This is a genomic window from Micromonospora sp. I033 (assembly GCF_053890995.1).
The window spans coordinates 1-49183 of the sequence record NZ_JBSSLX010000018.1 but is presented as its reverse complement, the minus strand read 5'-3'; the positions used below and the strand labels follow the sequence as shown (position 1 = coordinate 49183).

Genomic DNA, 49183 nt, shown 5'->3' with positions numbered 1-49183 from the left:
GGCCGCACGACACAGTCCCACGGGTTGCATGGCCTCACTCCGTTGGGTGGCAGTCCGGGGGCAACAAACTTGAGTTGGGGCCCAGCAAGTGGCCGCCTTCCCAGACGAGACAACCAAGAAGGCAGCGAATCGCAACGCCGATGGGATCCGGACAACCCATGGGAAATGGATGAAGGGGTCGACCCCGTAGTCCGGCCGCCCGACGAACAAGGGCCAATCGATCCCGGTCCCGCAATCGGCTTCGACCGATAATGCTACGGAGCCTCGTAACTAGCCTCGCACTATTGACGCTCGCCGCTTCTTCGGCCGCGCCCGCCGAGCCGCCACCTTCAGCCGATGACAGCAAGCAGGTCCGAAAAGATCAATGGCATCTGGCCTCCCTGAGGGTTGAGGAAGTTCAACAGATGAGCCAGGGCGAGGGCGTCGTTGTCGCTGTCCCGGACACGGGCGTCGATCCACACCCAGACCTCCAGAGGAACCTTCTCCCGGGAACTGATGTGTCGGCCGATGGTGATGGCAGGAAGGACGAAGATAGCCATGGCACATCTATGGCCGGTCTGATCGCCGCTCATGGGAACGGAAACGGCGGCGGCGCCTTGGGCGTCGCACCAAGGGCCAAGATCCTACCGATCCGCTCCAAACTCATCGACGGCAAGGGCGACACCGAAGAGTTGGCGGAAAGCATGGAATGGGCAGTCGCTCATCAGGCAGATGTCATTAGCATTTCCGCGACGGCCGGGGCTAGCGTCCGACTACAGAGGGCCGTCAAATCGGCCCTAGAGGCGGATATTGTCGTCGTTGCGTCCGTCGGCAATCGCCCGGAGGACGTTCGTGTTGGCTATCCAGCCTCCGAACCAGGAGTCTTGGCTGTCGGGGGTGTCCGCAAAGACGGCAGCCATGCCGAGATTTCAGTTACCGGCCCGGAGGTCGACATCGTGGCTCCTGCCGTTGACATCTACAGCACCAGCTACGGCGGCAAGTACTCGAAGGGAACCGGCACCTCAGGTGCTACTGCGATCGTGGCCGGGGCCGCCGCTCTGATCCGTTCCAAGTACCCCAACCTCCCCGCCCAGGAGGTCGCGCACCGCCTGACCGCCACCGCGATCGACAAGGGCCCGCCCGGCCGGGACGACGAGTACGGCTACGGCGTCATCGACCTGGTCGCCGCCCTCACGGCCGACGTCCCCCCACTCGGCTTCGAGACGCCGTCGGTCACCGCGCCGACCGTCGAAGCGTCGGACGGCAGCGGCGACGACAACTCGACGGTGCGCGGCCTGGCGACGCTCGGTGTGCTGCTCGCGGCGGGCGGCGGTTACCTGGTGTGGCGCCGGCGTCGACGTGCCGGCGACCCGCCGCCGAGGATCAGCCGGTAGCGTCGGTGACGTGTTGACTTCCGTGCCGCTGCGCCTCGTGCTCGCCTCGCAGAGTCCTGCCCGCCGCAAGCTGCTCCAGGCCGCCGGGATCGAACCCGACGTGCTGGTCAGCGGCGTCGACGAGTCGCAGGTGGTCAGCGACCGGGCCGAGGATCTGTGCCTGGAGTTGGCCCGGCTGAAGGCGCAGGCGGTGCTGGGCCGGCTGCGCCCCAACCCGGACGAGCGGACGCTGGTGCTCGGCTGCGACTCGGTGCTGGCGTTCGACGGCGAGATCCTGGGCAAGCCGGCCGACGCGGCGGACGCGACCCGGCGGTGGCAGCGGATGCGCGGGCGCAGCGGGGTGCTGCACACCGGGCATTGTCTGCTCGACGTGGTGCACGAGTCCCGCGCGGAGGCGGTGGCCTCGACCACTGTGCACTTCGCCGACATCAGCGACGCGGAGATCGCCGCGTACGTGGCGACGGGTGAGCCGCTGGCCGTCGCCGGGGCGTTCACGATCGACGGGCTGGGCGGGGCGTTCCTGACCGGCATCGAGGGCGACCCGGGCACGGTGGTGGGGCTCTCCCTGCCGCTGCTGCGCGGTCTCCTCGCCGAGTTGGAGCTGAGCATCACCGACCTGTGGACGAAGGTTGCGCCGGGGGGCCAGGAGATCGAGCATCTCGGCTAACGTCCGGTCATGAGCACGAAGCCGTTGCCACTGACCCCGGAACTGCACGCGTACCTCGTGGCGCACGGGTCCGCCCCCGACGAGATCGTCCGGGAGCTGGCCGAGGAGACCCGCGCCGCCCTTCCCGCCCAGGCGGACATGCAGGTCGCGCCGGAGCAGGCCGCGTTCCTGACCTTCCTGACCCGGCTGCTCGGCGTCCGGCAGGCGGTGGAGGTGGGCACGTTCACCGGGCTCTCCTCGCTGGCCATCGCCCGGGGCCTCGCCGAGGGCGGCCGCCTGACCTGCTTCGACATCTCGGAGGAGTACACCGGCGTGGCCCGGCGGTACTGGACCCGCGCGGGCGTGCAGCACCGGATCGAGCTGCGCATCGGTCCGGCCGCGGACACGCTGCGCCAGCTACCGCAGGAGCGCTACCTGGACTTCGCGTTCATCGACGCCGACAAGGTCGGCTACCCGATCTACTGGGACGAGCTGGTGCCCCGGATGCGCCCGGGCGCGGTGATCGCCGTGGACAACACGCTGCGTGGCGGCCGGGTGCTGGCCCCGCAGAACGCCGACGACCGGGCGATCGCCGCCTTCAACGACGAGATCCTCGCCGACGTCCGCGTCGAGGTTGTCATGCTTCCCATCGCCGACGGCGTGAGCCTGGCCCGGGTGCTCTGACCAGCACGCCGAGGTGGCGCGGTCCGCACCCGCCGGACACCGCCACCTCGCCGACCTGGAGTCGATCAAGCCGGCGAACGGGGGGCCGATCGAGCCGCCCGAGCCGGAGTCGATCAAGCCGGCGAGCGGAGGGTCGATCAAGCCGCCGGGCCGGAGTCGATCACGCGAGCGAGCGGGAGTCGGCTACGCGGCGACCGAGATCGGGGTGCGGTCGTCGGTGGGAGAGGACCGGCTCAGGGCACGGCCGAGGCGGACGGCGAGGAGCAGGGCCGCCGCGATGAAGCCGGGCAGGAGCAGGAAGGCCAGGTGCGGGCCGACGCCGTCGGCCACCCAGCCGAGCGCGACCGGCGCGATCCCGAACCCCACCCCCATCGAGTACGACGACCAGCCGGCCGCCTTGTCCGCGGCCGGCCCGGCCACGGCGAGGGCGATGGAGATCGCCAGGGGGTAGTGCAGGGCGTTGCCCAGCCCGAGCACGACCAGGCCGGTGACGGCCAGCCAGCCGACCGGGGCGGACCAGAACAGCGCGAACCCGGCCAGGGAGACGGTCAGCGCGGCGAGCAGCAGCGGCACCGGCCGCCAGCGCAGCGCGAGCCGGCCGCCGGCGAGTCGGCCGGCGAACATGCCGCAGACGATCGCCGCAACGGCCGCGGACGCCCCGCCCGCGCTGAGGCCGGCGTGCGTCCGGAGCACGTCGGCGGTCCAGAGCGACAGGCAGACCTCGATCGACCCGGTCACCGCCATCAGGACCCAGGCGATCCAGTACGCCCGCGGCAGCACCGCCCGACGCCCGAGATCTTGGACAGTTTCCGTTCGAGACGAACGGTTAGTGTCCAAGATCGGGCGATCGGGGTCGGCGGCAGCCGCGGTAGCGGGGGCGGCCTTCGGCAGGCGTACCCGGAAGGTCACGGCGGCGAGGGCGACCAGGGTGATCAGCCCGACCTCGACGGCCATCACCGGCCGCCAGCCGAGGCCGGCGTCCACGGTCGCGCCGATGACCAGCGGCGCGAGGATGCCCATGCCGGCGCAGGCCGCGTTGGCCTCGCTGAGCGCGGCGGGCGCGGCGGGGCCGTGGTGGGCGGTGAGTACGACGTTGACCCCGCTGATCACCATCATGCCGAAGGTGGCGATGACCGCGACGGCGGCGAGGGTGGCGGGCAGCGGGCGGAGCAGGCCGAGCGCGGCGACGCCGGCGGCCAGGCCGGCGAGCCCGAGCCAGATGGCGGGGCCGCGGCCGAGGCGGCGGGCGGCCGGCGCGAAGAGCGCGCCGCCGGCCAGCGCGCCGACCGCGATGCCGGTGCTGTGCAGGCCGGCGACGGCGGCGCTGGTGCCCTGTTCGTCGCGGAGCAGCGGCACGACGGGGCCGAACCCGTAGAGGAAGAAGCCCCACAACCCCAGCTGGGCGTAGGTCAGCCAGGTCGTCCGGTCACGGGTGAGGCGGGGCACCGGCCTTACGCTACGCGCGCCCGGCCGGCGCCCCGCCCTGGATGAGAGGCAGCTCTCGTCCGCCTCAGCGAACGCTGCGGGCGAACTGCCGGGCGGCCCAGACCACCCCGGCGACGGCGAGTACCGCGATGATCGACAGGCCCTGCCAGACCTTCTCGTTGCCCAGGTCGCCGGCGAAGAGCGCCCGGACGCCGTCGACCGACCAGGAGAACGGGTTCCACTTGGCGACGCCCTGGAGCCAGCCGGGGGCGAAGGTCAGCGGCAGCAGGATGCCGGAGAGCAGCAGCACCGGCTGGGCCACGGTGTTCATGAGCGGGGCCAGTGCGTCCTCGCTCTTGACCTTGAGCGCGACGCCGTAGGAGACGGCCGAGGTCATCAGCGCGATGAGGGCGAGCATCAGGTAGGCCAGCAGCAGGTAGCCGATGAACACGCGCAGGTCGAACAGGAGCGCCAGCAGGGTGATGATGACCGCCTGCGCGACAAGCGAGACCACGTCCCGCAGTGAGCGGCCGAGCAGCAGGGCGAGCCGGCTGACGGGGGTGACCCGGGACCGCTCGATCACCCCGGCGCGCAGCTCGGCGATCAGGCCGAAGCCCTGGAACAGGCCGCCGAAGATGGCCAGCAGCACCAGCAGGCCGGGCACGAAGATCTTGTAGGCGGCTGCCTGGGTCGGCGCGTTCAGCGCGGGCTTGAGCAGCGGGGCGAAGAGCAGCAGGTACATCACCGGCTGGAAGACGCCGACGAAGACCCAGACGGGGTTGCGCAGCAGCAGTTGGATCTGGCGCTGGAAGATCAGCCAGGTGTCGCGGGCGAGTTTCATGACAGTGCTCCCGATGCTCAGGACTCGCGCAGCGAGCGGCCGGTCTTGGTGAGGAAGACGTCGTCGAGGCTGGGGCGGTGCAGCTCGATCGAGCGCAGCTCCAGCCCGGCGTGGTCGAGGCGGCGCAGCACCTGCGGGATGGCGGTGGCGCCCTCGTCGACGTAGAGGCGCAGGCCGCCCTCGTCGATCGTCTCCAGCTTGCTGACGTACGCCTCGGTGTCGAGCAGTTCGGCGGCCTGCGGGGTGGTGGCCGCGTCGAGGCCGACCAGCACCACCTCGCCGGAGATCTCGCGCTTCAGCTCCGCCGGGGTGCCCTCCGCGACCACCTCGCCGTGATCCATGATCGCGATCCGGTCGCAGAGCGCGTCCGCCTCGTCGAGGTAGTGCGTGGTGATGAAGACGGTCATCCCCTCGGTGCGCAGCCGGCGGATCTCGTCCCACATGTGCGCCCGGCTCTGCGGGTCGAGGCCGGTGGTCGGCTCGTCCAGGAAGACGATCTTCGGCTCGTGGATGATGCCGAGCGCGATCTCGACCCGGCGGCGCTGGCCACCGGAGTAGGTCTTGCACTTGCGGTCGGCGTACTCGCTGAGCTGGAAGGCGTCGAGCGCCCGGGTGGCGCGGCGGTGCGCCTCGGCCTTCGAGATGCCGTAGAGCCGCGCGTGCAGCACCAGCTCCTCGCGGGCGGTGGACTCGTCCCAGGTGCTGCCGCCCTGGGCCACGTAGCCGATCCGCCGGCGCACCTCGGCCGGGTCCTTGCGCAGGTCGGCCCCGGCGATGGTGGCCTCGCCGCCGTCCGGCTCGATGAGGGTGGCGAGCATCCGCAGGGTGGTGGTCTTGCCGGCGCCGTTGGGGCCGAGGAAGCCGAAGATCTCCCCCTCGGCCACCTCCAGGTTGACGCCGCGGACCGCGTCCACGGTCTTCGTCTCGCGACCCGCGCGGGAGCGGAACGACTTCCGCAGCCCCCTGGTCTCGATCATGTCTGCTCCTGGTCCTCCGGGCCGGACGGGACCGGCCGATGGTCCGCGAGGACGCACGACTCCCTCACGGCTCGCGCAGAGACTAACGCGATATAACTCTTGTGGTCAACGTTGATTATTCCGCGTCGGGAGCGCCGTCCGTCCAGCCCGACCACCCCTCGGCCTGCTCCAGCCCAGCAGGCAGGTACGACACTCCGGACTCGATCCGCTCGGCGATCCGTTCGCACCAGGCCATCTCCGCCTCGGCCCGGGCCAGCCAGAGCTCGAACATCCAGCCGACGTGCACCGGCTTGCGGTTGCGCACCCAGTCCGAGTCCAACGAGGCGCGCATCGACTCGACGCCGGCCCGGATGAGGTTGGCCCGGTTGCGCAGGGCCGCCGCGGCCTCGTCGCGGGGCATGGCCGGCAGGAAGGAGAACGCCGCCACGAACGGGTCCGGCGGCTCGTTGAGCTGCCACCACTGCGCGCGCAGGAGGGTCTCGAACTCCTCCTCCCCCTTCGTCGTCACCTCGTAGGTGGTGCGGGCGGGGCGGGCGCCGACCTGCTCGACGGAGACCGTCCGGAGCAGTCCCTCGTCGGTGAGCTTGCGCAGCGCGTGGTAGATCGAACCGGGCTGCACGTTGGCCCACTTGTCCGCGCTCCAGCTCAGCAGCTCACGGCGTACGTCGTAGCCGTGCACCGGCTGCATCCACCTGACCAGGCCCAGAATCATCATCCGTGTTGCCGACACCGGACAAGCGTAATAACCAAACTTGACTACAGTGCGGCATCCCACACTGAGCGATCGTTAGGGCCGAATCCCCGGCCGATACACTCCCGGCAACGACCTCGGGAGGAGCCACCAAGGTGCGCAAGGTACTCATCGCCAACCGCGGCGAGATCGCCGTCCGCGTCATCCGCGCCTGCCGCGACGCCGGCCTGGCGAGCGTCGCCGTCTACGCGGACTCCGACCGGGACGCCCTGCACGCCACCCTCGCCGACGAGGCGTACGCCCTGGGCGGCGACACCGCCGCCGACAGCTACCTGCGGATCGACAAGCTGATCGACGTGGCCGCCCGGGCCGGCGCCGACGCGGTGCACCCCGGCTACGGCTTTCTCTCCGAGAACGCCGACTTCGCCCAAGCCGTCATCGACGCCGGGCTGACCTGGATCGGCCCCACCCCGCAGGCGATCCGCGACCTCGGCGACAAGGTGACCGCCCGGCACATCGCCCAGCGGGCCGGAGCGCCCCTGGTCCCCGGCACCCCGGACCCGGTCGGCAACGCCGACGAGGTGATGGCCTTCGCCGTCGACCACGGCCTGCCGGTCGCCATCAAGGCGGCCTTCGGCGGCGGCGGGCGCGGCCTCAAGGTGGCCCGCACGATGGAGGAGATCCCGCACCTGTTCGAGTCGGCCACCCGCGAGGCGGTCGCCGCGTTCGGCCGGGGCGAGTGCTTCGTCGAGCGCTACCTGGACCAGCCCCGCCACGTCGAGGCGCAGGTCCTGGCCGACCAGCACGGCAACGTGATCGTGGTGGGCACCCGGGACTGCTCCCTCCAGCGTCGGCACCAGAAGCTGGTCGAGGAGGCTCCGGCGCCGTTCCTCACCGAGGCCCAGCGCCGGCAGATCCACGACAGCGCCAAGGCGATCTGTCGGGAGGCCGGTTACCACGGCGCGGGCACGGTGGAATACCTGGTCGGCGCGGACGGCACCATCTCCTTCCTGGAGGTCAACACCCGGCTCCAGGTGGAGCACCCGGTGACCGAGGAGACCTCCGGCATCGACCTGGTCCGCGAGCAGTTCCGCATCGCCGACGGCGAGAAGCTGCGGTTCACCGAGGACCCGACCCCGCGCGGGCACTCGATCGAGTTCCGGATCAACGGCGAGGACCCGGGCCGAAACTTCCTGCCCGCACCGGGCACCATCACCGCGCTGCGGCTGCCCACCGGCCCGGGTGTCCGGGTGGACACCGGCGTCTCGGCCGGCGACGTGATCGGCGGCAACTTCGACTCGCTGCTGGCCAAGGTGATCATCAGCGGCGAGACCCGTACCGAGGCGCTGGAACGGGCCCGCCGGGCGCTGGACGAGATGGTCGTCGAGGGCATGGCCACGGCGCTGCCCTTCCACCGGCTGGTGGTCCGCGACGAGGCGTTCACCGCCGAGCCGTTCACCGTGCACACGCGGTGGATCGAGACCGAGTGGGACAACACCGTCCCGGCCTTCACCGCCCCCGCCGGCGCCGTCGAGGGCCCGGCCGAGCGCGAGACGGTCGTGGTCGAGGTGGGCGGCAAGCGGCTGGAGGTCAACCTCCCGGCCGGCCTCGGCGCGGGTACGGCGGCCGCCGCGCCCGCCGCGAAGAAGCCGGCCCGCCGGGGCGGCGGCGCCAAGGCCGGCGCGGCGGTCGGCGGCGACGCGCTCACCTCGCCGATGCAGGGCACCATCGTCAAGATCGCCGTGGCCGACGGGGACACCGTCGCCGAGGGCGACCTGGTGGTGGTCCTGGAGGCGATGAAGATGGAGCAGCCCCTGCACGCCCACAAGGGCGGCACGGTCAGCGGCCTGTCGGCCGAGGTCGGTGCGGTGATCACCGCCGGGGCGGCGATCTGCACCATCTCCTGACCGTCGGCGGCGGTCCCGCGGCCGGGGGTGGTTTGGGCCACCAGCGGCGGCGGGACCGGCCGCGAGCAGGAATGATGGCCGGGTGCGGTTCCTTCATGGCGCGGTCCCCGCGCACGACCTGACCTACAACGACGTCTTCATGGCGCCCAACCGCTCCGAGGTGGGCTCCCGGCTCGACGTCGACCTGGCCTCGGCCGACGGCACCGGCACCACCATCCCGCTGGTGGTGTCGAACATGACCGCGGTCGCCGGCCGGCGGATGGCCGAGACGGTGGCCCGGCGCGGCGCCATCGCGGTGATCCCGCAGGACATCCCGATCGAGGTGGTGGCGAACGTCGTCGCCTGGGTCAAGCAGCGGCACCTGGTGCACGACACCGCGATCACGCTCGGCCCGACCGACACCGTGGGCGACGCCATCCACCTGCTGCCGAAGCGGGCGCACGGCGCGGTGATCGTGGTGGACGACGAGGGCCGCCCGCTCGGCGTGGTCACCGAGGCGGACACCGTCGGGGTGGACCGCTTCGCCCAGCTCCGGCACGTGATGTCGACCGAACTGCACACCGTGCCGGCGGACGCGGACCCGCGTACCGGCTTCGACCGGCTCTCGGCGGGCCGGCGGCGGCTCGCCCCGGTGGTGGACGCCGAGGGCCGCCTGGTCGGGGTCCTGACCCGGTCGGGCGCGCTGCGCGCCACGCTCTACAAGCCGGCCGTCGACGACCGGGGCCGGCTGCGGGTCGCCGCCGCGGTGGGCATCAACGGCGACGTCACCGGCAAGGCGGCCGCCCTGCTCGAGGCCGGGGTGGACACCCTGGTGGTGGACACCGCGCACGGGCACCAGGAGCGGATGATCTCGGCGCTGCGGGCGGTCCGCAAGCTCGACCCCGGGGTGCCGGTGGCGGCGGGCAACGTGGTCACCGCCGACGGCGTACGCGACCTGGTCGAGGCGGGCGCCGACATCATCAAGGTCGGCGTCGGGCCGGGCGCCATGTGCACCACCCGGATGATGACCGGCGTGGGCCGCCCGCAGTTCTCCGCGGTGCTCGACTGCGCCGCGGCGGCCCGCTCGCTCGGCCGGCACGTCTGGGCCGACGGCGGCGTACGTCACCCGCGGGACGTGGCGCTGGCGCTCGCGGCGGGCGCCTCGAACGTGATGATCGGTTCCTGGTTCGCCGGCACCTACGAGTCCCCCGGCGACCTCTACACCGACGCCGACGGCCGGCGCTACAAGGAGAGCTTCGGCATGGCCTCGGCCCGCGCGGTGAGCGCGCGGACCGCCGAGGACAGCGCGTTCGACCGGGCCCGGAAGGCGATCTTCGAGGAGGGCATCTCCTCGGCCCGGATGTACCTGGACCCGACCCGGCCGGGCGTCGAGGACCTCATCGACGAGATCATCTCCGGGGTGCGCAGCGCGTTCACCTACGCGGGCGCGCGCAGCCTGGAGGAGTTCCACGAGCGGGCCCTGGTCGGCGTGCAGAGCACCGCCGGCTACACCGAGGGCATGCCGCTGCCGACGAGCTGGTGATCCGGGCGCCGGGTCCCGCACCGAGGGGCCCGGCGGTCAGGGGAAGAGCCGGCTGATCACGGTGCGGGCGGCGGCCTCCGGGTCGGGGCCGACCCGGGGCGGCAGGGCGCCGGAGAGCCAGAGCGTGGCGAAGCCGTGCACGATCGACCAGGCCGCCAGCGCGTCCACGTCCGGCCCCCGCCCGGTGCGCCGGGCCACCCCGGTGCGCAACAGCTCGCCGGCGCGGGTCCGGGCGGCCACCACCTCGGGGTCGTCGGCGCGGTAGAGGTCGGGGCGGAACATCACCTCGAAATGGGCCCGGTGCCGGACCGCGAAACCCACGTACGCGACCCCCGTGTCGACCAGGTCGTCGCCGGCGCCGCGCAGCGCCTCGGCCAGCAGCTCGAAGCCCTGGGCGGCGAGCGCGGTGAGCAGCCCGGCCTTGTCGCCGAAGTGGTGGGCGGGGGCGGCGTGCGAGACGCCGGCCCGGCGGGCCAGGTCACGGAGGCTCAACGCGGCCGGGCCCGACTCCGCCATCACCTCCGCCGCCGCGTCGAGCAGGGCGCGGCGCAGGTCGCCGTGGTGGTACGCGCGGGACTGGGTCATGCGCACCACTCTAACTTGCCATTGACAAGATGGCCTCTCGCGGCGCAATCTTGTCATCGACAAGTTGATCCCCTCCCGAGAGGCGTGACCCATGGCACCCCTGATCGCCCTGCTCGCCGGCACCGCGGCGGCCCGGATCGCCGGCCTGCTCGGCGTGGCCGCCCTCGACGGCTGGCACCCCGCCCTGCGGGTCGGCCTCGCGCTGATGTTCGTGCTGACCGGCTCGGCCCACTTCCTGTCCCGCCGCGCCGACCTGGTCGCCATGGTGCCGCCGCGGCTGCCCCGGCCCGACCTGCTGGTCACCCTGACCGGGGTGCTCGAACTGGCCGGGGCGTTCGGGCTGCTCCTGCCCGCCACCGCGCGGGCGGCGGCCGCCGGCCTGGCGCTGCTGATGCTGGCCATGTTCCCGGCCAACGTCTCGGCCGCCCGTCGCGGGCTCACGCTCGCCGGCCGTCCCGTGACCCCGCTCGGCGCCCGCACGGTGCTCCAGGTCGTCTTCGTCGCCGCCGCCCTGGCGGTGGTGTTCGGCGGCTGACCGGAGCCGGGATCCTGGGCGACCTTCCCGTTCGCGGCGGACGGAAGGACGCCCGGATCACGAGAGAGCGACGGCTCCGGAAAATAGTTTGGGCCCTGACGGTCCGGGGGCTAACCTCATGCCCGTGAACATGGGACCGCTCGTCCGCTTCCCCGACGCGCTCCAGCAGGCGCCGCTCGGCCGGCTCATCTCGATCGCCGGGCACGTCGTCGAGCAGCACTGGGGGCGCTACCTCGCCGAACACCACGGCCTCACCTCGGCCGGCATGCGGGTGCTGCTCGTGCTGCTGCGGGCCGGCGACAGCACCCACCGGGAGATGGCCGAGCGGTGCTTCGTCCGGCCGGCCACCCTCACCGGCATCGTCGACACCCTGGAGCGGGACGGCTTCGTCGCCCGTCGCCGGGACCCCAACGACCGGCGCAGCGTCCAGCTCAGCCTGACCGACAAGGGGCGGGAGCACGCCCTCGCCATCATCGACCTGATCCACAGCAACCGGCCGCTCACCTCGGTCGACGCGGACCCGGCGAAGCAGGCGGTGATCCGGGAGTTCCTCACGGAAATCATCACGAGCATGTCCGATGGGGACCTTCGCCGGTTGAACCCGGGCAGCGAGTCCGACACCGAGAACCCATCGGGGAGCCGTCCGTGCTGATCCGCCTGCTCCGAACCCACCTGCGCCCGTACCGGCGGATGCTGGCCGCGGTGGTGGCCTTCCAGTTCGTCGGCACGATGGCATCGCTCTACCTGCCGAGCCTCAACGCCGACATCATCGACCGCGGCGTCGCCCTGGGCGACACCGACCAGATCATGCGTACGGGCGGCATGATGCTGCTCGTCAGCCTGCTCCAGATCGCCTGCTCGATCGTCGCCGTCTACCTCGGCGCGAAGACCGCGATGGGCTTCGGCCGGGACGTCCGGGCCGGCATCTTCGCGCACGTCAACCGCTTCTCCGCCCGGGAGGTGGCCCGGTTCGGCGCGCCCTCGCTGATCACCCGGAACACCAACGACGTGCAGCAGGTGCAGATGCTCGTGCTGATGAGCTGCACCATGCTGGTGGCAGCGCCGATCATGAGCGTCGGCGGCGTGGTGATGGCGCTCCAGGAGGACGTGGGCCTCTCCTGGCTGATGCTGGTCTGCGTACCGGTCCTGGCCGTCGCGCTGGGCCTCATCACCCGGCGGATGGTCCCGGGTTTCCGGCTCATGCAGACCCGGATCGACACCGTCAACCGGGTGCTGCGCGAGCAGATCACCGGCATCCGGGTGGTCCGGGCCTTCGTCCGCGAGCCGTACGAGACGGAACGCTTCCGGGTGGCGAACACCGACCTGACCGCGACCGCCCTGCGGATCGGCCGGCTCCAGGCGTTGATCTTCCCGGTGGTGATGCTGGTGCTCAACGTCTCCAGCGTCGCGGTGCTCTGGTTCGGCGCGGAGCGGGTGGACTCCGGTCAGATCCAGGTCGGCGCGCTCACCGCCTTCCTGCAGTACCTGATGCAGATCCTGATGGCGGTCATGATGGCCACCTTCATGCTGATGATGGTGCCGCGCGCGGCGGTCTGCTCCGAACGGATCGTCGAGGTGCTGGACACCGAGTCGTCGGTGGTGCCGCCGGCCGAGCCGATGATCGCCATGACCCGGCGCGCGGAGCTGGAGTTCCGCCGCGTCGCCTTCCAGTACCCGGGGGCCAGCGCGCCGGTGCTGCACGACATCTCGTTCCGGGCCAGCCCCGGCCGCACCACGGCCATCATCGGGTCCACCGGCGCCGGCAAGACCACCCTGCTCACCCTGATCCCCCGGCTGGTCGACCCGACCGCCGGCGCCGTGCTGGTCGACGGGGTGGACGTACGCCTGCTCGAGCCGGACGAGGTGTGGCGCCGGATCGGGCTGGTGCCGCAGCGGCCGTACCTGTTCAGCGGCACCGTCGCCAGCAACCTCCGCTACGGCAACCCGGACGCGACCGACGCCGAACTGTGGGCGGCGCTGGAGATCGCCCAGGCCCGGGACTTCGTCGCCGAGATGCCGGGCGGGCTGGACGCGCCGATCGCGCAGGGCGGCACGAACGTCTCCGGAGGCCAGCGGCAGCGGCTCGCGATCGCCCGCGCGCTGGTCCGCAAGCCGGAGATCTACCTCTTCGACGACTCCTTCTCCGCGCTCGACCTCGGCACGGACGCCCGGCTGCGGGCCGCGCTCCGGCCGGTCACCGCGGACGCGGTGGTGGTGATCGTGGCCCAGCGGGTCTCCACGATCGTCGACGCCGACCAGATCATCGTGCTCGAGGACGGGGCCGTCGTCGGGATCGGACGACACGAGGAGCTGCTGGTGACCTGCCCGACGTACGCCGAGATCGTGGCGTCCCAGCAGACGGCGGAGGTGACCGCGTGAGCGCGGTGCCGGGGCAGAAGCCGGGTCCGGGCCCGAAGGCCGCAGCCGACGGGCGGGCGCCGCAGCGGCTGCCCGAGGCCGGGCGGCGCGGCGGCGGGCCGCCGTGGATGGGCGCCGCCATGCCGGCGGAGAAGTCGATGAACTTCGGGCCGTCCGCCCGCCGGTTGCTGGGCCGCCTCCGGCCGCACCGGTTCTCGCTGACCGCGATCATCACCCTGGCGGTGGCCAGCGTCGGCGCGAGCGTGATCGGCCCGAAGATCCTCGGGCACGCCACCGACCTCATCTTCGCCGGCGTGATCGGCCGGCAGATCCCCGCCGGCACCACCCCGGAACAGGCGGTGGCCGCGGCCCGGGCCGCCGGCAACGACAACTTCGCCGACATGCTGGCCCGGATGGACGTGGTGCCCGGGGCGGGCGTCGACTTCACCGCGCTGGGCCGCACGCTCACCCTGGCGCTCGCGCTCTACCTGGGCGCCAGCCTGCTCATGTGGTGGCAGGGCTGGCTGCTCAACGGAGTGGTGCAGCGCACCGTGCTGCGGCTGCGCGCCGAGGTGGAGGAGAAGCTCAACCGGCTGCCGCTGCCCTACTTCGACAAGCAGCCCCGGGGTGAGCTGCTCAGCCGGGTCACCAACGACATCGACAACATCTCGCAGACCCTGTCGCAGACGCTCAGCCAGCTGCTCAGCGCGCTGCTCACCGTGGTCGGCGTGCTGGCCATGATGGTCTGGATCTCGCCGCTGCTGGCCCTGGTCGCCCTGGTGGCGGTGCCGCTGTCGGTCCTCGTCACGCAGCAGATCGCCAAGCGGTCGCAGCGCCGGTTCATCGCGCAGTGGCGGCACACCGGCGAGCTGAACGGTCTCATCGAGGAGACGTACACCGGCCACGAGCTGGTCAAGGTCTTCGGCCGGCAGCGCGAGGCGCAGGCCGCCTTCGCGGCCAAGAACGAGGAGCTGTTCCGGGCCAGCTTCGGAGCCCAGTTCATCTCCGGGATCATCATGCCGGCCATGATGTTCGTCGGGAACCTCAGCTACGTGGCGATCGCCGTGGTCGGCGGGCTGCGGGTGGCCTCCGGGACGATGAGCCTCGGCGACGTGCAGGCGTTCATCCAGTACTCGCGGCAGTTCACCCAGCCGCTGACCCAGATCGCCTCGATGGCCAACCTGCTCCAGTCCGGGGTGGCCTCGGCCGAGCGGGTCTTCGAGGTGCTCGACGCCGACGAGCAGGCCCCGGACCGGCCCGCGCCGCCCCGGGTCACCGGCCGGGTCGAGTTCGAGCACGTCTCCTTCCGGTACGACCCGGACAAGCCCCTGATCGACGACCTGTCGCTGGTGGCCGAGCCCGGGCACACGGTGGCCATCGTCGGCCCGACCGGCGCCGGCAAGACCACCCTGGTCAACCTCATCATGCGGTTCTACGAGCTGGACGCCGGCCGGATCACCCTGGACGGGGTGGACATCCGGTCGATGAAGCGGGACGAGCTGCGCGGCCGGATCGGCATGGTGCTCCAGGACACCTGGCTCTTCGGCGGCACCATCCGGGACAACATCGCGTACGGGCGGCCGACGGCCACCGAGGAGGAGATCCTGGCCGCGGCCCGGGCCACCTTCGTGGACCGGTTCGTGCGCAGCCTCCCGAACGGCTACGACACCGTGATCGACGAGGAGGGGAGCAACGTCAGCGCCGGCGAGAAGCAGCTCATCACCATCGCCCGGGCGTTCCTCGCCGAGCCGTCGCTGCTCATCCTCGACGAGGCGACCAGCTCGGTCGACACCCGCACCGAGGTGCTGCTCCAGCGGGCCATGGCGGCGCTGCGCTCGGACCGGACCAGCTTCGTCATCGCGCACCGGCTCTCCACCATCCGGGACGCCGACCTGATCCTCATGATGGAGCAGGGCCGGATCGTCGAGCAGGGCACCCACGACGAACTGGTCGCCGCGAACGGCGCGTACGCCCAGCTCTACCGGTCGCAGTTCTCCGCCGCGGTGGTCGACGAGGAGGCCGCCGCGCCGCTGCCGGCCGGCGGACCGCCCGGACGGCCCGGCGGCGGTCCGCCGGGAGGGCCCGGCGGCCCGCCCGGGAAGCCGGCGGCCGCGCCGGCCGGGCGCTGACGTGGACGCCACGAGCGGCGACCCGGCCGGGGCGGCGCGTCGGCCGTCAGCCGGGCGGGAGCAGCTCGGCGGAGCGGGCGGCGACCACCCGGCCGATCAGCCCGAGCGCGTCGGCCGCCGGCATCGGGTCGAGCCCGCGACCGTCGCGCAGGCGCAGCGAGACCGCCCCGTCGGCCGCCTCCCGCGGGCCGACCACCCCGAGGTACGGGACCTTCCGGCGGGCCGCGTCACGGATCCGGGCGCCCAGCGAGCCGGCCAGGTCGACCTCGGCCCGCAGGCCGGCCGCCTCGGCCCGGCGGGCCAGCGCCACGGCCGCCTCGGCCTGGCCGTCGTCGACCGGGAGCAGCACCAGCTGCACCGGGGCGTACCAGGCCGGGAAGGCGCCCGCGTGCACCTCGATGAGGTACGCGAAGAGCCGCTCCATGCTGCCGACCAGGCTCCGGTGCACCATGACCGGCCGCTTCCGGCGTCCGTCCGCGTCGGTGTACGACAGGTCGAACCGCTCCGGCTTGTCGAAGTCGAGCTGGATGGTGGAGATGGTCGACTCCCGGCCGGCCGCGTCCCGGATCTGGATGTCGATCTTCGGGCCGTAGAAGGCGGCCTCGCCCGGGCCCTCGTGGTGGTCCACCCCGTCGAGCGCGGCGCGGAGCAGGTCCTCGGCCCGCGCCCACTCGGCGTCGTCGCCGACGTACTTCTCCCCCGGCCCGCGCAGCGACAGCCGGAACCCGGCCGGCCGGACGCCGAGCGCGGCGTGCGCCTCGCGGATCAGCCGGAGGATCTCCCGCACCTCGTCGCCGACCTGCTCCAGCGCGCAGAAGTTGTGCGCGTCGTTGAGCGAGATGGCGCGCACCCGGGACAGCCCGCCGAGCACCCCGGAACGCTCCGCCCGGTACATGCCGCCGATCTCGGCGATCCGCAGCGGCAGCTCCCGGTAGGAGCGGCCCCGGGCGCGGAAGACCAGCGCGTGGTGCGGGCAGAGCGCCGGGCGCAGCACGAACTCGTCGTCGGCGCTCAGCCGCATCGGCGGGAACATGTCGTCGGCGAAGTAGCCGAGGTGGCCGGAGAGCGCGAACAGCTCCCGCTTGCCCAGGGGCGGCGAGTAGACGTGCCGGTAGCCGGCCCGGCGCTCCAGCTCCCGCACGTACTCCTCGACGGCGTGCCGGGCGGCGGCGCCGGCCGGCAGCCAGATCGGCAGCCCGGCACCGGCCAGCGGGTCCGAGACGAACAGCTCCAGGTCCCGGCCGAGCCTGCGGTGGTCGATCATGTCGCTCTCCTTGATCGGGTACGACCCGGAGGCGAGCTGACCCGGAACACGACGCGGCCCCGGAGCGGATCGCCCCGGGGCCTCGTCGACGGATACGTCAGTGCGGCGCGCCGGGGATACCCGGCGTCGTGGTCACCACCGCGCTGCGCATGGGGCGACGGTACGCACGGCGGGGCGGTGGACGCACCTGGATTTCGCGACGCACCTCGACGCGGTGCGGTGGGGGCGGGTCGCCGGCACGGGACCTGCCGGCGACCCGCGGCGGCCCGTCCGTCGGGAACGGGGGACCCGACGTCGCCGGAGCCGCTTCCGGACAACGGTACGCCGCGGACCGGCGATTCGCCGCCCGCCCCGGCCGTCGGCGGCGCCCCGGCAGGTCGTCACATTCGGCCACGCTGTCTCGTTGAACACCGGTGGCCTGCTGGTGTCGGCGGTCACCGCCGGGCGGGGCTGCTCGCGGTGACGCGGGACACGCCGTCAAGCTCGGTGCGGTCGAACGGGGAACTCCGGCGAGGTGGCGGTCGTGGCCGAACTCATCTCTGACGTCGCGTCGCCCGCCTGGGCGTACGCGGTGCTGCTCACGCTGCTGGTCGCCGACGCCTTCGTGCCGGTGGTGCCGACGCAGGTCGTCATGATCACCAGCGGCGCGCTGACCGTCTACGGCGGGCTCAACCTGCCCCTGACCATCGCGGTCGGCGCGCTCGGCGTCTTCGTCGGCGACCTCGCCTGCTACGTGCTGGGCCGCACCGCGCCCGCCCGCCACGAGCCGCGACACGCGACGCCGGGCCGGGCCCGCCGCGCCGCCGCCCGGGTCACCCGTGGGCTGCGCGAACCGGGGCCGCTCGTGATCCTGCTCTGCCGCTTCGTGCCCGGAGGCCGGATGGCGGCCTGCTTCTCGGCCGGGCGCAGCCGCTACCCGTACCGCCTCTTCATCCTCTACGAGGCGGCGGCGGCCACCGCCTGGGCCGCGTACGGGACGCTCGTCGGCCACCTCGGCGGCGCCGCGCTGACCGAGTCGGCGTGGCGGCTGCTGCTCATCGGCGGGGCGGCCGCGGCCGGGTTCGCGGGGGCGGGCTGGGCCATGACGGTGATCAGCGCCCGCCACACCCGCACCGAAGCCAAAGCAACGGTCGACTGACCGGGCAGTTTCACTCTTCCCGTGTGTCCCGCAGGCAGGCGATATAAGCTGCCCTTATATTGACGACATGTGGGAGATCAGGCTGCATCCGGAGGTCGAAGCGTGGTTCCTTGACCTGTGCGGGGCCGACTCCCTCACGGCTGACCTCGTCAGCGAAGCGATCGACCTGCTCGGGGAGCACGGCCCCGCGCTGGGGCGCCCTTTGGTCGACCGACTGAAAGGCAGCACGTTTCATCACATGAAGGAGCTACGACCCGGCTCGGCCGGACCGACGGAGGTACGGATGATCTTCGCCTTCGATCCGTTGCGGGAAGCCGTGTTCCTGGTGGCCGGGGACAAGTCGGGACAGTGGCAGAGTTGGTACCGGACGGCCATCCCCCTGGCGGACGCGCGGTTCCAGGAGCACCTCATCAGCCTGAAGGAAGCCGAGCAATGACCGATGGAGCCGACTGGCGAGACGTCAAGGCCAAGGCCAGGAAGATCGATCCGACATGGGACGAGCCTGACCGCGCGGCTCGGCGTGGACAGTTCCGCGAGCAGATGCTCGCGTCGGTCAGCGGCGCGCAGCTCGCCGAGATCCGCAAGCAGCTGGGCATGACGCAGACCCAGCTGGCCGAGGCCGCCGGATTGTCCCAGGCGAGGATCAGCCAGATCGAGAACGGCGAGAGCACCAACCTGGAGACGCTCAGGGCCTATGTCACAGGCCTCGGCGGGCATCTCGACGTCGTCGCCCGGATCGGAAACATCCAGCTCAACGTGGCGTGATTCCCTCCCACCCCGAGCAGCCGGTAGGGGGCGACCCCGGGATCGAAGTGGGTGGTGGTCCCGGATCCGTTTCGGGCGCTTCCGGCGACAGGCTGGGGCATGCCTGGAACCCGGAGCAGCGGCCTGTTGGCCCTCGGCGGGATCGCCCTGGCGGCGGTGCTCGCCGTCCTCGGTCACCTTGAGGTGAGCGACGACCTGAATCCCTGGTCGCTGACCGTCAGCGACTTCGCCGTCTCCGACCGGGGCGGCGTCATCGACACGGCCATGGCCGTCCTGGCGGCGGCCACCGTCGTACTCCTGCCGGCGCTGCGTCGTGCCGGCGCGGGCCGGACCGCGGGGGTGCTGCTGGTGGCCTGGTCGGCCGGCCTGGTGGCCGCCGCGGTGGTGCCCACCAACGAGCCGGGGCTGCCCATGGACACCGCCGCCTACCTGCACCGGTACGCCTCGGTGGTGGCCTTCCTGGCCCTGCCGGTCGCCGGCTGGCTGCTGGCCCGGCGGCTCGGCGGGCGGGCCGCCGGCTGGCTGCGCGGCCTCGCGCTGACCAGCCTGCTGCTGGCCGCGGCGATGATCTGGTCCGCCTACCCCGGTGACCGGGTGCTGATCGGCCTCGCCGAGCGCCTGCTCATCCTCGCCGAGGTCGCCGTGCTCGCGGTCGTGGCGGCCACGCTGGCCGGGCGCCGGTTCGGCGAGGTGGCGGTGTCCCGACGCTGGGAACGCCCCCACCTCGCCGTGCCGGCGCGAAAGCGCGAGGTCACTCCAGTTCGTGGAGCATGAGCTGGCGGGCGGCCTCGGTGATCGAGCCCGACAGGCTCGGGTAGATCGTGATGGTCTGGGCCAGCTCGTTGACGGTGAGGTTGTTCTCCACCGCCATGGTGATCGGCAGGATCAGCTCGCTGGCCTTCGGCGCCACCACCACGCCGCCGATCACCTGGCCGCTGGCGGGCCGGCAGAACAGCTTGACGAAGCCGTCGGCCAGGTCGTCCATCTTCGCCCGGGCGTTGCCGGAGAGCGGCAGCATCACCTGGCGGGCCGGGACCTTGCCGGCGTCGACCTCGTCCTGGGAGACGCCCACGGTGGCCAGCTCCGGGTCGGTGAAGACGTTCGCCGCGACGGTACGCAGCCGCAGCGGCCGGACCGCCTCGCCGAGGGCGTGCCACATCGCGATCCGGCCCTGCATGGCGGCGACGCTGGCCAGCGGCAGCACCCCGGTGCAGTCGCCCGCCGCGTAGATGCCGGGGACGTTGGTCCGGGAGACCCGGTCGACCGTGACGTAACCGCCCCGGGCCAGCTCGACGCCGTACTCGGCGAGGCCCAGGTCGGCGGTGTTGGGGATCGAGCCGACCGCGATCAGCGCGTGCGAGCCGGCCACCACCCGGCCGTCGGCGAGCTCCACCTCGACGCCGTCGCCGACCCGCCGGACCGCCTCGGCGCGGGAGTTGTTGAGGATCGTCATGCCCCGGTTGCGGAACACCCGCTCGATCGCCGAGGCGGCGTCCGCGTCCTCGTGCGGCATGACCCGGTCCCGGCTGGAGACCAGGGTGACCTGGACCCCCATGGCCAGGTACGCGCTGGCGAACTCCGCGCCGGTCACGCCGGAACCCACCACGATCAGGTGCTCGGGCAGCTCCGGCAGGTCGTACACCTGGCGCCAGGTCAGGATGCGCTCGCCGTCGGGCAGCGCGGTGGGGAGCTGGCGCGGGGTGGCGCCGGTGGCGACCAGCACGGTGGTGGCGGCGATCGAGTACTCCTCGCCCCCGCCGGTCGGTGCGACGATCACCCGGTGGGTGTGGCCGAGGGTGTCCTCGCCGAGCCGGGCCGTGCCGGCGACGAACTCGACCCCCGCCTTGACCAGCTTGGCGTGGATGTCGGCGGACTGGGCCAGGGCGAGCCGCTTGACCCGCTCGTGCACCGCCGGGGCGTCGACGGTGACCGCCTCCAGCCCGTCGGAGTGCACGCCGAACTCCTCGGTGTCCCGGTAGCCGGTGACCACCTCGGAGCTGGCGATGAAGGTCTTGGAGGGCACGCAGTCGGAGAGCACGCAGGCGCCGCCGGCGCCCTCCGCCTCGACCACGGTGACATCAGCGTCCAGCTGGGCGGCGACCAGCGCCGCCTCGTACCCGGCCGGCCCCCCGCCGATGATCACGATCTGGCTCACGGAGCCATCCTTTCGTTCGCGACTGCGGGGCTCCGCTCCGCTGCACTCCTCGCGCTCACCGCGCTCGCCCCTCGTCAGTGCTCACAGTGACTTTCTTCTCCCCGTCGCGCTCGACACGCACCGTCGTATTCTCCCCCACCCGTCGGCCGGGCTATCGTCATCGCCGTGCGTCTTTACGCCGCCTACGGCTCAAACCTGGACCCCGCCCGCATGCGTGCCTACTGTCCGCATTCGCCGATGGTGGGTACCGGCTGGCTGGAGGGGTGGCGGCTCACCTTCGCGGGCGAGGACGTCATCGGCTGGGAGGGCTCGGTCAGCACGGTCGTCGAGTCGCCGGGCGACCGGGTCTTCGTGGCGCTCTACGACATCCACCCGTACGACGCGGCCCAGCTCGACGAGATCGAGGGCGTGACCTCCGGGACGTACCGGAAGCTGACCGTGCGCGTCTCGACGCTGGACGGGGATGTGACCGCCTGGGTCTACGTCTTCGACGGCTACGAGGGCGGCCTGCCGACGTCGTGGTACCTCTCGGAGATCGCGAACGCGGCGGAGAAGGCGGGCGCGCCGGACGACTACGTCACCGAGCTGCGGTCCCGCCCCACCGGCACCGCGTCCGCGTAGCGCGTATCCCACGTCTCCAGTCTGCTCCGGCCGGTTCCCCGGCCGGGCGGCGGCCCCGCGGCGGGTCGCGCATCACACACCCGCGGCGGGGACACTCCGCTCGTACATGTCGGTCCAGCGCGCCTCGGCCAGCCCGACCGAGCGGTAGAGGGTGACCGGGGTGGTCGGGTTGGCCAGGTCGACGCCGAGACCGGCCTCGGCCCGGCCCTTCGCGGCGTAGACGGCGAAGGCCCGGCGCAGCAGCGCCGCCCCCACCCCGCGCCGCCGGTGGGCGGGCAGCACCGACAGCGTCCGGACCCAGCCCATGTCCTGGTCCAGCGCCTGGTCGGAGGACTGGAGCGCGCCGGCCGGCTCGCCGTCGACCTCGGCCAGGAACCACTCGTCCCACACCTTGCCGTACGAGGGAAGCTGCTCGCGCCACGCGTCGAAGTCGACCGGCTCGTAGTCGGGGGTGTCCCGGAACGCGGTGTCGAAGATCCGGTGGAACAGCCGCAGGTCGGCCTCGTCGTCGGCGCGCAGCGGCCGGATGGTCACCCCGGCCGGGAGCGGCGGCTCGGCGGGCAGGTCGGCCAGCGAGCGGGTCATCCGGATGTAACGCTTGAGCAGGGTGAAGCCGGCCTCGGCCAGCTCCTCCGCCCAGCGGGTCTCCGGCGCGAAGACGCCGGTGCGGGCGGTGAGCGCGGGCAGGCCGCGCTCCGCGGCCCGCTCGGCGACCCGGTCGAGCAGCCGGGCCAGCAGGGGCGCGCGCAGGTCAGCCGCCCGGTCCGGGTCGACGTAGACCTCGACCCACTCGCGGCCCACCCCGGTGGGGTTGCTGAGGATCGTCCAGCCGACGGCGACGCCGTCCGGGTCGGTGACCAGCCACGAGTCGCGGGCCATGTCGACGAAGGGCGCGGTCAGGGCGTCCCGGACGTCCTCGGCGTCGAAGTCGGGGTAGCCGACGGCGAAGGTGTCGGCGGCGTGCACCACCGTGAGGATCGCGGGCACGTCGTCGAGGGTGGGGCGGCGGGCGGTCCAGCCGGCGGGAATCGTCACGCGGCAGATCCTGACAGCCGTCCCGGCGACCGCGCTCCCCATTTATCCGCCGCGGACGTGCAGCCGGGCGGCGGTGAGCAGGTTGAGCAGTTCCGCGCCCTCGCCGGGGCCGAGCGCCCGGAACGCCGGCGAGACCAGCCGGTCGGTCACCGCCTCGGCCCAGAGCCGCCGCCGCACCAGCGGCCCCACCGGCGGGTACGGCGGTGACCAGCCGCACGCGGCGGCTCCGGCGTCCCCCTCCGGCCCGGCCAGCACCGCCTCCAGCGGTGTCATCCCGGCGGCCCGCACCGCCAGCAGGTAGGCCCCGGCGAAGTGCTCGCGGAGCAGCAGCAGCGCGACGGCCGCCCGGGCCCCGGGCGCGGGGTCGTCGACGGGCATGGCCCGCCAGGCGGCGAAGAGCGGCATGCCGCTGCCGTCCGCCGCGTCGACCGCCCGGCGCAGCAGCCCGGCGAGGCGGGAGGTCTCCGGGGCGTCGCCGAGGTGGGTGGCGCCCCACCGGCAGCACTCGGCCAGGTTCGCGCCCGCCACCTCCAGCGGCGGGACGGTCCGCACGGCGGCGTCCCAGCCGTCGGCGACGGCCTCCGGGGCGATGAAACCGAGTGCGGCGGCGACCGTCTCGGCGCGGACGTCGCCGAGCGCGCCGGCCCGGCCGGTGATGTAGAAGGCCCAGCCGGAGATGCCGAGCAGCCGGGCCCGACGCAGCGTCGACGGGCAGCGGGAGAACGCCTCCCCGAGCTCCAGCACCAGCGGCTTGCTGGCGGCGGCGACCTGCTCCGGGGTCATCGGCGGCACCCCACCGTCCGTCCACCGTGGTCATCCATCACGGTCAGTCTGCCTCGTCGCCACCCTCCGCGGCATCCCCCTCTTCGGCGTCCAGCGCCTCCACCGCGGCCTCCACCTCGCCGGTGCGCCGGCGGGCGGCGGTGAGCGCCCGTTCCGCGCCCCGGCGGGCCAGCTTGGCCCGGCTCAGCTCCTGCTCGGCGACGGCCCGGCGGCGTTCCAGTTCGGCCAGCTCGGTCTCGATCCGGTCCAGCTCCGCCGCGCCGTCCCGCTCGGCGCCGGTGGCCTCGGCCAGCTCCGCCTCGGCCCGGTCCTGGTCGTCGCGGGCCTTCGCCAGCTCGCGGTCCAGGGCCCGGCGGCGCTTCGCCCGCTCGGCCCGGGCCGCCCGCTCGGCGGCCCGCTCGTCACGCGTCCGCCGGGCCTCGGCCCGCTCGGCCGCCCGGTCCGGTACGGCGGGTTCCTCCTCCCCGCCCCCGGTGACCAGCCGCAGCTGCGGCCGGGGCACCTCGCCGAACCCGGCGTAGTGGCTGGGGCGCAGCAGCCGGCCGGCGCGTACCTGCTCGGCCACCTCGGTGTCGGAGAGCGCCGCGTTCAGCGTCGCCTCGACCTCGCCGAGCGGCAGCTTCCCGACCGGCGGGGCGCCCGGCTCGGCGGTGGCCAGCTCGCGTACCTCGGCGACCAGCGCGCCCACCACGGCCCGGCGCTGCGCGGAGAGTTCGCGGAGCCGGCCGCCGCGCAGCTCGCGCTGGGCGGAGCGGAGCGACTCGGCGAGCTGCGCCAGGTCGGCGACCAGCTCCGGGCGGCGGATGGCGAGCAGGTTGACCAGCCAGGCCGCCACGGTGGGCCGACGCAGCTTGCCGATCTCCCGGGCGGCCTTCGGATCGCCGGCGCGGCGCGCCTCGGCCACGGCGGCGTCGCGGGCCGCGACGAAGCGGTCCGGCGGCGTCGCGTAGAGCCGCTGGACCAGGTCGGGGGGTGGACCGGCCATGCCCGCTCAGGCGTCGATCCGGGTGCCCGGTTCCAGCCGCCGGTACTCGGTCTTCGACAGCGCGGTGTACTGCCGGTCGAGCACGCCGAAGCCCTTGTCGTTGAGCAGCGCGTCGTGCAGCGCGAAGGCCCGCCGCGGGGCGACCGCCCGGATGAAGTCGACCACCTCGGAGAACTTCGACCAGGGCGCGTGGATCGGGGCGAAGAGGGTGTCCACCTGGACGTCGTCGGGGACGACCAGCGAGTCGCCCGGGTGGTAGACCACGTCGTTGAACACGTAACCCAGGTTCTGGACGACCGGGATGTCCGGGTGGATGACGGCGTGCTGGCCGCCGTACGCGCGGACCGCCACCCCGGCCGGGGTGAACGACTCACCGGGCGTGACCACGGTCAGCGCCTCGGCCGCGTCGCCGAGGACGCCGGCGAGCGAGGCCGGACCGTGGACGGGGACCGGTCGGCGGTCCAGCGCCCGGGTCAGCGCCTCGACGTTGACGTGGTCCGGGTGCTCGTGGGTGATCAGCACGGCGTCCACCCCGTCCAGCGCCTCGGGTTCGCTGTAGACACCGGGGTCCACCACCAGCACTCCCCCGTCGTGCTCCAGCCGCAGGCAGGAGTGGGCGTACTTGGTGACCTGCATCGTGACTCCTCGATTATCGAATCGTGACGTCCTCAGCGCAGTCTGCCGGAACCGGCGCGGTGTCGCGTCGCGTCCGACGTATCGGTCCCGCAGCGGGGGCCGCCGAAGGATCGGAGCGGGGACATGAGGATACGGGACAGCCGCCGCCGGGGCCGCGTGCTCGCGGCGGCCGGGCTGCTGGTGGTGCTGGGTGCCGGAGCCTGCAGCGCGGGCGACGGCGGGAGCGACAACGCGGGCACGGCCGCGCAGCAGCCGGCGGGCGGGGAGGCGGCGCGGGACCAGGCCGCACCGGAGCAGGCGAAGTCCGGCGCGGGCGCCGCGGACCTGCGGATCGACCAGCGGGCGATCATCTACACCGGAACGCTCCAGGTGCGGGTGGACGACGTGGAGCGGGCGGCGCGCGAGGCGAGCACGGTGGTGACGGGGGCCGGCGGTTTCGTCGGCGGCGACCAGCGCCACAGCGACTCGGCGGACGCCCGGGCCGAGCTGATCCTGCGGGTGCCGGCGGATCGGTTCACCAGGGTGCTGGAGGCGCTGGCCGAGCTCGGTGAGCAGGAGCGCCGCGAGGTACGGACCGAGGACGTCACCGAGGAGACCGTGGACCTGGACGCCCGGATCGCCACCCAGCGCGCCCGGGTGGACAGCGCCCGGCGGCTGCTGGCCCGCGCCACCTCGATCAGCGACCTGGTCACGCTGGAGAACGAGGTGGGCCGCCGGGAGGCGGACCTGGCCTCGCTGGAGGCGAAGAAGCGCCGGCTCGCCGACCTCACCGCGCTCTCCACCATCACGGTGACCTTCGTCGGCCCGGAGGCCGTGGCCCCCGAGGAGGAGACGGAACTCGGCTTCCTTGCCGGTCTGCGCGGCGGCTGGTCGGCGTTCCTGGGCGCGGTGCGGGTGGCGCTCACGGTGCTGGGCGCGCTGCTGCCGTTCGCGGTGGCGATCGGCGTGCCGGTGGCGCTGCTGGTGACCCTGGCCCGCCGGCGCGGGCGCCGTAAGCCGCCGGCCGGCCCGGCGGTGCCGGGACCGGCCGGTCCGGTGCCTAGCGGGCCGCCGCCAGTGCCCGCAGCGCGGTCTGGACCATGAGGCGTACGCCGACCGGGATGGCGCGCTCGTCCACGTCGAACGAGGCCCGGTGCAGGTCCACGTTGGGCCCGTTCCGGCCGACGCCGAGGCGGGCGAGCGCGCCGGGCACGTGCTCCAGGTACCAGGAGAAGTCCTCGCCGCCCATGCTCTGCGGGGTCTCCGCGATGCCTTCCGGGCCGAGCGCGGCCGCGGTGGCGGCGGTGAGCACGCCGATGGCCCGGGCGTCGTTGGTGACCGGCGGCCGGCCGCGCAGGTATTCCAGGTCGACGGTCGCGCCGGTGGGGGCGAGCACGTCCCGCACCACCTGAGCCACGATCTTCGGGGCCTGGTCCCAGGTGTCCCGGTCCATCACCCGCAGGGTGCCGGCGGCGCAGGCCTCGGAGGGGATGACGTTGTAGCGGGTGCCGGCCGAGGCGTGGCCGAACACCAGCAGCAGGCCGCTGTTGGCCGGCACCCGGCGGCTGACCAGGGTCGGCACCTCGGTGACCAGCCGGCCGAGCGCGTCGACCAGGTCCACGGTCAGGTGCGGGCGGGCGGTGTGCCCGCCGGGGCCGGTGAGCCGGACGGTGACGTTGTCGGCGGCGGCGGTGATCGGGCCGACCCGCAGGCCGACCTTGCCGACCGGCAGGTTCGGGTCGCAGTGCACGGCGAAGATCTGCACCACGTCGTCCAGGCCGCCGGCTTCGATGACCTCCAGCGAGCCGCAGGGCAGGATCTCCTCGGCGGGCTGGAAGATGAGCCGCACCCGGCCGTCGAGCTGGCCGAGGTCGGCGAGTTGGGCGAGCAGCATGCCGACGCCGAGCATCACGGTGGTGTGCACGTCGTGGCCGCAGGCGTGGCAGACGCCGTCCACCGTGGACCGGTACGGCACGTCCTTGGGGTCGCTGAGCGGCAGCGCGTCGATGTCCGCGCGGAGTGCGATCACGGGGCCGTCCGGGCGCCCGTCGATGTCGCAGATGACGCCGTTGCCCTTCGGCAGCAGGCGCGGCTTCAGGCCGGCGAGGGAGAGCTCGCGGTGGACCAGGGCGGCCGTCTCGAACTCCTCGCCCGACAGCTCCGGGTGCGAGTGGATGTGACGGCGGGTCGCGATGAGGCCGGGTACCCGCAGGGCGAGCAGATGGTCGAGCTCGAGGGGCAGGGGCTGGGACCCGGTCGGCGCCTCCGGCCAGGACGACGCCAGCGGGCTGCCCGAGGGCAACGTCAACGCACTCGTCACGTCGAATTCTCGATCACTAGAGATGGATGGATCATCGGGGAGAACAGCAGACAGCCTAGACCTCCGGCGGTGACGCTGCGCAACGTCTTTCGCGTAGCGGTCGGACCGCGCAGCGTCACGAATGCCCTGGTGGGAGGGCTCAAATATCTGCGGGACAGCAGGTAGATCGCGGTCGAACGCCGTCATCTGCCCCACACCTCCTACAACGCGTAACCGATTCAACGGTCACCAAATCCGAAGCCGTCGTTCCGAATTGTCGCATTAGTCATGGAAATTAACTGCCGCTCGGACAATTGCGTGACAACGGTCGGCTGTCGAACGACTCCCGACGGTGACATGCCGGTCCTGAGTGCGACCGCACAGGCTGTCCGTCCGGATCACCCGACCGGGTTACCCGTAATCCCGATCCGCACACGCGCGCCGGTCACGGCCACGCTGCCCGATCGACCGGGAGCGGCGCCCGGGCGGCGTCGCCCGGGGAGGATCCGCACCGAGCCGTCACCGCCCCCGCCGCGTGCGGGGAGACCATCGACTGTACGCCGACGCGGGACGTTCGCCCAGGTCAGCGTGAGGTCGGGAACGCGACGGCGGCCCGCGCCGGACACCACGTGCGGGTGCCGGCGGGGCCGCCGTCGGGTCGACTCAGAACCGGTCGCTCGGCCGGTGGATCCCCCACACGTCGCGCAGCGTCCCGCACACCTCGCCGACGGTGGCCCGGGCGCGCAGCGCCTCCTTCATGGGGTACAGCACGTTGGCGTTGCCCTCGGCCGCAACCCGCAGCTCGGCCAGGGCCCGCTCGACCGCACCGGAGTCCCGCTGGGCGCGCAGCTTGGCCAGCCGCTCCGCCTGGCCGACCTCGATCGACGGGTCCACCCGCAGCGGCTCGTACGGCTCCTCCTCGTCGATCTGGAACCGGTTGAGCCCGACCACCACCCGCTCGCCCGAGTCGATCTCCTGGGCGATCCGGTACGCCGACTGCTCGATCTCCCGCTTCTGGAAGCCGGCCTCGATGGCGTCCACCGCCGAACCGTGGTCGAAGACCCGCTGCATCAGCTCGTCGGCGGCCGTCTCCAGCTCGGCGGTCATCGCCTCCACCACGTACGACCCGGCGAACGGGTCGACGGTGGCGGTCAGGTCCGTCTCGTACGCCAGCACCTGCTGGGTGCGCAGCGCCAGCCGGGCGGCCTTCTCGGTGGGCAGCGCGATCGCCTCGTCGAAGCTGTTGGTGTGCAGCGACTGGGTGCCGCCGAGCACCGCCCCGAGGCCCTGCACCGCGACCCGGACCAGGTTCACCTCCGGCTGCTGGGCGGTGAGCTGCACGCCCGCGGTCTGGGTGTGGAACCGCAGCATCATCGACTTCGGGTCCTTCGCCCCGAACTCGTCGCGCATCAGCCGCGCCCAGATGCGCCGGGCCGCCCGGAACTTGGCGACCTCTTCGAGCAGCGTGGTGCGGGCCACGAAGAAGAAGGACAGCCGGGGCGCGAAGTCGTCCACGGCCAGCCCGGCCGCGAGCGCCGCCCGGACGTACTCCACGCCGTTGGCCAGGGTGAACGCGATCTCCTGCGCGGGCGACGCACCCGCCTCGGCCATGTGGTAACCGGAGATGGAGATGGTGTTCCACTTCGGCACCTCGGCCCGGCAGTAGGCGAAGGTGTCGGCGACCAGCCGCAGCGAGGGCTTCGGCGGGAAGATGTACGTCCCCCGGGCGATGTACTCCTTGAGGATGTCGTTCTGGATGGTGCCGTTGAGCGCCGACCCGGGCACCCCGGACTCCTCCGCCACGAGCTGGTAGAGCAGGAGCAGCACCGAGCCGGGCGCGTTGATCGTCATCGAGGTGGAGACCTTGTCCAGCGGGATGCCGTCGAAGAGCGTCCGCATGTCCTCGATGGAGTCGATGGCGACCCCGACCTTGCCCACCTCGCCGTGCGCGATCGGGTCGTCGGAGTCGTACCCCATCTGGGTGGGCAGGTCGAAGGCGACGGAGAGGCCCATGGTGCCGGCGCGCAGCAGCTGGTGGTAGCGGGCGTTGCTCTCCGTGGCGGTGCCGAAGCCGGCGTACTGCCGCATGGTCCACGGCCGGGAGGTGTACATCGTCGGGTAGACCCCGCGGGTGTACGGGTACTGGCCCGGGCCGCCCAGCCGGGAGTCCAGGTCCTCCGGAAGGTCCGCCGCCGTGTAGACGCCCTTGATCGGGAAACCCGACTCGCTTGACCGCGCTTCGCTCATTACCGGATGGTAGGACGCGGTCGCCGTTCGTTGGGTGAGGGATACCGCACACCCCGGCGGCGGGCATGGACCGGAGGTGAGTAGCTGGCCACATACCGTCGAGTAGGTAAACGCCCGCCGCGTCGGGTTTCGCATCGGGCGTCGGAACCAGCAAGATAGAGGGGTTGTGTCCCAGCCCCCTCGATATCCCCCGGTGGCTTTTCTGTGACTCAGATCCCGACGTGGAGCGGTGGACCGGCCAGTCCCCCCACTGGACGCGCAGCACCCGGCACCACTATCGGTGGGCGCTACTCGCTGCGCTCGCCGGTGGGCAACGGCGGCATGGGCACGGTGTGGCGCGCGACAGACACCCTGCTGCGCCGTGACGTGGCGGTGAAGGAGGTCGTGCTCCCGCCGGGGCTCGCACCCAGCGACCGCGACGCCCTGTACGAGCGCACCCTCCGCGAGGCCCGCGCCGCCGCCGCGATCCAGCACCCCGCCGTGGTGCAGGTCTACGACGTGGTCACCGAGGGTGGCCGCCCCTGGATCGTGATGGAGCTGCTGGACGCCCGCAGCCTGGCCGACATGGTGATCGAGGACGGGCCGGTCGCGCCCCGCGCCGTCGCCAAGATCGGCATCGCCCTGCTCGGCGCGCTGGAGGTGGCGCACGCGATCGGCGTGCTGCACCGCGACGTCAAGCCGGCCAACGTGCTGATCTGCTCCGACGGCCGGTGCGTGCTTACCGACTTCGGCGTGGCCCGGATGCCCACCGACGTGCAGCTCACCACGCCCGGCATGGTGCTCGGCTCGCCGCACTTCATCTCCCCCGAGCGGGCCATGGGCCAGGAGTTCGGCCCGCCCAGCGACCTCTTCTCGCTCGGCGTGACGCTCTACACCGCGGTGGAGGGCCGTCCCCCGTTCGACAAGGGCGACCCGATCGAGACCATGCACGCGGTGGTCGAGGACCCGCCGGCGACCCCGCAGCGCAGCGGCCCGCTGACCCGCGTGCTGATGGGCCTGCTGGAGAAGGACCCGGCCCGGCGGCTGGACGTGCACACCGCCCGGGGCATGCTGCGCGAGCTGCTCGCCGGCCCGCTGACCAGCACCGCCACCGCGGTCAACTCGGTCACCGACCCCTACGCCGTCGTGCCGGTGCAGCGGCCCTCGACGCCGCCGGCCATCATCACGCCCGAGCCGAAGCCGAGCGGCCAGATCGGCGGCCGCGCGATGATCGGCCCCGGCGAGTCGCTGACCGACCGGCTCGCCGCCCTGCGCCGCGGCGAGCGGCCCGGGTCCGCGGCGGCGGGCGGCGCCGCGCTGGACGAGACCAGCGCCGACGCGCTGGCCGGCCCGCTGCACACCCCGACCGGGTTGATGTCGGCGGCGGGCGCGGCCCCGGAGGCCACCCAGCGCATCTCGCCGGATGCCACCCAGCGGCTCGGTCACACCGCCGCGCCGGACGCCACCCAGCGGGTGCCCGCCGGCCACCCGGACGCCACCCAGCCGGTCTACGGCCGCGGCGCCGACACCACCCAGCCGGTGTACGGCGGCAACCAGTGGTCGGTGCCGGGCACCGGTCAGCCGTGGACGACCGCGCCGGCCGCCGCACCGGCGGGCGGCGGAACGCTCGGCCGGGCCAAGGGTGCTGGCGGCCAACTCGTCGGCCGGGTGAAGGGCTGGCCGCGCAAGGTCCAGCTCGCCGCCGCCGGTGGGGTGGCCGTGCTGCTTCTGGTCAGCGTGATCGCGCTGACCAGCGGCGGCGACGACGGGCCCCCGCCCATCGTGGGTGCGCTGCCCTCGACGTCGGCCGAGGCCCCGCCGGTGGAGATGCAGGAGCAGTCGGTCAAGGGCGTCAACATCCAGGTGCCGAAGGGCTGGCAGCGGCAGACGGGCGGCCTCTACGTCGACTTCGTCGACCCCCAGGACAGCGGCCGCAAGGTCCGGGTCATCGCCGAGGAATGGGGCGGCACCTCGGTCAGCTGGGCGGAGTTCGCCTCGAAGAACCTCAAGAAGAACAGCGCCAAGAGCAAGAACTGCCCCGAGCCGTACACCGAGCTGTCGATCTCGGAACAACAGCTGGCCGGCCAGGCGGCGGCCCAGCTGGAATACACCTGTGGCGAGGGCGACGCCATGCGCCACGGAATGTGGCGTGGCGTGGTGAAGGACGGCAAGGTCTACTCGTTCTACCTCTCCTCCACGGACGCCAAGTTCGCCGAGAGCAAGCCGATCTTCGACGCCATGGCCCGGTCGTTCCAGCTCGCCGGAGCCAACTGAAGTCGAGGCCGACGGCCAGTGGTGATCCGCCGCCGTGCTTTCATGAGGCAATGGCGGCGGATACCACTGACCTTGACGACCTTCGCGCCCGGGCCGAGCGCTGGCTCGACGACGACCCCGACCCGGCCGACCGGGGCGAGCTGCGCGCCGTCCTCGCCAACCTGCCGGGCAGCGCGGCGGAGCTGGCCGACCGGTTCGCCGGCCCGCTGACCTTCGGCACCGCCGGGCTGCGGGGCCCGCTGCGCGCCGGCCCGAACGGGATGAACCTCGCGGTGGTCACCCAGGCCGCGGCCGGGCTGGTCGGCTGGCTCGCCGCCCAGGGCGGCGAGGGCCCGCTGGTGATCGGGTACGACGCCCGGCGCGGCTCGCTGGCCTTCGCCGAGCGCACCGCCCAGGTGGCCACCGGCGCGGGTCGCCCGGCGCTGCTGCTGCCCCGCCCGCTGCCGACCCCGGTGCTGGCCTTCGCGGTGCGGCACCTCGGCGCGGTGGCCGGGGTGATGGTCACGGCCAGCCACAACCCGCCGCAGGACAACGGCTACAAGGTCTACCTGGGTGCGCAGCTCGGCGGGGAGCTGGGCGCGGGCGCGCAGATCGTGCCGCCGGCCGACGCCGGCATCGAGGCGGCCATCCGGGCGGTCGGCCCGCTGGCCGAGGTGCCGCTCGGCCCGCCCGGCCAGGTGCTCGGCGACGACCTGGTCACCGGGTACGTGGAGCGGGCCGCCGCGGTGGTCGACCCGGCCGGCCCGCGGGACCTGAAGGTGGCGTACACCCCGCTGCACGGGGTGGGCGGGGCGGTGCTGACCGCGGCGTTCGCCCGGGCCGGCTTCGCGGTGCCCGGCGTGGTGCCCGAGCAGGCCGAGCCGGACCCGGCCTTCCCGACGGTCAGCTTCCCCAACCCGGAGGAGCCGGGCGCGGTGGACAAGCTCGTCGCGCTGGCCGGCAGCACCGGCGCGGACATCGCCATCGCCAACGATCCGGACGCGGACCGGTGTGCGGTGGCCGTGCCGGCGGACGGGAGCTGGCGGATGCTGCGCGGGGACGAGGTGGGCGCGCTGCTCGCCGACCACCTCATGCGGCGCGGGGTGACCGGCCTCTATGCCACCACGATCGTTTCCTCGACCCTGCTCCGGGCCATGGCCGCGGCCCGGGGGCTGCCGTACGACGAGACGCTGACCGGGTTCAAGTGGATCGTCCGGGCCGGTGGCGGCCGGGAGCCGCTGGTCTTCGGCTACGAGGAGGCGCTCGGCTACTGCGTCGCGCCGGAGCACGTCCGGGACAAGGACGGCATCACGGCCGCGCTGACCGTCGCCGAGCTGGCCGCCGGCCTGAAGGCGGAGGGCCGGACGCTGACCGACCGGCTGGACGAGCTGGCCGCCGAGTTCGGCGTGCACCACACCGACCAGCTCTCGGTCCGGGTGGAGGACCTGCGGGTGATCGCCGACGCGATGACCCGGATCCGGGCCACCACCCCGACCGCGCTGCTCGGGCACCCGGTCACCGAGACGGTCGACCTCCTCCCCGAGGCGGACGTGGTGATCCTGCGCACCGACGCGGCCCGGGTGGTCATCCGCCCCTCCGGCACCGAGCCGAAGCTCAAGGCGTACCTGGAGGTGGTGGCGCCGGTGACGAACGGCGACGTCCCGACGGCCCGCCGCCAGGCCCACGCCGCGGTGACGGAACTCCGCAACGAGATCGCCGCCGCCCTGGGCCTCTGACCCTCGCCCCCAATGCGGTGATCATGAGGTTGGCGGCGTCGGCAACCGCTTTCTGCGCCGCCAACCTCATGATCAACCGGTGTGGGCGGGGCGTCAGGGGCGTTTGCCCAGGGCGGCGTCGACCGCTTGGGCCAGGGCGGCGATGACCAGGCTGACCGAGGGGCGGACGACGCTGTCGTCGAGGCTCACCGTGCCGGAGAAGCCGGCGCCGGCGGCGATCTCCTCCAGGCGCTTGCCGGCGTCCTCGGCGGCGGCGCCGGTCAGGCCGAGCGCCGGCTCCATCCGCAGCACCGCGACCAGGGTGGCGAGCGCGGCGGTCCGCTCGTCGGGGAGCTGCCCGACGGTCAGCGCGTCGGCCAGCCGCTGCCGGATGTCGGCCTCCACCGAGGCGTCCGCGACCGGGTAGCGGTGCACGTGGATGAAGCCCAGCTCGGTCTCGTCCACGTCCCGCACCACGCCCCGGCCGCAGAGGTCGCCGAGGATCCGGTCGCGCAGGCCGTGCCGCAGCCGCTGCACCCACGACGACGGGGTGTGCGGGGTGTCGGCGGCGATCCGGGCCAGGACCTCGTCGGCGATGGGCTCGCCGGTCGGCGCCGGGTCGAGCACCGCCAGGTTCCCGTCGGCGTACGCGATCCGGCCGGCCAGGGCCAGCTCGACCAGCACCGCGGCGGCCATGCCGAGGTCCAGGCTGATCCGGGGCATGGTCGCCTTGCCGGTTTCGTCGTCATAGGCGAGGAGCAGCAGCTCTTCGGCGAGCGCAACACCAGTCATGGCCCGGAACGCTAGCGCCTCCCCGCACGCCGGGGGAGCCAACGCGCCCGCCGCGCGTCGATCATGGAGCTGTGGTGCCGGATTGCGGGCGGTAGGTGATGCTTGTCCGCTGCCACAACTCCATGATCGACGGCGTGGAGGAGGGTTAGAAGCGGGGCATGCCGCCGAACTGGCGGTCCCCGGCGTCGCCGAGGCCCGGGACGATGAACATCCGGTCGTTGAGGCCCTCGTCGATCGACGCGGTGACCAGGCGCAACGGCAGCCCGGAGCGTTCCAGCCGCTCGATGCCGACCGGCGCCGCGAGGACGCAGAGCACGGTGATGTCGGTGCAGCCGCGGTCGGCGAGCAGCCGGCAGGAGTGCTCCAGCGAGCCGCCGGTGGCCAGCATCGGGTCGAGCACCAGCACCGGCAGGCCCTTCAGGTCCCGGGGCAGCGACTCCATGTACGCGCGCGGCTCGTACGTCTCCTCGTCGCGGGCCAGGCCGACGAAGCCCATCGACGACTCGGGCAGCAGGCCGAGCGCGGCGTCGGCCATGCCGAGACCGGCCCGCAGGACCGGCACCAGCAGCGGCGGGTTCGCCAGCCGGGTGCCCTCGGTGGCGGTGACCGGGGTCTGCACCGGGTACTTCTCGACGGGGAACGAGCGGGCGGCCTCGTACACCAGCATGGTGGTGAGTTCGTGCAGCGCGGCCCGGAACGACGCCGAGTCGGTCCGGGCGTCCCGCATGGCGGTCAGCCGCGCCTGGGCGAGCGGGTGGTCAATGACGTGTACGTCCACGATCGCTCAACCTACCGGTCCGGGGCCGGGCGCATCGCCGGTGCGGTCGGACCAGCGACGCCGCTCACGTGCCGGCGCTGCCGGCGGTGCGGCGTGACCAAGATCACCCGACGCGCGGGTGCGTAGTATTCGGGGCATGACGGCGACAGCGACGTCGGCCCGGTCGGAGCTCTCCGAGCTGGGACGATCCGAGACCGCTCTGCGGACCTTCCTGCACGGCCTGCCCGGCGTGGACCAGGTGGGCGCGGAGCAGCGGGCGGCACAGCTCGGCACCCGCTCCATCAAGACCACCGCCAAGGCCCAGGCCATCGACCTGGCCATCCGGATGGTCGACCTGACCACCCTCGAAGGGGCCGACACCCCCGGCAAGGTCCGCGCGCTCGCCGCCAAGGCGCTGCGCCCCGACCCGGCCGACCCGTCCTGCCCGCACGTCGGCGCCGTCTGCGTCTACCCGGCGATGGTCCCGTACGTGGCCGAGGTGCTGCGCGGCTCCGGCGTGCACCTGGCCAGCGTGGCGACCGCCTTCCCGTCCGGCCAGGCCCCGCTGGAGATCAAGCTCGCCGACACCCGGGCGGCCGTCGAGGCCGGCGCGGACGAGATCGACATGGTGATCAACCGGGGCGCCTTCCTGGCCGGCCGCTACAAGGAGGTCTACGACGAGATCGTGGCCACCAAGGAGGCCTGCGGCGACGCCCACCTCAAGGTGATCCTGGAGACCGGCGAGCTGGCCACCTACGACAACGTGCGCCGTGCCTCCTGGCTGGCCATGCTGGCCGGCGGTGACTTCATCAAGACCTCCACCGGGAAGGTCCCGGTCGCGGCGACCCCGCCGGTGACCCTGGTGATGCTGGAGGCGGTGCGCGACTTCCGCGCCGCCACCGGGCGGCAGGTCGGCGTGAAGCCGGCCGGCGGCATCAAGACCACCAAGGACGCGATCAAGTACCTGGTCATGGTCAACGAGACGGTCGGCCCCGACTGGCTGGATCCGGACTGGTTCCGGTTCGGCGCGTCGAGCCTTCTCAACGACCTGCTCATGCAGCGCACCAAGCTGACGACCGGCGTCTACGCCGGCCCCGACTACTTCACCCTGGACTGAGCGCGATGTTCGAATACGCACCCGCCCCCGAGTCGCGCTCGGTGGTGGACATCAAGCCCTCGTACGGGCTCTTCGTCGACGGCAAGTTCGTCGACCCGACCGACGGCGGCAGCTTCAAGTCGATCAACCCGGCCTCCGAGGAGGTGCTGGCCGAGATCGCCGAGGCCGGCAGCCAGGACGTGGACCTCGCGGTCCGCGCCGCCCGCGAGGCGTACGAGAAGGTCTGGGGTCCGATGCCGGGCCGGGACCGGGCCAAGTACCTGTTCCGGATCGCGCGGATCATCCAGGAGCGCTCCCGCGAGCTGGCCGTGCTGGAGTCGCTGGACAACGGCAAGCCGATCAAGGAGTCGCGCGACGTCGACGTGCCCCTGGTCGCCGCGCACTTCTTCTACTACGCCGGCTGGGCCGACAAGCTGGAGCACGCCGGCTTCGGCGCGGACCCGCGCCCCCTCGGCGTCGCCGCGCAGGTCATCCCCTGGAACTTCCCGCTGCTCATGCTGGCCTGGAAGATCGCCCCGGCGCTCGCGGCCGGCAACACGGTGGTGCTGAAGCCGGCGGAGACCACCCCGCTGACCGCGCTGCTCTTCGCCGAGATCTGCCAGCAGGCCGACCTGCCGGCCGGCGTGGTCAACATCGTCACCGGCGCCGGCGAGACCGGCCGGGCGCTGGTCGAGCACCCGGGCGTGGACAAGGTCGCATTCACCGGCTCCACCGAGGTCGGCAAGGCCATCGCCCGGGCGGTCGCCGGCACCCGCAAGAAGCTCACCCTGGAGCTGGGCGGCAAGGCCGCCAACATCGTCTTCGACGACGCCCCGGTCGACCAGGCCGTCGAGGGCATCGTCAACGGCATCTTCTTCAACCAGGGGCACGTCTGCTGCGCCGGCTCCCGGCTGCTGGTCCAGGAGTCGGTCGCCGACCGGGTGCTGGAGTCGCTGAAGCGGCGGATGGCCCAGCTCCGGGTTGGCGACCCGCTGGACAAGAACACCGACATCGGCGCGATCAACTCGGCCGCGCAGCTGGCCCGGATCCGGGAGCTGTCGGAGGCCGGCGCCGCCGAGGGCGCCGAGCGCTGGTCGCCGCCGTGCGAGCTGCCCGACCGCGGCTTCTGGTTCGCGCCGACCATCTTCACCGGGGTCACCCAGGCGCACCGGATCGCCCGCGAGGAGATCTTCGGCCCGGTGCTGTCCGTGCTGACCTTCCGCACCCCGGCCGAGGCCGTGGAGAAGGCCAACAACACGCCGTACGGGCTGTCGGCCGGGATCTGGACCGACAAGGGTTCCCGGATCCTGTGGATGGCGGACCGGCTGCGCGCCGGCGTGGTCTGGGCCAACACGTTCAACAAGTTCGACCCCACCTCGCCGTTCGGCGGCTACAAGGAGTCGGGCTACGGTCGCGAGGGCGGCCGGCACGGGCTGGAGGCGTACCTCAATGTCTGAGCGGGTCGCGGTACGCAAGACGTACAAGCTCTTCATCGGCGGGAAGTTCCCGCGCAGCGAGTCGGGACGGTCGTATCTCGTGCAGGACTCCAACGTGTCGCTGGCCTCCCGCAAGGACGCGCGGGACGCGGTGGTCGCCGCCCGGGCCGCCGTGAAGGGCTGGGCCGGGGCGACCGCGTACAACCGCGGTCAGATCCTCTACCGGGTCGCCGAGATGCTGGAGGGCCGACGCGACCAGTTCGTCGCCCTCGGCGCGTCCGCCGACGAGGTCGACGCCGCGATCGACCGCTGGGTCTGGTACGCGGGCTGGTCCGACAAGCTCCCCCAGGTCTACGGCGGTGCGAACCCGGTGGCCGGGCCGTACTTCAACCTGTCCGCGCCCGAGCCGACCGGCGTGGTGGCCGTGGTGGCCCCCGAGTCACCGGCGCTGCTCGGCCTGGTGAGCGTGATCGCCCCGGCGATCGTGACCGGCAACACCGTGGTGGTGGCCGCCTCCCCGTCGGCGCCGCTGGCGGCGGTGACCCTGGCCGAGGTGCTGGCCACCTCCGACCTGCCGGGCGGGGTGGTGAACATCCTCACCGGCCGACTGTCGGAGACCGTGCCGACGCTGGCCGCGCACATGGACGTCAACGCCATCGACCTGACCGGGGTCGCCGACGCCGACCTGGCCGCCGAGCTGGAGGTCAAGGCCGCGGAGAACCTGAAGCGGGTGCTCCGGCCGGCCCCGGCCGACCACGACTGGTTCGCCGACCCGGGCCTCACCCGGATGACCACGCTCCTGGAGACCAAGACCGTCTGGCACCCCAAGGGCGTGTGAGCCCCTTCTACTACGCGGGGTAGGATTGGCCCGTGACTCGGCTCGGTGATCTGGAACGTGCGGTGATGGACGTGCTGTGGGACTCGGTCCCCGCCACGTCGGACGGCGTGACCGTACGCGAGGTCGCCGACGCCCTCGACGGGCGGGAGCTGGCCTACACGACGGTGATGACCGTGCTCGACCGGCTCGCCGGCAAGGGCATGGTGCAGCGCGAGCGGGAGGGGCGGGCCTGGCGTTACCGGCCCGCCGCCACCCGCGAGGCGCACATCGCCCAGCTCATGCTCGACGCCCTCGACCTCGGCGGCAGCCGGGACGCCGCGCTGGTGCGCTTCGCCCGCTCGGTGACCGGCACCGAGGCGGAGGTGCTGCGCGCGGCGCTCGGCGCCGAGGCGGGCCTGACCGGCTCCGGGCCGGCGCAGGCGGGGCTGACCGACCGGGTCGAGGACCCGCGGGCCGGTGGCCCGTCGCTCGACGAGGCGACGGACCGGTAGGGCGGCCGCCGTGGCGTACGCCCTGCACTTCGCCGCGACCATCCTGGCCTGCTGGCTGACCGCGCAGGTCCTGGCCGCCGCGCGGTGGACCTGGCAGGCCCCGCGGGTGGCGATCGTCTGCTGGCAGGCGGTCGGGCTGGCGCTCGGCCTCTCCGCCATGGGCCTGCCCATGGCGCTCGGCCTGGCCGCGTACGGGCTGCCGACCGGGAGCGCACTGCTGACCCTCGCCGACGACCTGGCCCACGGCACCCTGCCGGCCGGGCTCGGCGCCCCGCACCTCGGCCTGGTCGGGGTCGGCTTCGGCATCGGCGCGGTGCTCCTGACCACGACCGTGCGCAGCATCCACGGCACGGTACGGGCCCAGCGCCGGCACCGGGAGCTGCTCAGCCTGGTCGCCCGGCGCGACCCCACGGTGCCCGGCGCGCTGGTGCTCGACCACCCGAGCGCGGCCGCGTACTGCCTGCCCGGGGTGAAGCCCCGGGTCGTGGTCAGCGCGGGCACGCTCAGTCTGCTCGACCGTGCCGAGCTGGCGGCGGTGCTCACCCACGAGCGGGCGCACGCCCAGGAGCGGCACGACCTGGTGCTGCTGCCGTTCACCGCGCTCTGCCGGGCGCTGCCCTGGTTCCGCTGGGTGCGGGACGCGCACGAGCGGGTGGCCCTGCTGGTCGAGATGCGCGCCGACGACAAGGCGCGCGAGCTGCACGCGGAGGAGCCGCTGGCCGGGGCGCTGCGCCGGTTCGCCGCCGCCGGGCACCGGGTCACCCCGGCCGGCACGCTCGGCCTCGGCGACCGCGACCTCGACGTCCGGGTGCAGCGGCTCCTGGTGGCGGACCGGCCGCCGCGGGTGCTCGGCGCCACCGCGCTGTCCGTCGCGACCCTGCTGGTCGCCCTCCCGATCTCCCTCTTCCTGAGCTGACCGGCGCTTCACCGCGCTCCGGAGCCGACACCGGACCGCATAGGTAGTGAGTCTACGTGTAGGCTCGCTATGACAAGCGAGTCAACCCGTGGGAGAACGGCCATGGATCCCCTGCTCCTCGCCCGCCTGCAGTTCGCCACCACCACCTCGATCCACTTCCTCTTCGTGGTGGTCACCCTCGGCCTGGTCACCCTGCTGGTCGGCCTGCAGACCGCCGGCTTCGTCACGGGCAAGCCGGTGTACGAGCGGCTCACCCGCTTCTGGGGTCAGCTCTACGTGATCAATTACGTGCTCGGCATCGCCACCGGCATCGTGATGGAGTTCCAGTTCGGGCTGAACTGGAGCGGCCTGTCGCGCTACGTGGGCAACGTGTTCGGGGCGCCGCTGGCCATCGAGACGCTGGTCGCCTTCTTCCTGGAGTCCACGTTCCTCGGCATGTGGATCTTCGGCTGGCACCGGCTGCGGCGCGGCGTGCACCTGGCGTTGCTCTGGGGCGTCGCGCTCACCGCGTACGCCTCGGCGTTCTGGATCATGGTGGCCAACTCCTGGCTCCAGCACCCGGTCGGCTACGAGGTCCGCGACGGCGTCGCCCACCTCACCGACTTCGGGGCGCTGCTTACCAACCCCACCCTCGGCTTCGCCTTCGGCCACGTGGTCTCGGCCGGCCTGGTCACCGGCGGGATGCTGATGGCGGCGGTCAGCGCCTGGCACCTGATCCGGCGCACCCCGGACTTCGCGCTCTTCCGGAAGTCGCTGCGGCTCGGCCTGATCACCGCGGCGCTCGCGGTGACCACGCTCCAGGGCTTCGGCTTCGCGCAGTTCGGGCCGGTCGGCGAACTCCAGCCGACCAAGTTCGGCGGCGGGGCCGACCGCGACGCGCTGGTCGCCGAGTGGACGGCGCGGTTCGGCCCGGGCGACTACGCCCCGCCGGTGCTGTCCAACGTCGGCCTGGGCTTCATGATCCTCATCGGCTTCACCCTGGGCTGCGTCTGGTTCCTGCTGCCGCTGCTCTGGCGGGACTGGGTCATCCGGTTGCGGTTCCCGCTCTGGCTGGTGCTGCTCGCCGTGCCGCTGCCCTTCGTCGCGGTGATCCTCGGCTGGATCGCCCGCGAGGTGGGGCGCCAGCCCTGGGTCGCGTACGGGCTGCTGCCCACCGGGCAGGCCGTCTCGCCGGTGAGCGCCGGGCTGATGCTCACCTCGCTGATTGGCTTCACCCTGCTGCTCGGCACCCTCGCCGTCACCAACTGGGTGCTGCTGGCCCGGCACGCCGCCCGGGGCGCGCACGACCCCGCGCTCGGCCGGCCACCGGCGCCGGACAGCGACCACCACCCCCATCCCGTGTTCGCCTGAGGGAGCCCGCCGTGGAACTCGCCTGGTACGCCCTGCTCGGCCTCTTCTTCGCCACCTACCTCGTGCTCGGCGGCTACGACTACGGCGTCGGGCTGCTGCTCGCCCGGGGCGCCACCGCGCGGGCCCGGCGGGCCGCGCTGAACGCGGTCGGGCCGTTCTTCCTCGGCAACGAGGTCTGGCTGGTGGCGGCGGTCGGCATCCTGTTCGGCGCCTTCCCCACCCTGGAGGGCGAGCTGCTCTCCGGCCTCTATCCGGTCGTGCTCGGCGCGCTGGCCGGGGTGGTGCTGGTGACGGCCGGGGTGCAGCTCCGCAGCCGGCCGTGGGGTGGGGCGGCCCGGGCCGGCTGGGACCGGGTGGTGGTGGCCGGCAGCGTGCTCGCCGCGCTCGGCTGGGGCGCGCTGCTCGGCGGGCTGCTCCAGGGCGTGCCACTGACCGCCGACGGGCACGTGGCCGGGGCGGGCCACCTGCTCACCCCGTTCGTGGCCGCCGCCGCGCTGGCGCTGCTCGCCCTGGTCGCCGTGCACGGTGCGACCTTCCTCACGCTGCGGCTGCCGGCCGCCGACGTGCCGTCGATCGCCCGGCTGGCCCGCGGCCTGGTGCCGGCGGCGCTCACCGCGGTCGCCACCGCCGCCGTCCTGGCGCTGCTCTCCGATCGGGTACGCGCCGCCGTGGGGCGCCCGGCGATCGCCGTACTCCTGCCGTTGGCGCTGGTGGCGGCGCTGCTGGTGGCCCGCGCGGCGCTGCGCCGGGGCCGGGCCGGCGTGGCCTTCGCGGCGACCAGCGCGGCGCTGGCCCTGCCGGCGCCGCTGATCGGCGCGGCGCTCTGGCCCCGGGTGTTGGTCTCCACCGTCGACCCGGCGGCCTCCCTGACCGTGGCCGACGCGGCCGCGAGCGGGCCGACCCTGGCGCTGCTGGGCTGGCTCGCGCTGCCGCTCCTCCCGGCCCTACTAGGCTTTCAGGCGATGTGCTGGTGGGTGTTCCGGGGACGGACCGACGGCAGGGCACCGGTGTACTGGTGAACCGCCGCCCGTTCGACCCGCGGCTGCTGCGCCGGGTCCCCGCGGCCCGGCGCGACCTCGCCGTGCTCGCGATGCTGGGCGGGCTGACCGCGCTGCTGGTGATCGCGCAGGCCACCGCGCTGGCCACCCTGCTGGCCACCGCGATCGACGGGCGGCTGCACCGGCCGGCGCTGGCCGGTCTCCTGGCGGCGGTCGCCGCCCGGGCGCTGGTGAGCTGGGCGCAGGGCACGGTGGCGGCCCGGGCCGCGGCGACGGTCAAGGCGGCGCTCCGGGCCGACCTGCTGCGCGCGGTCGGCCGGCACGGCCCCACCTGGGTCGCCGGCCGGCGCGCCGGGCAGCTCGCCACCCTCGCCGGGCGCGGCCTGGACGCGCTCGACCCCTACTTCACCGGCTACCTGCCGCAGCTCGTGTTGAGCGTCACCGTGCCGCTGGCCGTGCTGGCCCGCATCGTGCTCGCCGACTGGAGCTCCGCGCTCATCATCGCGCTGACCATCCCGCTCATCCCGGTCTTCGGGGCGCTGCTCGGCTGGCAGGCGCAGGCCGCCACCGAGCGGCAGTGGCGGCGGCTGTCGCTGCTCGGCGGGCACTTCCTCGACATGGTCGCCGGGCTGCCCACGCTGCGCGCCTTCGGCCGGGCCCGGGCCCAGGTCGACGTGGTCCGCCGGATGGCCGACGGGCACCGCCAGGCCACCATGAAGACGCTGCGGATCGCCTTCCTCTCGGCGCTGGTCCTCGAACTGGTCGCCACCCTCTCGGTGGCGCTGGTCGCCGTGCCGGTCGGCATCCGGCTGCTCGGCGGCGGCATCACCCTCTCCACCGCGCTGCTCGTGCTGCTGCTCACCCCGGAGGCGTACCTGCCGCTGCGGGCGGCGGGCAGCCGGTTCCACGCCAGCATGGAGGGGCTGACCGCGCTGGACGAGGCGCTCACCCTCTCCGCGACGCCCGAGGCGGCCGGCCCGGAGGCCACCCGGCCGGCGCCGGGCGGCCGGGGCGAGATCCGCTTCGAGGGCGTGACCGTCGCGTACGAGCGGACCACCGCGCTGCGGGACGTCACGCTCACCATCCGCCCCGGCGAGCGGGTCGCCGTCATCGGCCCCAGCGGTGCGGGCAAGAGCACCCTGCTCGGCCTGCTGCTCGGCTTCGTCACCCCGACGGCCGGCCGGGTCACCGTCGACGGGGTGGACCTCGCCCGGGTCGACCTCGACAGCTGGCGGCGCGAGCTGGCCTGGGTGCCGCAGCGGGCCCACCTCTTCGCCGGCTCGCTGGCCGACAACATCCGGCTCGGTGCCCCGGCCACGCCGGACGCCGCGCTGGCCGGCGCGGTCACCGACGCCGCGCTGGACGAGGTGGTCGCCGCCCTGCCCGACGGGCTCGGCACCATGCTCGGCGAGCGCGGGCACGGCCTGTCCAGCGGGCAGCGGCAGCGGGTCGCGCTGGCCCGGGCGTTCCTCCGGGACACCCCGCTGGTGCTCCTCGACGAACCGACCGCCCGGCTGGACAGCGCCAGCGAGGCGGTCGTGCTGGCGGCCACCCGGCGGCTGGTCGCCGGGCGTACCGCGCTGCTGGTGGCGCACCGGCCCGCGCTGCTGGAGGACGCCGACCGGATCCTCCGCGTCGACGACGGCCGGGTCACCGAGCTGAGCCCGGTACCGGCCGGGAAGGTGACGCCATGACCGACGGACCGGTCGTGCCGGAGCGCCCCGACGGGCCGGACCAGCCGGTACGCGCCGTACCGGGCGGGGTCGCCCGGGACGGGAAGACCCCGGCGGGACGTGACCCGGGCGCGCCGACCGCCGCCGAGACGAACCCGTCCGAGCTGCTGCCGGGCGGTCCGGCACCGACCGTCGCCGCCGCTCCGGCGTCCGGGGTCCGGGGCGGCGCGAGCGCCGAGCGGGCGGTGCTGCGGCTGGCGCGGCCCTACCTGGGCCGCCTGCTGGGCGCCGGGTTGCTCGCCGCGGCCACCGAGTTCGCCGGGCTGGCCCTGATGGCCACCGCCACCTGGCTGCTGATGAGCGCCGCCGGCCGGCCGCCGCTGGACCGGCTGACCGTGGCGATCGTCGCGGTGCGCGCGCTCGCGGTCGGCCGGGGGGTGCTCCGCTACACCGAACGGCTCGCCGGGCACGACGCGGTGCTCCGCATGATCACCGACGTCCGGGCCCGGGTCTTCGCCACCCTGACCGCCCGGCGGGAGACCGCCGCCCAGCGGACCGGTGACGCGCTGAGCCGGCTGGTCTCCGACGTGGAGGCGGTGCAGGACCTGCTGCTGCGGGTGCTGGTGCCGGGAGCGGCGGCCGCGCTCGTCAGCCTGCTCGCGGTCGGGAGCGCCGCGCTGATCTCGCCGCCGGTCGCGGGCGTGCTCGCCGTCGGGCTGCTGGTGGCCGGCGTGGCGCTGCCCGCGCTGGCCGCCGGGCTGACCCGGCGGGCCGCCGACGAGGTGGCCCCGCTGCGCGGCGCGCTCGCCGTGGACGCGGTCGACCTGACCCACGGGGCCGCCGACCTGGCCGCCTTCGGGGCGACCGGCACGGCGCTGGCCGCCGCCGAGGCCCGGGCCGGTCGCCTGGCCCGGCTGGAACGCCGGCTCGCGGCGACCGGCTTCGCGGTGGACGCGGCCGGGGTGCTGGTCGGCGGGCTCACCGCCGCCGCCGTCGTGGTCGTGGCGCTGCGCGCGGGCGTCGGCGGGGTGCTGGTCGGCGTCCTGGCGGTGGGCACGCTGGCCGCCGTCGAGGTGTCCCTCGCCCTGGTCGGGGCGGCCCGGCAGCGCACCCAGCTCCGCGCCGGCCTGGCCCGGGTCGCCGACCTGCTCACCGACGCCGGGGAGCCGGGGGCCACCACCCCCGCCGGGCCGGCGCCGGGCGGGCACGACGTCCGGTTCGAGGGCGTGACCGTCCGGTACCGCGAGGGGGCGCCGCCCGCCCTGGCCGGGATCGATCTGGACCTGCCGGCCGGTCGCCGGGTGGCCGTGGTCGGGCCGAGCGGCGCCGGCAAGAGCACCCTGGCGGCCGTGCTCACCGGGGCGGTACGCCCCGACGCCGGCCGGGTCACCGTGGACGGCGTGGCGGTGTCCGCGCACCCGGCCGAGGAGCTGCCCCGGGTGGTCGGCGGCCTGCTCGCCGAGGCGTACGTCTTCCACGCCACGGTCCGGGAGAACCTGCTGCTCGGGCGGCCCCGCGCCGGCGAGGCGGAGCTGGTCGCCGCGACCCGGGCGGCCGGCCTGCTGGACTGGGTACGCGCCCAGCCGGAGGGCTGGGACACCGTGGTCGGCGAGCAGGGCGGGCAGCTCTCCGGCGGGCAGCGGCAGCGGCTCGCGCTGGCCCGGGCGCTGCTGGCCGCCCCGCCGGTGCTGGTGCTCGACGAGCCGACCGAGGGGCTCGACCCGGCGGCCGCCGACGCGGTGCTCGCCTCGGCGCTGGCGGCGACCCCGGCCGGGCACTCGGTGCTGCTGATCAGCCACCGGCTCAGCGGCCTCGCCGGGCTGGACGAGATCGTGGTGCTCGACGCGGGCCGGGTGGTGCAGCGCGGCCGGCACGAGGAGCTGGTGGCCCGGCCGGGCTGGTACCGGGAGCAGTGGCTGCTCCAGGAGGCGGCCGAGCGCGGTTACCTGGCGCTGGCCCCCTGAGCCGGTTTCCGGGGTTTTCCCCGACGCGGCCGGCCGGCCGCGGTGGCAGGGTGGTCCCATGCGGGGGTACGAGGAGATCCGCGTCGACGAGCGGCTGCGCGAGCTGGCCGGGCAGCTGCACGGGCCGGCCCGGCTCAAGGCCGACCTGCTGACCGAGGCGCGGCACGCGCTGGAGGACGCCGTCGACGCGTACCGGGAGGGGGGCCTGCCGGTCGCGGAGGCCGAGCGGCGGGCGGTGGCCGAGTTCGGCACTCCGGCCGAGCTCGCTCCCGGCTACCAGGCCGAGCTGGCCGCCGGGGCGCTGCGCGGGCTGGCGCTGCGGGCGCTGGCGGTGGCGGCGGTGCTGGTGGTCGCCGGCGACCTGACCTGGCGGGGGGCGAGCTGGAGCGACGGGCCGCGGCCGCCGGCTGGCTACCTGCTCCTGTCCAGCTCGGTCAACGGCATCTGGGGCGTGGTCGCCGGGCTGGCGCTGGCCGGGCTGCTGCTCGGCCTGCTCGCCGCCCGGCACGGCTCGCCCCGGCTGCCCCGCCTGGCCCGCGCGGTGGGCTTCGGGCTGACCGCCGGGCTGGCGGTCGGGGCGTTGGCCGGCGTGGCCCTGTTCGGCTGGTCGGTCCACCTCTGGGACGCGGCGCTCACCTGGCCTCCGATGATCATCGGGGCGGTGCTGGTCGGCGCCGGCTGGTTCGCCCTGGCCCGGGCCGCCCGCTACTGGTTGATCACCACCCGGGGGCCCCGCGTCGCCGGCTGACCGCGGCTCAGGCCGGCCCGGCGGGCGGCTCGTCGGTGCCGAGGAAGCGGCCCACCGTGGCGCTGAACTCGCGCCATCCCGCGCGCTCGCCGGCCAGCGCCCGACCGCCGGCCTCGGTGAGCTGGTAGGTGCGCCGCTCCCGGCCGTTCACGGTGCTCCAGGCGCTGGCCACGTAGCCGGCCCTCTCCAGCCGGCGCAGCGCCGGATAGATGGTGCCGGTGGGCAGATCGAGGGTGCCGCCGCTGCGGGCCCGGAGCGCCTCGATGATCGCGTAGCCGTGCAGGGCGCCCTGCTCCAGCACCGCGAGCAGCAGCGCGTCCAGGTGTCCGTGCAGCGCCTGGGCCTTCATGTGTAGCAAGACTACTTGTCCGCGGGTCGGGACGCCACCGGGGTGCGGCTCCCGGTCACGGCCGGACGCCCACTAGGGTATGTGCGCAGAGTCACTCGGCGGTCGAGCGCCGTCGGGTGGGCAACCCGAAAGCACACGGAGGTCAGCGTGGCCCGCCAGTCGCCCCAACGGCCCGACGCCGACGAGCCCGAGCTCGACGACACCACCGCGTCGGCCGCAGAAGACGAGGTCGAGGTCGACCGCCCGGCGGCGGACCGCGCGCTCTGGGACGAGCTGCGGATCGACCCGGTGGAGATCGCCCTGCCCGCCGGCACCGGCTTCACGCTGCGGGCGTACCGGCCGGCGCGGGAGCTGACCCCGACCGACGTCGCCGAGCGCGACCAGGACGACCCCTTCCTGGCCCGTCGCCAGGTCGTCGAGACCGAGGAGGACGAGGAGGTGGTGATCCTCGACGAGGAGTTCGCCGCCCTCTCCGCCGAGGAGGACGAGGAAGACGAGGAGAAGCCCCGGCGCCGCCGCCGCGGCGGCACCGAGGCGGCCGCGGACGAGGACGCCGACCAGGAACCCGAGGACGCCGAGGACGCCGACGAGGACGAGGCGGATGCCGCCGCGGGCGACGAGGAAGTGCCCGTCTTCCTCACCCACCGGGGCAAGCTGCTGCTGTTCAAGACCCCGGAGTCGCTGGTCAGTTTCATCCGTTCCGGTGCGCCCAACGACCTGTCTCAACTGGACAGCTGGAATGAACTGTCCGAACGGGTGGAACCGGCCGACATCGCCCCGCTGGACGAGGACACCTACGAGCTCGACCTGGTGGTGGAGAACCTCCGCGGCGGCCACGACGCGTGGGACCCCACGCTGTTGATCGAAGCCGGTGAGATCGCCCGTGACCTGGCGTACGCGCTGCGGCTACCGGCCGTGCTCGACATGCTCTCCGCCGGCTCCAGCCTGGACGACCTGGACGAGGCGCTGCGCTCTTCTGTCAATGGCGGAATCGGTGGATTCCTGGGCCGGCGCCGGCTGAAGAAAATCGGGGCACAAACCGCAAGTTTGGGTTGGCGCACCATTGTCGGCAAGATCTCTGCTGTTGTGGACTGGCGCGACTGACCCGGAGCGGGGAGCATCAGTCTCTGGCAGAACAAGACCTGTGTCCCGGGAGGAGGACGACGCCGTGGCGCTCGTGCGCGTGTACTGCGGTCTGGCCTCGGCGGATTCGGCCGACCGGTCGGCTTCGGCCGGATCGACGCTGACGTCCGCTGTGGTCGACGACGCAGGCCGTCTGCTGCATGTCTGCGAGATCGGCGACGACCCGGCGGGCTATGCCCAGCTGGTCGCGCTGCTCGTGGAGCGGTCGGGCGGGCCGAGCGGTGCGGCCATCGCGGCCGACAGCGACGACCACACGGTCACCTCGCTGCTCAGCGCGGCGGGTCGACCGCTGGCGATCGCGGACGACGACTCGGTCGACGACTTCGCCGAGCGCTTCGCCGACGACGACTCGCTGGAGGAGATGCAGTCCCCGCCGGCCGAGCGCCGGGCGGTCGGGCTGGCCCGGGCGCTCCAGGCCGGCGCGCTCTCCGCGGTGACCCTCCCGGCGCCGCGCGATCTCGCCAACTACAAGCAGGTTCTCGCCGCGCACGCCGCACTGGCCAGCGGCCGGCACTCCGCCGCGGTGGCGCTGCGCGAGGTGCTGCGTGAGCTCTACCCGGCCGCGCTGCGCGCGTATCCCGACCCGGCCGAGCCGGTCTCCCTGGCCGTCCTGGACGCGCTGCCCGAGCCGGGCATGCTCGCCGGCACGGTGGCCCGGGGCCGCGAGGTCGCGGTCGCGGCGGACGCCGTCGCCGCGCACCTGGCCGCCGAGGGCGTGGCGGACGCCGACACCATCGACGACGCGGTGACCGCGCTACGGGTCGCCATCTCCGAGACGCCGCGGCGGGCCACCGTCAACCGGGCGCTCACCGCCGCCGTCGCCGAGACCGTGCGGCAGGCGGTCGCCTCCGTCCGGGCCTGCGACGCCGGCTGCGACGCGCTTGTCGGCGCGCTCAGCGCCCGAGTCACCACGCCCGCACCGGCGCCCGGCCGCCGGGCCGCCGCCCGTCGCGGCGAGCAGGTCGAGGAGCTGACCCCGGCGGCCTCCGCCGGGCTGCGCCCGGTGCGCCCGACCGAGCCCGAGCCGGTCGCGGACCCGGCCGCCCGGCGTGGCCGCCCCGAGCCGGTCTCCGCCGGGCTGGCGGAGACCACCCGGCGCGGCAAC

44 protein-coding genes and 1 pseudogene are annotated in these 49183 nt (G+C 73.8%); 29 read left to right on the top strand and 16 right to left on the bottom strand.

Annotated elements, in window-relative coordinates:
* Positions 1–251 precede the first annotated feature (251 nt).
* From mycP to ACW0Q9_RS05580, 3 genes are read left to right on the top strand one after another with little or no spacing between them, the layout of a single operon-like run.
* On the top strand, positions 252–1373 hold the full coding sequence (gene mycP / locus ACW0Q9_RS05590; RefSeq protein ID WP_456178856.1) for a type VII secretion-associated serine protease mycosin: 1122 nt from the start codon (positions 252–254) through the stop codon (positions 1371–1373).
* 10 nt (positions 1374–1383) lie between these two features.
* Positions 1384–2040 (top strand): Maf family protein, encoded by a 657-nt coding sequence (locus ACW0Q9_RS05585; protein WP_456178855.1) that lies wholly within the window; start codon positions 1384–1386, stop codon positions 2038–2040.
* 9 nt (positions 2041–2049) lie between these two features.
* Positions 2050–2703 (top strand): O-methyltransferase, encoded by a 654-nt coding sequence (locus ACW0Q9_RS05580; RefSeq protein ID WP_456178854.1) that lies wholly within the window; start codon positions 2050–2052, stop codon positions 2701–2703.
* A gap of 183 nt (positions 2704–2886) precedes the next feature.
* On the opposite strand, the gene ACW0Q9_RS05575 is transcribed toward ACW0Q9_RS05580, so the two are convergent.
* The 4 genes from ACW0Q9_RS05575 to ACW0Q9_RS05560 all read right to left on the bottom strand — a co-directional run bounded on the left by ACW0Q9_RS05575 (position 2887) and on the right by ACW0Q9_RS05560 (position 6661).
* Entirely contained in the window at positions 2887–4149 is a 1263-nt protein-coding gene (locus tag ACW0Q9_RS05575) for an MFS transporter (protein WP_456178853.1), read from the bottom strand.
* A gap of 64 nt (positions 4150–4213) precedes the next feature.
* A complete protein-coding gene (locus tag ACW0Q9_RS05570; RefSeq protein ID WP_456178852.1) occupies positions 4214–4969 on the bottom strand; it encodes an ABC transporter permease in 756 nt (251 codons plus the stop codon).
* A 17-nt stretch (positions 4970–4986) separates the two neighbouring features.
* Complete coding sequence (locus tag ACW0Q9_RS05565) at positions 4987–5946, bottom strand: ATP-binding cassette domain-containing protein (RefSeq protein WP_456178851.1); 960 nt, start codon at positions 5944–5946, stop codon at positions 4987–4989.
* A 115-nt stretch (positions 5947–6061) separates the two neighbouring features.
* Positions 6062–6661 carry a PadR family transcriptional regulator gene (locus tag ACW0Q9_RS05560; RefSeq protein ID WP_456178860.1) on the bottom strand — a complete coding sequence of 200 codons (600 nt, stop codon included), beginning with the start codon at positions 6659–6661 and terminating at the stop codon, positions 6062–6064.
* Positions 6662–6792: 131 nt separating this feature from the next.
* On the opposite strand from ACW0Q9_RS05560, the gene ACW0Q9_RS05555 reads away from it, so the two are divergent.
* Together ACW0Q9_RS05555 and ACW0Q9_RS05550 are read left to right on the top strand one after the other, a co-directional pair.
* Complete coding sequence (locus ACW0Q9_RS05555; RefSeq protein WP_456178850.1) at positions 6793–8544, top strand: acetyl/propionyl/methylcrotonyl-CoA carboxylase subunit alpha; 1752 nt, start codon at positions 6793–6795, stop codon at positions 8542–8544.
* Positions 8545–8626: 82 nt separating this feature from the next.
* Positions 8627–10066, top strand: coding sequence for a GuaB1 family IMP dehydrogenase-related protein (locus ACW0Q9_RS05550; protein WP_456178849.1), 1440 nt, complete (start codon positions 8627–8629; stop codon positions 10064–10066).
* A 36-nt stretch (positions 10067–10102) separates the two neighbouring features.
* Here the strand turns inward: ACW0Q9_RS05550 and ACW0Q9_RS05545 are convergent, their stop codons facing one another.
* Positions 10103–10651: a TetR/AcrR family transcriptional regulator gene (locus tag ACW0Q9_RS05545; protein WP_456178848.1), complete on the bottom strand. Its 549-nt coding sequence runs from the start codon at positions 10649–10651 to the stop codon at positions 10103–10105.
* A 91-nt stretch (positions 10652–10742) separates the two neighbouring features.
* Here ACW0Q9_RS05545 and ACW0Q9_RS05540 point away from each other — a divergent pair, with 91 nt between their 5' ends.
* The 4 genes from ACW0Q9_RS05540 to ACW0Q9_RS05525 all read left to right on the top strand — a co-directional run bounded on the left by ACW0Q9_RS05540 (position 10743) and on the right by ACW0Q9_RS05525 (position 15673).
* Positions 10743–11186, top strand: a complete 444-nt coding sequence (locus ACW0Q9_RS05540; protein ID WP_456178847.1) for a DoxX family protein — start codon at positions 10743–10745, stop codon at positions 11184–11186.
* Between the two features lie 130 nt (positions 11187–11316).
* Complete coding sequence (locus ACW0Q9_RS05535) at positions 11317–11838, top strand: MarR family winged helix-turn-helix transcriptional regulator (protein ID WP_456178859.1); 522 nt, start codon at positions 11317–11319, stop codon at positions 11836–11838.
* Positions 11832–13565: an ABC transporter ATP-binding protein gene (locus tag ACW0Q9_RS05530; RefSeq protein WP_456178846.1), complete on the top strand. Its 1734-nt coding sequence runs from the start codon at positions 11832–11834 to the stop codon at positions 13563–13565. The genes ACW0Q9_RS05535 and ACW0Q9_RS05530 overlap by 7 nt, the downstream gene beginning before the upstream one ends.
* A gap of 119 nt (positions 13566–13684) precedes the next feature.
* Positions 13685–15673 carry an ABC transporter ATP-binding protein gene (locus ACW0Q9_RS05525; protein WP_456178858.1) on the top strand — a complete coding sequence of 663 codons (1989 nt, stop codon included), beginning with the start codon at positions 13685–13687 and terminating at the stop codon, positions 15671–15673.
* Positions 15674–15719: 46 nt separating this feature from the next.
* On the opposite strand, the gene thrS is transcribed toward ACW0Q9_RS05525, so the two are convergent.
* Positions 15720–16952, bottom strand: a complete 1233-nt coding sequence (gene thrS, locus ACW0Q9_RS05520; RefSeq protein WP_456178857.1) for a threonine--tRNA ligase — start codon at positions 16950–16952, stop codon at positions 15720–15722.
* 508 nt (positions 16953–17460) lie between these two features.
* On the opposite strand from thrS, the gene ACW0Q9_RS05515 reads away from it, so the two are divergent.
* The 4 genes from ACW0Q9_RS05515 (at position 17461) to ACW0Q9_RS05500 (ending at position 19614) form a co-directional block, all read left to right on the top strand.
* Entirely contained in the window at positions 17461–18075 is a 615-nt protein-coding gene (locus ACW0Q9_RS05515) for a DedA family protein (protein WP_456178845.1), read from the top strand.
* 67 nt (positions 18076–18142) lie between these two features.
* Positions 18143–18511: a type II toxin-antitoxin system RelE/ParE family toxin gene (locus tag ACW0Q9_RS05510; protein ID WP_456178844.1), complete on the top strand. Its 369-nt coding sequence runs from the start codon at positions 18143–18145 to the stop codon at positions 18509–18511.
* Entirely contained in the window at positions 18508–18840 is a 333-nt protein-coding gene (locus ACW0Q9_RS05505) for a helix-turn-helix domain-containing protein (RefSeq protein ID WP_456178843.1), read from the top strand. The genes ACW0Q9_RS05510 and ACW0Q9_RS05505 overlap by 4 nt, the downstream gene beginning before the upstream one ends.
* Positions 18841–18939: 99 nt before the next feature.
* A complete protein-coding gene (locus ACW0Q9_RS05500; RefSeq protein ID WP_456178842.1) occupies positions 18940–19614 on the top strand; it encodes a DUF998 domain-containing protein in 675 nt (224 codons plus the stop codon).
* Here ACW0Q9_RS05500 and ACW0Q9_RS05495 read toward each other — a convergent pair.
* Positions 19592–20995 (bottom strand): NAD(P)H-quinone dehydrogenase, encoded by a 1404-nt coding sequence (locus ACW0Q9_RS05495; protein WP_456178841.1) that lies wholly within the window; start codon positions 20993–20995, stop codon positions 19592–19594. The genes ACW0Q9_RS05500 and ACW0Q9_RS05495 overlap by 23 nt on opposite strands.
* A 165-nt stretch (positions 20996–21160) precedes the next feature.
* On the opposite strand from ACW0Q9_RS05495, the gene ACW0Q9_RS05490 reads away from it, so the two are divergent.
* Positions 21161–21616: a gamma-glutamylcyclotransferase gene (locus ACW0Q9_RS05490; RefSeq protein WP_091260426.1), complete on the top strand. Its 456-nt coding sequence runs from the start codon at positions 21161–21163 to the stop codon at positions 21614–21616.
* 72 nt (positions 21617–21688) lie between these two features.
* Here ACW0Q9_RS05490 and ACW0Q9_RS05485 read toward each other — a convergent pair whose 3' ends face one another.
* The 4 genes from ACW0Q9_RS05485 to ACW0Q9_RS05470 are packed head-to-tail and all read right to left on the bottom strand — an operon-like array spanning position 21689 to position 25055.
* Entirely contained in the window at positions 21689–22651 is a 963-nt protein-coding gene (locus ACW0Q9_RS05485; RefSeq protein WP_456178840.1) for a GNAT family N-acetyltransferase, read from the bottom strand.
* A 42-nt stretch (positions 22652–22693) separates the two neighbouring features.
* Complete coding sequence (locus tag ACW0Q9_RS05480) at positions 22694–23434, bottom strand: SCO6745 family protein (protein ID WP_456178839.1); 741 nt, start codon at positions 23432–23434, stop codon at positions 22694–22696.
* Between the two features lie 43 nt (positions 23435–23477).
* Positions 23478–24419, bottom strand: coding sequence for a hypothetical protein (locus tag ACW0Q9_RS05475; protein ID WP_456178838.1), 942 nt, complete (start codon positions 24417–24419; stop codon positions 23478–23480).
* Positions 24420–24425: 6 nt separating this feature from the next.
* Positions 24426–25055: an MBL fold metallo-hydrolase gene (locus ACW0Q9_RS05470; protein WP_456178837.1), complete on the bottom strand. Its 630-nt coding sequence runs from the start codon at positions 25053–25055 to the stop codon at positions 24426–24428.
* A gap of 123 nt (positions 25056–25178) precedes the next feature.
* On the opposite strand from ACW0Q9_RS05470, the gene ACW0Q9_RS05465 reads away from it, so the two are divergent.
* Positions 25179–26138, top strand: a complete 960-nt coding sequence (locus ACW0Q9_RS05465) for a DUF4349 domain-containing protein (RefSeq protein WP_456178836.1) — start codon at positions 25179–25181, stop codon at positions 26136–26138.
* Here ACW0Q9_RS05465 and ACW0Q9_RS05460 read toward each other — a convergent pair.
* Positions 26095–27354, bottom strand: a complete 1260-nt coding sequence (locus tag ACW0Q9_RS05460) for an amidohydrolase (protein WP_456178835.1) — start codon at positions 27352–27354, stop codon at positions 26095–26097. The genes ACW0Q9_RS05465 and ACW0Q9_RS05460 overlap by 44 nt on opposite strands.
* Positions 27355–27996: 642 nt before the next feature.
* Positions 27997–29580, bottom strand: coding sequence for an acyl-CoA mutase large subunit family protein (locus ACW0Q9_RS05455; protein ID WP_456178834.1), 1584 nt, complete (start codon positions 29578–29580; stop codon positions 27997–27999).
* A 204-nt stretch (positions 29581–29784) separates the two neighbouring features.
* Here ACW0Q9_RS05455 and ACW0Q9_RS05450 point away from each other — a divergent pair, with 204 nt between their 5' ends.
* Positions 29785–31833: a serine/threonine-protein kinase gene (locus ACW0Q9_RS05450; protein ID WP_456178833.1), complete on the top strand. Its 2049-nt coding sequence runs from the start codon at positions 29785–29787 to the stop codon at positions 31831–31833.
* A 50-nt stretch (positions 31834–31883) separates the two neighbouring features.
* Complete coding sequence (locus ACW0Q9_RS05445; protein ID WP_456178832.1) at positions 31884–33548, top strand: phospho-sugar mutase; 1665 nt, start codon at positions 31884–31886, stop codon at positions 33546–33548.
* 93 nt (positions 33549–33641) lie between these two features.
* On the opposite strand, the gene ACW0Q9_RS05440 is transcribed toward ACW0Q9_RS05445, so the two are convergent.
* Both ACW0Q9_RS05440 and upp read right to left on the bottom strand, forming a co-directional pair.
* A complete protein-coding gene (locus tag ACW0Q9_RS05440; RefSeq protein WP_456178831.1) occupies positions 33642–34319 on the bottom strand; it encodes a GOLPH3/VPS74 family protein in 678 nt (225 codons plus the stop codon).
* 145 nt (positions 34320–34464) lie between these two features.
* Positions 34465–35097, bottom strand: a complete 633-nt coding sequence (gene upp / locus ACW0Q9_RS05435) for a uracil phosphoribosyltransferase (protein ID WP_456178830.1) — start codon at positions 35095–35097, stop codon at positions 34465–34467.
* 136 nt (positions 35098–35233) lie between these two features.
* Here upp and deoC point away from each other — a divergent pair, with 136 nt between their 5' ends.
* The 10 genes from deoC (at position 35234) to ACW0Q9_RS05385 (ending at position 46586) form a co-directional block, all read left to right on the top strand.
* On the top strand, positions 35234–36193 hold the full coding sequence (deoC, locus tag ACW0Q9_RS05430) for a deoxyribose-phosphate aldolase (protein ID WP_456178829.1): 960 nt from the start codon (positions 35234–35236) through the stop codon (positions 36191–36193).
* 5 nt (positions 36194–36198) lie between these two features.
* Positions 36199–37629: an aldehyde dehydrogenase family protein gene (locus tag ACW0Q9_RS05425; RefSeq protein WP_396877020.1), complete on the top strand. Its 1431-nt coding sequence runs from the start codon at positions 36199–36201 to the stop codon at positions 37627–37629.
* On the top strand, positions 37622–38446 hold the full coding sequence (locus ACW0Q9_RS05420) for an aldehyde dehydrogenase family protein (protein ID WP_456178828.1): 825 nt from the start codon (positions 37622–37624) through the stop codon (positions 38444–38446). The genes ACW0Q9_RS05425 and ACW0Q9_RS05420 overlap by 8 nt, the downstream gene beginning before the upstream one ends.
* Before the next feature lie 32 nt (positions 38447–38478).
* Positions 38479–38937, top strand: coding sequence for a BlaI/MecI/CopY family transcriptional regulator (locus tag ACW0Q9_RS05415; protein ID WP_456178827.1), 459 nt, complete (start codon positions 38479–38481; stop codon positions 38935–38937).
* A 10-nt stretch (positions 38938–38947) separates the two neighbouring features.
* Entirely contained in the window at positions 38948–39853 is a 906-nt protein-coding gene (locus ACW0Q9_RS05410; protein WP_456178826.1) for a M56 family metallopeptidase, read from the top strand.
* A gap of 102 nt (positions 39854–39955) precedes the next feature.
* Positions 39956–41203 carry a cytochrome ubiquinol oxidase subunit I gene (locus ACW0Q9_RS05405; RefSeq protein WP_456178825.1) on the top strand — a complete coding sequence of 416 codons (1248 nt, stop codon included), beginning with the start codon at positions 39956–39958 and terminating at the stop codon, positions 41201–41203.
* 11 nt (positions 41204–41214) lie between these two features.
* Complete coding sequence (locus tag ACW0Q9_RS05400) at positions 41215–42222, top strand: cytochrome d ubiquinol oxidase subunit II (RefSeq protein WP_456178824.1); 1008 nt, start codon at positions 41215–41217, stop codon at positions 42220–42222.
* Positions 42219–43895 (top strand): thiol reductant ABC exporter subunit CydD, encoded by a 1677-nt coding sequence (cydD, locus tag ACW0Q9_RS05395; protein WP_456178823.1) that lies wholly within the window; start codon positions 42219–42221, stop codon positions 43893–43895. The genes ACW0Q9_RS05400 and cydD overlap by 4 nt, the downstream gene beginning before the upstream one ends.
* Entirely contained in the window at positions 43892–45838 is a 1947-nt protein-coding gene (cydC, locus tag ACW0Q9_RS05390; protein WP_456178822.1) for a thiol reductant ABC exporter subunit CydC, read from the top strand. The genes cydD and cydC overlap by 4 nt, the downstream gene beginning before the upstream one ends.
* Before the next feature lie 58 nt (positions 45839–45896).
* Positions 45897–46586, top strand: a complete 690-nt coding sequence (locus ACW0Q9_RS05385; RefSeq protein ID WP_456178821.1) for a permease prefix domain 1-containing protein — start codon at positions 45897–45899, stop codon at positions 46584–46586.
* A gap of 7 nt (positions 46587–46593) precedes the next feature.
* Here the strand turns inward: ACW0Q9_RS05385 and ACW0Q9_RS05380 are convergent, their stop codons facing one another.
* Positions 46594–46935 carry a PadR family transcriptional regulator gene (locus ACW0Q9_RS05380; protein ID WP_456178820.1) on the bottom strand — a complete coding sequence of 114 codons (342 nt, stop codon included), beginning with the start codon at positions 46933–46935 and terminating at the stop codon, positions 46594–46596.
* A 147-nt stretch (positions 46936–47082) separates the two neighbouring features.
* Here ACW0Q9_RS05380 and ACW0Q9_RS05375 point away from each other — a divergent pair, with 147 nt between their 5' ends.
* Positions 47083–48039, top strand: a complete 957-nt coding sequence (locus tag ACW0Q9_RS05375) for a DNA primase (RefSeq protein ID WP_456178819.1) — start codon at positions 47083–47085, stop codon at positions 48037–48039.
* Positions 48040–48079: 40 nt separating this feature from the next.
* Positions 48080–49183 (top strand): annotated as a pseudogene (locus tag ACW0Q9_RS05370) (transposase); the annotation flags it as partial.

What these genes read in the sequence shown, in the direction of transcription:
- ACW0Q9_RS05440 (WP_456178831.1), bottom strand. Translation starts at nt 34,319, where the DNA reads ATGACTGGTGTTGCGCTCGCCGAAGAGCTGCTGCTCCTCGCCTATGAC.
- ACW0Q9_RS05420 (WP_456178828.1), top strand. Translation starts at nt 37,622, where the DNA reads ATGTCTGAGCGGGTCGCGGTACGCAAGACGTACAAGCTCTTCATCGGC.
- ACW0Q9_RS05510 (WP_456178844.1), top strand. Translation starts at nt 18,143, where the DNA reads ATGTGGGAGATCAGGCTGCATCCGGAGGTCGAAGCGTGGTTCCTTGAC.
- ACW0Q9_RS05380 (WP_456178820.1), bottom strand. Translation starts at nt 46,935, where the DNA reads ATGAAGGCCCAGGCGCTGCACGGACACCTGGACGCGCTGCTGCTCGCG.
- deoC (WP_456178829.1), top strand. Translation starts at nt 35,234, where the DNA reads ATGACGGCGACAGCGACGTCGGCCCGGTCGGAGCTCTCCGAGCTGGGA.
- mycP (WP_456178856.1), top strand. Translation starts at nt 252, where the DNA reads ATGCTACGGAGCCTCGTAACTAGCCTCGCACTATTGACGCTCGCCGCT.
- cydC (WP_456178822.1), top strand. Translation starts at nt 43,892, where the DNA reads ATGACCGACGGACCGGTCGTGCCGGAGCGCCCCGACGGGCCGGACCAG.
- ACW0Q9_RS05470 (WP_456178837.1), bottom strand. Translation starts at nt 25,055, where the DNA reads ATGCAGGTCACCAAGTACGCCCACTCCTGCCTGCGGCTGGAGCACGAC.
- ACW0Q9_RS05465 (WP_456178836.1), top strand. Translation starts at nt 25,179, where the DNA reads ATGAGGATACGGGACAGCCGCCGCCGGGGCCGCGTGCTCGCGGCGGCC.
- ACW0Q9_RS05500 (WP_456178842.1), top strand. Translation starts at nt 18,940, where the DNA reads ATGCCTGGAACCCGGAGCAGCGGCCTGTTGGCCCTCGGCGGGATCGCC.
- ACW0Q9_RS05565 (WP_456178851.1), bottom strand. Translation starts at nt 5,946, where the DNA reads ATGATCGAGACCAGGGGGCTGCGGAAGTCGTTCCGCTCCCGCGCGGGT.
- ACW0Q9_RS05480 (WP_456178839.1), bottom strand. Translation starts at nt 23,434, where the DNA reads ATGACCCCGGAGCAGGTCGCCGCCGCCAGCAAGCCGCTGGTGCTGGAG.
- ACW0Q9_RS05445 (WP_456178832.1), top strand. Translation starts at nt 31,884, where the DNA reads ATGGCGGCGGATACCACTGACCTTGACGACCTTCGCGCCCGGGCCGAG.
- ACW0Q9_RS05535 (WP_456178859.1), top strand. Translation starts at nt 11,317, where the DNA reads ATGGGACCGCTCGTCCGCTTCCCCGACGCGCTCCAGCAGGCGCCGCTC.
- ACW0Q9_RS05570 (WP_456178852.1), bottom strand. Translation starts at nt 4,969, where the DNA reads ATGAAACTCGCCCGCGACACCTGGCTGATCTTCCAGCGCCAGATCCAA.
- ACW0Q9_RS05560 (WP_456178860.1), bottom strand. Translation starts at nt 6,661, where the DNA reads ATGATGATTCTGGGCCTGGTCAGGTGGATGCAGCCGGTGCACGGCTAC.
- ACW0Q9_RS05505 (WP_456178843.1), top strand. Translation starts at nt 18,508, where the DNA reads ATGACCGATGGAGCCGACTGGCGAGACGTCAAGGCCAAGGCCAGGAAG.
- ACW0Q9_RS05540 (WP_456178847.1), top strand. Translation starts at nt 10,743, where the DNA reads ATGGCACCCCTGATCGCCCTGCTCGCCGGCACCGCGGCGGCCCGGATC.
- ACW0Q9_RS05580 (WP_456178854.1), top strand. Translation starts at nt 2,050, where the DNA reads ATGAGCACGAAGCCGTTGCCACTGACCCCGGAACTGCACGCGTACCTC.
- ACW0Q9_RS05385 (WP_456178821.1), top strand. Translation starts at nt 45,897, where the DNA reads ATGCGGGGGTACGAGGAGATCCGCGTCGACGAGCGGCTGCGCGAGCTG.
- ACW0Q9_RS05525 (WP_456178858.1), top strand. Translation starts at nt 13,685, where the DNA reads ATGCCGGCGGAGAAGTCGATGAACTTCGGGCCGTCCGCCCGCCGGTTG.
- ACW0Q9_RS05405 (WP_456178825.1), top strand. Translation starts at nt 39,956, where the DNA reads ATGGATCCCCTGCTCCTCGCCCGCCTGCAGTTCGCCACCACCACCTCG.
- ACW0Q9_RS05545 (WP_456178848.1), bottom strand. Translation starts at nt 10,651, where the DNA reads ATGACCCAGTCCCGCGCGTACCACCACGGCGACCTGCGCCGCGCCCTG.
- ACW0Q9_RS05475 (WP_456178838.1), bottom strand. Translation starts at nt 24,419, where the DNA reads ATGGCCGGTCCACCCCCCGACCTGGTCCAGCGGCTCTACGCGACGCCG.
- ACW0Q9_RS05425 (WP_396877020.1), top strand. Translation starts at nt 36,199, where the DNA reads ATGTTCGAATACGCACCCGCCCCCGAGTCGCGCTCGGTGGTGGACATC.
- ACW0Q9_RS05455 (WP_456178834.1), bottom strand. Translation starts at nt 29,580, where the DNA reads ATGAGCGAAGCGCGGTCAAGCGAGTCGGGTTTCCCGATCAAGGGCGTC.